The organism is Deltaproteobacteria bacterium HGW-Deltaproteobacteria-4 (assembly GCA_002841765.1).
GTDB lineage: Bacteria > Desulfobacterota > Desulfuromonadia > Desulfuromonadales > UBA2197 > UBA2197.
This window is the reverse complement of the sequence record PHAV01000002.1, coordinates 1-57,671: the sequence shown is the minus strand read 5'-3', so window position 1 is coordinate 57,671 and position 57,671 is coordinate 1. Positions and strand designations below refer to the sequence as shown.

Genomic DNA, 57,671 nt, shown 5'->3' with positions numbered 1-57,671 from the left:
CCAGCGGGGTGTTACCGGTCACAACTTCGAGGGAGGGATAGTAATCACGCCACGGACCGCGATAGTAAGGGAAGGCCAAGGTGACGAGGCCGCCGGGGAGAAAGAAGGGGATCTTGATCTCCTCGCGGGGCGGGACAAATCCCTCTTCGTAAAGGAGGATAAGTTCTCCCTCTCCACTCTTTACGGCACCACTCTTTATATTGTAAAGGGTCGGAAAACGTTTGGCAAGAGTCGCCAGGTCGTCATCCATTTCCAGCCGCCGCGCCAGACGCAGGACATCCCGCTGCACATAAACATTCTCGGGATAGATTTCCAGTGCTTTTTTGTAGTCGATGTAGGCGTCGTTCTCTTCCCCCTGCAGTTCATAGACCACTCCGGAGAGATAGAAGGAATAGGCATTCTGAAAAGAGTTCTTGAGCCGACCGGCGACTTCGTCGAGCTGAGCGTAGCGACGTTGGAACTCATTATTCTCAGTCGGATTTCCGACACCCCTCTTTTGCGCTTCCTTCTCGGCCTTCTCCAACTCTTTGGCGTGACGGTTGAGGGCTTCCTGCTGCTCGCTGTTCGCCCAGCGGAACTCGACCCCCGCCCCGCTCAAATCACCATCTAAGAGATAATTAAGGGCTTGATAATGGTGGAGCAGGACCCGCTCATACCCTTCCCCCATGTAAGGCAGGGCATTATCATTTGTTGCAAAGGCCGCCAGGGAAGCGCCAATCTGGCCGGCACTGACCAGGGCCCGCTCTTCATTGCTGCGAATGGCGGCAATAGCTACAGCAAAATCGTTACGACTGGTTTCGGTTTGACCAAGGAGTTGGGCGACCCGGCCATGCTCGAGATTATAAAGGATTTTGTCACTACCGCGCCTTTCTCTTTTGAAGCTGGAGGAAAGATCAACGCTAAGAGGGGTGCGGGTGAGTTGTTGCTGCAAGGGGGCAATTTTGTGGGGATAAGGCTGGAAAGTCGTCGAAATCGAACAACCGGCCATGAGCAGGGAGAGCAAGATGACACCGAATCTTTTGCACCCTCGTTGTCGCATAACGATCACTCGCCTCAACACGTTTCTAATTTTTATCCAGAGCCACGATAAAAGCAGCGGGGGTGCCATTCTTTTCAAACTCGATACGAACCGACTCGGCGTCGTCAAACTGCGAATAGCTCCCGACGCGGACGCGATGATAAAGGGTGCCATTGACCCAACCACGCTGCACCGAAGAAGAGCCATAGCGCTTTTCCAGTTGGCTGGCGAAACGATAAGCATTATCCGGATTGGTAAAAGCCCCGACCTGAACAGTGAACGGGCCCAGGATGATTTCCAGATCGCTGCCGGGGATGGACTCGATGCGCACCGGCGCGGTGCCGCTGGCGACGATATCGAGCTCTTTGGCGGCGGCATAAGACAGGTCGATAATCCGGCTCTTGACAAAGGGGCCGCGATCATTGATCCGGACCTCAACTGTCCGATTATTACGCAGGTTTGTGACCCGCAGCTTTGTCCCCATCGGCAGGATTTTGTGGGCCGAGGTCATGGCGTTCATGTCGTAAATTTCACCGCAACTCGTTGTTTTGCCATGAAAATCCGGTCCGTACCAGCTCGCCATTCCTTCTTCCGCATAACCGTGTTGATCACGCAGCGGCTGATAAAGTTGACCATTGACCGAATAGGGTTTCTGGTGCCCTTTCAAACTCCTGGTCGCGGCACTGTCATGAACCTGAACCTGATAGTCACCTTTGGCAGTGCAGGCACTAACCCCGGCCAGGAACAGACAGAGCAAAATAATCTTACCGCAAAAGTTGTGCATAAAGCCTCTGATAACTGGAAATCATCGCCGGGATGGAAAATTCCTTTTCGACAAGGGCTCTGCCGTTGGCACCAAAAGTTTCGGAGAGTTCGCGATTGAACAAGAGCTCAATGATCTTATCTGCCAAGAGCGTGACTTCTTCCGGAGGCACCAAATAACCGTTCACCCCGTCGCGAATGATCTCGGGAATCCCGCCGGCGCGGGCGCCGATCATCGGCCGACCGGCAGCGGCAGCTTGCAGCAGAGAAACGCCGAGTCCTTCCATTAAAGCGGGATGAACTACGAGATCGAGATTGGGAAGAACCCGCGGCAGGTCATTGCGAAAACCGGCAAAGAGCACCTTTTCTGCCAAGCCGCGAGCTCGGCATTCCGCTTCGAGTTCCTGACGTTGCGGTCCCTGGCCAAAGAAGATAAAGCGCAGTTCCGGTACTGCAGCCAGGATCTTCTCCGCTCCGGCCAGAAGAAAACGATGCCCTTTACGCTCAATCAACTGGGCAATGATCGCCACGGTTTTTTCGCCGGGACGGAGCGAAAACTCCCGTTCAAACCAGGGACGATCCGCCGGACAGTTGTACTGCTCAAGATCGACAACGCTGTGGATCAACTCCACATGTTTTTCCGTCACACCTTCACTGAGGAGAACTTGACGAATCCCTTCGGAGATCGTCACCACCCGATCGAAGCGTTTGTACTTGAGGCGCACCAGCAACGCACTCTCGGGGTTGTCGACGCGCCGGGTCAATACCGACTTCACTCCGCAGAGTTGCGCAGCGATTCCTCCCCACCAATCAGCGCCGCGGCGGGAGTGCGCATGGACAATATCGGGACGGTAGCGCCGGATGGTCTGACAGAGACCGATCAAAAGACGGGGATCGATATCGCCGACGGTGGGGAGTTCAACGACGGTGGCAATCTCAGAACATTTACGGCCGATCTCACTACCGGGGGCGCAGACGAGGATATTTTCGATTCCGGTCGCGTGCAGACCGCGCAGCAGATAATAGACCTGCAGGGCGCCGCCGTAAAGGTGGCGGCCGGTTTCGATGTGGAGAACTTTCATAAGGTCTCGCGCTCTTCTTCAAGGAGAGTCGTGGCTGCCACAACGATCTTTTCGACCGTCAAGGCGCGCATGCAGTCGAATTGACCATGACAAGTCGGCTTACGGCGGCAGGGAGAACAAGAGAGCGCGTCGTAAAGGATGCGAGTGCGCGGCGAAGGGGTGGTTTGATATGGGCAGGTGGCGCCAAAAAGGGCAAGAGTCGGCAAAGAAAAGGCGGTTCCCATGTGGGTCAAACCGGTATCGACCCCGATCAACAAGGTCGCTCCTTCTATAACTGCTGCACTCTGCCCGAGAGTCATCCGCCCACAAAGGCTGTAAACCTGAGCGCGGCCACTCTGTCGGACAATCTCTGCACCCCGCTCCGCATCCCCCGGTCCGCCAAGGATGATGATCGATTTGCCGAATTTATCGACCAACTCACCGGCAAGGAGCGACCAGCGTTCATCGAACCAGTGTTTTTGCGGCCGCGTCGTAAAGGGGGCAAAGACGAGATAATCGTTGCCGACACCAAGGCTGGCGAAAAGTTGCCGCGCAATTTCCCGATCTCCCGGCGCGACAAAGATCTGCGGCACAAAGGGGCCGGGATCCAGCCCGAGAGCGACGATCATCTGCCGGTACTCCGAACTCATTGCCGGATCGTTCTTCCCCTTGCTCACTTTGCGATCAAGGAGAAAGGCGCCGGGTTCCTTGGAGAGAAAACCGATGGTTTCCTGTGCACCGCTGAGCCACAAGAGAAAGCGGCTCTTGACCAGACCGACGGCATCGATGGCGAGATCAAAACGATGACTGCGCAGCTCCCGCCGTAGAGCTATAATTCGACGCAGAAGTTCAAAGTAACGTTTTTCCCGGACGAACCGGTTCCATTCCCCCTTGGGCCAAAGGATGAGTTCATCCAGATCGGGATTGTGCTGCAGCAGATCAGCCAGACCCGGCTCCACCAGCCAGGAAATCCGTGCCTGCGGATAGGCCCGGCGCAGAGCTGCGAGCATCGGCGAGGCCATGATGATATCCCCCATGGCACTGGGGCGGATAATCAGGATCGACTGCGGCATCGTCCCGGTAAGTTTCATCGACTCGGATCCAGCTCCTGAATCTTTACCAGACTGGCATTGAGGATGGTTAATTTCTCGGTCGCATCTGCGAGTTTGGCGCGATCCTTCTCCAGCACTTCGGCCGGGGCCCGGGCAACAAAGGCTTCGTTGCCAAGCTTCTTTTCGAACATCTCGACATCCTTCCGGACCTTGGCGATCTCCTTGCCGAGGCGCTCGATCTCCGCATCGACATCGATCAGCCCCGCCAGCGGCACGAGGATTTCGATCCCGCCCGCCACCTGGGTCGCGGCCTGTTCTGGGCGGGCGACGTTGATCGCACTGAGCTGGTCCTTGACGCGGGCGAGGGTGCGGATGTAGCGTTCGCCGGCGCGAGTGACCGCCAGATCCCCTTCATTGCGGCAGTCGAAGACGACGCTGATCTGGCGACCGGGGTTGACATCCATCTCGCCGCGGATATTGCGAATCGCCCGGATGATCTCCATGATCTGCTCCATCTCACCGGCACGAACATCATCGAAAAGGTAACCGCTTCCGTCGGGATAAGGAGCATACATGATCGTGGTTGTCGGCCGCGTGCCGGGCAGGCTCTGCCAGATCTCCTCGGTAATAAAGGGCATGAGGGGATGGAGAAGGCGCAATAGCGCTTCAAGGACGGTATAAAGGACGGTCTGGGCACGAAGTTTTGCAACGGCATCGCTGCCGTAGAGGTCATCTTTGACCAGCTCAATATACCAGTCACAGAAATCGTTCCAGGTGAAGGCATAGAGGAGGGAAGCGACTTCGTTGAACTTGTACTCAACAAGGGCCTGATTCACCTGCCCGGCGGTCTGACTCAGGCGTTTGAGAATCCAATGATCGGCCAGCGAGAGCTGCAACGGCGCCAGACCATCGGAAACCGGGGTGAAGCCTTCGAGGTTCATCAGGGTAAAACGCGCCGCATTCCAGAGTTTGTTGGCAAAAGCGCGGTAGCCGGCAATCCGCTCGGTGGCGAGTTTGATGTCGCGCCCCATCGCCGCAAAGGCGGTGAGAGTAAAACGGAAGGCGTCAGCGCCGTATTCGTCGATAATCACCAGGGGATCGATGACATTCCCCTTGCTCTTGCTCATCTTCTGCCCGTGCGCATCGCGGACCAGGGCATGGATGTAGACTTCCTTGAATGGCACCTTGTCCATAAAGTGCAGCCCCATCATCATCATCCGTGCCACCCAAAAGAAGAGGATGTCAAAACCGGTGACCAGACAGGAGGTCGGATAAAAGGCGGCGAGTTCGTCGGTCTTCTCCGGCCATCCCATGGTCGAGAAGGGCCAGAGGGCCGAGGAGAACCAGGTATCAAGGACGTCGGTCTCCTGGCGGATCTCGTCACTGCCGCATTGGCTGCAATGTGTCGGATCATTCGTCTCGACCGTGATTGCGCCACAGTGATCGCAATACCAGGCCGGGATGCGATGCCCCCACCAGATCTGCCGGGAAATGCACCAGTCGTGGATATTCTCCATCCACTCGTAATAGTTCTTTTCCCACTGCTCGGGAAGGATACGCGTCTCCCCTTCCCGCACCGCCGCCAGAGCGCGTTCCGCCAGAGGGCCGGTCTTGACGTACCATTGCAGAGAGAGATACGGCTCGACCACCGTCTTGCAGCGATAACAGCCGCCGATAGAGAGGGCGTGCTCGTCGATCTTTCCGAGAAGATCCAAGGCCTCCAGATCGGCGACAATCTTGACCCGGGCGGCAAAACGCTCCAAGCCTTCGTATTGGCGGCCAGCGGCGTTAATGTTGCCGGATTCGTCGAGGATGTTGATCTGATCGAGACCGTGCCGCTGCCCGACTTCAAAGTCATTGAAATCGTGGGCAGGAGTGATCTTGACAACACCGGTGCCAAAAGCGCGGTCAACGTAAGCATCGGCGATCACCGGAATCTCGCGATCAACCAGAGGGAGTCGGACATGTTGGCCGATAAGATCAGCGTAGCGTTCATCTTCAGGATGGACAGCGACGGCAGTGTCACCGAGCATCGTCTCGGGACGGGTGGTGGCAACGACGATAAAGCGGCCGGGCGCGCCGACCACCGGATAACGGATGTGCCAAAGGTGGCCCTTGGCCTCTTCATGCTCGACTTCGATATCAGAGAGAGCGGTATGGCAGCGCGGACACCAGTTGATCAAACGGTTGGCGCGGTAGATCAGGCCGTCTTCGTAGAGTTTGACAAAGACGGTGCGCACCGCCGTCGAGAGCCCGGCATCCATGGTAAAGCGTTCCCGCTCCCAATCGCAGGAAGCGCCGAGACGCTTGAGCTGGCCTATAATCTGTCCGCCGGATTCCGCCTTCCACTGCCAGACCCGCTTGATGAAGTCTTCGCGGCCGAGGGCGTGGCGATCCTGTCCGGCAGCGGCTAACTGGCGTTCGACGACATTCTGGGTGGCAATGCCGGCATGATCCGTCCCCGGCATCCACAGCACGTTGTAGCCCTGCATCCGTTTCCAACGACAAAGGATATCTTGCAGAGTATTATTGAGGGCATGTCCCATATGCAGGGCACCGGTGACATTGGGGGGGGGAATAACAATACTGTAGGAAGGCTTGCCATTGTTGAGTGCGGCATGGAAGCAGCCTTGACTCTCCCACTCGGCATACCATCTCTTTTCAACATCATGCGGTTCGTAGACTTTGGCGAGGGTGCGATCGATCGTCATCGTTTTATCCTGGTCGAATCTATAATTAATATACCGTGAAAATAAAAAATGGGGATTTCGCAATCCCCATACTTTTATTAATGTGAATCTATTGATCTGCCCCTAATCGGCTGCAACAGACTCTCGAATCTTGCGCAACTCTTCCTTAATCATTGTCTCCGCTAGATCGGGAACCACTTCCCAGGCAATCTTTTCGAGCAGCGTTCCGGCCAGACGGGAAACAACCACCGCTGCGACCCGTTCGACGATCAAATCGAGTTGAGCATCACTGAGCGTCGCTGCAGAGGTCGCCGTTTCAGCAACAGAAGAGACTGCGCCCTCTTTTGACGCAACAGCGACAGCAGGGAACGGGGAGGCAACAGGGGAAGCAGGAACGGGCGCGATCTTGACGCTCGGAGCCTCAACCTTTTCAGGCTCCACCATTTCATCCGCGAAGGAGAAATCATCAACAGGAAAAGAGTCCGTCGATAAAAGAACAGAAGAAGAATCAGCGACAGGTTCAAAAAGATCAATCTCTTCCAGGATCTCAATATCATCGTCAAAAGGAACCTCTGCGGTTCCCATCCCAAAAGAATCTGAGACTTTGGAATCAGCAGCGGCAAAAGCCGAAGCGAAGTCATCACTCCCCCAGGAATCAGCATCTACGGCTGCGCGTACCGGGGTCGTGGCAACAGACGGGGGCGTTTCAAAACTCCCCCACAGGTCGTCGGTGGCAGCACTGGTCTCGGGTGTTTCGGTTTCAAAGCCGCTGACATCCCACAAATCATCCTGGGTCGTCGCCGCAAAAGCATCAACCCCGGGAAGTTCGCCGCTGTCGCTGGCCCCCTCAGCGACAAAGTCACTCCCCCAGATATCATCAGGCAGATCGCTGGAAAGATCCGGTGCAGGGAAACCGACCGTTTCAACAGGCGCAGGAGCAGGTGCCGGTGCTGGCGGCGCCACGAAAACCGGGGGAGTTATGACCGGGGCTTGCGCAGAGAGCGACAAAAGTTCCTCAACACAGGCAATCAGGGACTGAGACTCAAAGGGTTTGGCAATCCAGCGATCTGCTCCCGCTGACCGGGCCTTAACTTCGTCAAAGGGCTCAAACGTCCCTGTCAATAAAAGGACCGGAACCGTTGCCAGGGACGGGTCATTCTTGACGGCAGCGCAGAGTTCATAGCCATTTTTCCCTGGCATGAAGACATCGGCAAGGATCAGATCCGGTCGTTGCAAACGGGCCTTTTCATAGGCTTTGTCACCATTATCAACAACGGTCAAATCGTAATCGTCATGCGAAAACGTAATTTGAACCACCTTTTGAATCGTTACACTGTCATCCGCAAGCAACAGCTTCTTCTTCATTCAAGTCTCCTCGGCCGACGCAGCGACATAACAGTTCATGAGCTCCGTGGTTCTTGCAAACAACTGAGATTCAGGACACAACCTGCTGAAAACATAAAAATTTTTGCAAAAATAGCACAGCAGGGGTAGGCTGTCAAGCAAAGGAAAATAACCATTCAAAGGCAACAACACATCGAAACAATTATGTTTTTCCCTTACAGATATTTCCATTTTTGAGCAGAAAAGCAGGACAGGAAAGTTTAAAATCAGTTGACGATTCTTTGTCTCCCATGCTAATTCAATAGCTATTCGCCATCGGCAGATCATGCCGTATGAATTCCTGTTAACGGGATGCCTCTGCCGGGTCGAAGCAGACCCGAATTTCGGACGTAGGGAGGGGAAACTGTCGGCACCCTCACAGGAATTTATTCACTATCAACACATAACATTACGGAGGGGAAAATGAAAAAATTTTTGCTTATTCTCGTTGCGATCGCAAGTCTGGCCTGTACCGCATCACCACTGTTAGCCGAGGAACAGGCCAGCACTACAGCACCTGCAGCCAAAGAGTCGGCAGCCATTGCCAACTTAACCAATGTCAACACTGCCTCTGCGAAGGAACTTGAAAAACTTCCCGGTATCGGAAAAAAGAGTGCTGCCGCTATTGTTGCTTACCGGACAGAAAAAGGAAATTTTAAAACGCTGAAAGACCTGTCAAAGGTCAATGGTGTCGGGAAAAAGACCTTGGAAAAGATCAAGCCACTTGTCATCTTTGAATAAATTGATACAATAAATTGCATCAGCCATCCGGCCTGCTTGCTCTGGCAAGCAGGCCGGAATCTTTAAAATGATCGACAGAATGGGATGTAGCCATGAAACTTTGCGTGATCGGGTCAGGTTATGTAGGGCTTGTTGCCGGAGCAGCATTTGCCGAGAGCGGCAATTCCGTTATCTGTGTCGATGTTGACAGTGAAAAGATCGAAGGCCTCAAGCGCGGCATTATTCCCATCTACGAGCCCGGACTCAAAGAGTTGGTTGAACGAAACGTTACCGAGTCGCGTCTCTTCTTCTCTACGGATCTCAAAGAGGCGGTGCAGACAAGTCTCGTCTGTTTTATTGCGGTCGGCACCCCGCCGGGTGAAGACGGTTCAGCGGATCTTTCCTACGTCCTCAAGGTTGCAACCGACATCGGCGCCTGCATGGACGGCTTCAAAATCATTGTCGACAAGTCGACGGTCCCGGTTGGAACCGCTGATCGAGTGCGCAAAACGATTGCTGCCGAACTCGAAAAACGCGGGGAAAGCTTTGAATTCGACGTGGTCAGCAACCCCGAATTCCTCAAGGAAGGATCGGCAATCGAAGACTTCATGAAACCGGATCGGGTCATTATCGGCACGGATAACATCCGAACCGCCGAACTGATGAAGGAACTGTACGAACCGTTCATGCGCAAGAACAACCGGGTCATCGTCATGGATGTCAAAAGTGCCGAAATGACCAAATATGCGGCCAACGCCATGCTTGCCACCCGGATTACCTTCATGAACCAGATTGCCAATCTTTGCGAACATCTCGGTGCGGATGTCGTGGCTGTCCGTGAAGGAATCGGCTCGGACTCCCGCATCGGCTATGACTTCCTCTTTCCCGGTGTCGGCTATGGTGGCTCCTGCTTCCCCAAAGATGTACAAGCCCTGGTGCGCAGTGCCAACAGTGTCAACTACGATCTCTCTTTGCTGAAAGCTGTCGAAGAAGCCAATTATCTGCAAAAGCAGATCCTCGGTAAAAAGATTTCCCGATACTTTGCAGCAGGCCATCCTGCAGCCCAACAATCTTTGACCGGTCGCAAGATAGCGGTGTGGGGCCTGGCCTTCAAACCCAAGACCGACGATCTGCGGGAAGCGCCGTCCCTGGTGCTGATTGAAGAACTTCTCAGCGCCGGCGCTATTGTGACGGTTTACGATCCCGTCGCCATGCCCAAAGCCCGCGCCATCCTTGGTGATCGCGTCTGCTTTGCCGACAACGCCTATCAGGCCCTTGAAAAAGCCGAAGCACTGGCGATTGTGACGGAATGGAACGAATTCCGCCGTCCCGATTTCGAGCGCGTCAAAGAACTCATGACTGCACCCGTGATCTTTGACGGTCGCAACCTCTACGAACCGAGACGCATGAGCGAAAACGGTTTCACTTACTTTGCCATGGGTCGCGGCACGACCACGTGTAGTGCGCCTTGACAGGATCATTATGTCTCGAGCAGAGACCGCACCGCCAAAACATGAACTGAAACAACCGGGTTCCAATCTCTGGCTTGTGATTGCGGCAATGGCCGGTTGTGCTTTGCTGCTGACAATCCTGTTCGGTGGGCACGGTTTGATGCGCTGGCTGCAGTACGATCAGGATAAAAGGAACCTCAGCGCCGAACTGGAAAAGATCGAAGAACAAAACGCCCGGATCCGGCGGGAGATAGATTCATTAATGCATAATGGGAAATATATTGAAATGGTGGCCCGCCGTGATCTCGGTATGGTCAAAGCCGATGAAATCATCTATCAGTTTCCAAACAGCGAAAAGCAATCTGGTGCCACTCAAGCCCGGCCGGGGGGACAATAGAGGCCTTCACTGTCCCGATTACACTGAAGACATGCAACTGCGCCGCCAACTCAATGAGACGCCGCCGCGGTGACGACTGAGAAAGACAACGTTTAACATGAGAGAAACCCTGCACCGCCTCATCCAGCAAACTCTGGTCAGCTGCTATGAAAATGGCTCCCTGCACTCTGGAACCACCCCCCCCTTTGTCGTCGAAGTTCCCGGGAATCCCGAGCATGGTGACTTTGCCACCAACGTCGCCATGCTTCTGGCTCGCGACGAAAAAAAGTCGCCCCGCAAAATTGCGGAGATTATCATCGCCGCCCTGGGCGACGGGGCGGGCCTGATTCAACAAATTGAAATCGCCGGCCCCGGCTTTATCAATTTCTTTCTGGAACCGTCCTGCTGGTACCAGGTCCTTGATGCCATTCATCGCGGCGGCAGCCAGTGGGGACAAAGCAACAGCGGCGCCGGGCGCAAGGTGCAGGTCGAATTCGTCAGTGCTAATCCCACCGGCCCTCTGCACATCGGTCATGGCCGCGGCGCCGCCATCGGCGATGTCCTTTGCCGCCTGATGGCCGCCACCGGATGGGATGTCTGCAGGGAATTCTACTACAACGATGCCGGAGTCCAGATCGACAAACTCTCCCTCTCGGTGCAAGCCCGCTGCCTTGGCATCGAACCAGGTGATCCGGGGTGGCCGCAGGACGGCTATCAAGGGGAGTACATCAAAGACGTTGCCGCCGCCTATTTAAACAGAGAGAGCGTCAGCGCCGGCGACCAGGCGGTGACCGCGACCGGTAATCCCCGGGACCTTGAAGCCATTCGTCATTTTGCGGTCGCATTTTTACGTCGGGAACAGGATCAGGACCTACGCGCTTTCGACGTGCATTTTGACAACTACTTTCTCGAATCGAGCCTGTACAGCGATGGACTGGTGGAAGCGACGGTGCAGTCTCTCATCGCGAATGGCCACACCTATGAGCAGGACGGTGCTCTCTGGCTGCGCACCACCGCTTACGGCGACGATAAAGACCGGGTCATGCGCAAGTCGGATGGCAGCTACACCTATTTTGTCCCTGATGTCGCTTACCATCTGAATAAATGGCAGCGCGGCTTTGTCCGGGTCGTCAACGAACAGGGTGCGGATCACCACAGCACCGTCACCCGGGTGCGCGCCGGCTTACAGGCCCTCGATGTCGGCATCCCCGCGGGGTGGCCCGAATACGTGTTACATCAGATGGTGACGGTCCTGCGCGGCGGTGAAGAAGTCAAAATTTCCAAACGTGCCGGCAGCTATGTCACCCTGCGTGACTTGATCGATGAAGTCGGCCGGGACGCGGTCCGCTACTTTTTCGTCATGCGCAAATCCGATTCGCAGCTGGTCTTCGACATTGATCTCGCCAAGCAGCAATCGGTCGATAATCCGGTCTTTTACGTCCAGTATGCCCATGCGCGTATTTGCAGCATCAATCGTAACGCCACAGAAGCGGGGATGATCTGTCCGACAGTGGGGACGGCCCCCCTCGCTAAACTACAACTGACCGAAGAACTCGCCCTGATCAAGCTCCTCCTCCATTATCCGGAGGTCGTCTATACCGCCGCGTCTGTGTGTGAACCCCATCGTTTGACGATCTACCTGCAGGAGGTTTCCGCTCTTTTCCACAACTACTACAACTCGCATCGGGTGCTGGTTGACGATGTCGAGACAAGTGCTGCCCGCCTTTATCTGGTCAACGCTGTCCGGCACGTTCTCGCCAACGCCTTATCCCTGCTTGGAATCAACGCACCGGAACGCATGTAGAGCGCAGTCATGACCCATCCATATCCACATAATTCCGGGGAATCCCGACCGCTGCGGCAAATTGTTCTCCTCCTTTTTACCGCAGCCGTAAGCTTTGTCCTCGGCATGATCATCGGTCGCAGCAGCGCTCCGGTGCAGCCGATCATTAAAGTAAGCATGCCGACAGAAAGTCAAGCCGCTGCAGCGCAAAATTTCAATTTCTACAAAGCGCTGCCCAAGGGAGAAACCACAGCTCTGGGGAGCGGTATCAACCACAGAAGCACCCTCCCGGCACCAGAAACACCACCACCGTCGGCCACGATGAGTCAGACAGAAACAGCCAGGCCGGCGGTAGCTCCCGTCGAAAGGACAAGTGAACCGTCGACCCCGATACAAAAATCCGGCAAAGAAGAACGCCAGACTTCCTGGATTCTCCAGGCTTCTGCAAGCTCGCGCGAAGAGGATGCACAAAGTCTCGGTAAACGACTGCGCAGCAAGGGTTATAAAGCTGAAGTCAAACCCGTCCAGGTCAAAGGAAAAACCTGGTTTCGCGTCTATGTCGGCCCCTACACGACCGCTGGCGCGGCAAAAGAAGCAGCAGCCAAGCTCTCCCGCCAGGAGGGCCTGGCTCCGATTGCCAGAAAAATATAGCTTTCCCCTGCCCCACCAGCCCACTCCTTCTTTTTTTGGAAATCCATGGAATTTGTCAGATATTTATAAGAAACGGGGACTAGAATCCTTCAGTGTCAACTCTTACTGGAGGACTTCATGCAAAAAGACCCCTGTCAATTTGACGGCGTTTGTGAATTTCGGCCCAAATGTGCATGCAGCGGCAACGACCATCTCCTCTGCAAGATCACCTACCAGATTGGCGGCATTTACTTTGTCGAAAAAGAAACACATCCAGTCTGCAACGCCAAGACCTTCTTTGGCAATGCCCATATCTGTCTCTGCCCTGCAAAAACCAGCGCCGCCCCTTAGCCTCCCCACTGCCCGGCGAACGCTCAACTCATGTCGATATGGCGAACTCCCTCGGGACGCCAGGCCGGTGAGATGACCTGTGAGCCCTTGTCGAGTTTGTCAAGCAACGTCGCAAAAGTCACCGTAAAATCTCCCAACTTGTTGTTAACACTGTCCATCGCCGCTGTCAGCCGCAGCTCTCGATCATTTCCCTCAAAAAGGGAGAGCTGCTGCACCGCTTCGTCCCAGCCGGACAGGGAAATGCCGAGGAGCCGTACCGGTTGCTCAAGGACAATAGCATCAAGGATTTTGAGCGCAGCGAGATAAATATCCGCACTGAGTGTCAGGGGCCGCGGCTGTTTCTGTTGTCTGGTGAAGGTGGTGAAGTCGGCATAACGAACCGTCAGGGTGAGAGTGCGGCCGGCCAAAGCATAGCGCCGCGAGCGCCGTCCGACCATCTCGGCGAGTTGCAACAGGATCACCGCGATGGCGGAACGATCGCTCAGATCCTGCGCCAGAGTAGTGCTGTGACCGATCGACTTGACCTGCTCTTCGTCCGCGGCAGAAATCACCGGAGAATCATCTATCCCCTGCGCCATGCGCAACAGCTGATCACCGACGATGCCAAACTTGCACCGCAGGATCTCCGGCGGGAAGGAGGCCAACTGCCCGCAGGTGGTGATGCCGAGAAGCGCCAGCTGCCGACTGGTCTGGCGGCCGATGCCGCACAGTTCGCCGACAGGAAGATTCTGCAGAGTCGCCGGCACCTCTTCGGGGCGGATGATCGTCAGACCATCCGGTTTTTCCATCTCCGAGGCGAGCTTGGCGAGCAACTTGTTCGGGGCAATCCCGACCGAGCAGGTCAAACCGAAACGGGTCTTGATGCGGGATTTGATCAGGTAGGCGATACGTTGCGGGGTGCCGAAGAGGCCGAGAGAACCGCTGATGTCCAGGAAGGCTTCATCGATAGAAAAAACCTGAACCAGGGGGGTATAATCCGCCAAGACCTTCATGATCTCTGCCGACACATGGGCATAAAGACGGTTACTTACCGGCACCGAAATCAGTTCCGGGCAGCAGCGACGCGCTTCGAAAACCCGCATGCCGGTCTTTACACCATAGGCGCGAGCTTCGTAGGAAGCGGTGAGAATAACAGTGCGCGCCGCACTGCCGACGACCACGATCGGCTTGCCGCGTAGGGCGGGATTTGACTGTTGTTCAACCGCAGCGAAAAAAGCATTCATATCGACGTGAAGAATGATGCGATCCATCACAGGGCCTCAATGCGCAGCAACTGCCAGGTAGCGGCGCCCGGGTTAAAAATCAGCTCAAAGAGAGCGCCGTCATCGGTGACGTGAAAATGCCACTGCATCACTGCACCCCGCCGCTCCCGCCAGCGGTTGGTGATCGTCCGCACGTCATGCCGGCGACTCTTCAACTCAAACCAGACCGGCCGGATGCGTCCCTCCGGACCAAAGATCACGGCGACGCGGATATCGGAACAAAGCTCTTGCATTCGAACTAAAATTCCCGCATCAGGCCGGTGACCTTGCCGACGATCACCACCTCACCCCCGGTGCTGTCAATAAAGATCGGTGCCATATAACGGTTCTCCGGTTGTAATCGAATTCGTCCTTGCTCCCGGTAAAAACGCTTCAGCGTTGCGTCACCCGCGATCAAGACCACAACAATTTCGCCGTTTTCCGCCGAGGGCTGCGGCCGCACCACCACCAGATCGCCGCTGCAGATCTGGGCCTCGATCATCGAGTCCCCCCGCACCCGCAAAACAAATGAATCCGGAGAACGGACCAGAGCAGGATCGACGACTACCTCCCCGGCCCGCTCCTGCTGCGCCAGGTGCGGCACCCCGGCACGAATGACGCCGAGCAGCGGCAGTGATTGACCACCATGTGACGACTCGGTAAGAACGATCGCCCGGGAATTGCGGGGGGTACGACGCAGTAGCCCCTGACGTTCCAGGACATCGAGATGACGCAGTACCCCGACGTTACCGGTAATCCCGAGCGCAGCAGCAATCTCCTGCAAAGTCGGCGAGAATCCGTACTTGCCGATAAAGTTCCGGATAAAATCGTAAGCCTGCTGCTGCCGGGCTGTGAGCATCAATAAATCTCCTTATAGTTACTATAAAGTAACTATCACGACATAAAAAAAGAGTCAACGCCTATGCTATTGACTCCGACTCCCCATGCACTCCCCCGCCATTCCTTTTTTTTTGAGATCGAACAGAAAACGGCCTCCCGTCTCCGGAAGGCCGTTTGTTCTTCGGAAAATGTCGAGGCTTTAAATACCGAGATAAGCCTTTTTCACCTCTTCGTTACTGAGCAGATTCGCCGCCTGATCTTCAAGAGTAATGGCCCCGTTCTCCATGACGTAACCGCGATGCGCAATCTTCAATGCCTGGTTGGCATTCTGCTCAACGAGAAAGACGGTGGTGTTGTGTTCAACGTTGATCTTCTTGATGATTTCAAAGATCTGCTTGATAATCAGTGGGGCCAATCCCAGGGACGGTTCATCAAGAAGGAGGAGGGAGGGCCGGGCCAAAAGGGCGCGGGAGATGGCGAGCATCTGCTGTTCGCCGCCGGACAGGGTGCCGCCCGCCTGATGGCGCCGTCTCTCCAGAATCGGAAAGAGCGCATAGACCATCTCGGTATCGGCCTTGATCCCATCCTTGTCACGGCGCAAAAAAGCGCCCATCTCCAGATTCTCGGCCACACTCATCTGCGGAAAGATATGCCGCCCTTCCGGTACCTGACAAAGGCCGAGACTGACGATCTTTTCCGCCGACAGATTCTGGATCGGCTCGCCGCGAAAAAGGATCTCGCCGCGGCGCGGCGGATTAACGCCGCTGATCGACATCAAGGTCGTACTCTTGCCGGCACCGTTGGCGCCGATGAGGGTGACAATCTCCCCTTCGTTAATGGTCAGCGACACATCCTTCAGCGCCTGGATATTGCCGTAGTAAGTGGAAATGTTACGGAGTTCAAGCATGAGCTTCCTCGCCGAGATAGGCTTCGATCACCTGCGGGTTCTCCTTGATCTCCTGCGGAGTTCCCGTGGCAATCTCCTTGCCGTACTCCATGACGTAAATGCGGTCGGAGATATTCATGACCAGCTTCATATCGTGCTCAATCAACAGGATTGACACCTTCCCTTCACTGCGAATCAGAGATATCAGCGCCTCCAGTTCGTGCGTCTCCTGCGGATTCATCCCCGCCGCCGGTTCATCGAGGAGGAGGAGGAAGGGATCTGTCGCCAGCGCCCGGGCGATTTCGAGGCGGCGTTGCGCCCCGTAGGACAGGTTGCGGGAGAATTCGTTGGCGAGGCCATCGAGCCCGACCTTTTCCAGGAGACGATAACTCTGCTCCACGGTACTACGCTCTTCACGCCTTGCCGCCTCGCCCCGCCAGATCGCTCCGAAAATATTTGTCGAAGTCCGGCAATGACGGCCGATCATGACATTTTCGAGGACCGTCATCGCCGGAAAGAGCCGGATATTCTGAAAGGTACGGGCCATGCCGAGGGTGGTGATGCGGTTCGGCTTCATACCGTTGATGCGCTGACTCTTACCAGCAGGCGGGTGAATGAGGACATCGCCGCTGCTCGGTGTATAAATCCCGGTGACGCAGTTAAAAAAAGTCGTCTTGCCGGCGCCGTTCGGCCCGATCAGGGCAACGATCTCGCCGGCATGGATATCAAGATTGACCTGATCGACAGCCCGCAGTCCGCCGAAATCCATGGTCAAGCCCCGGACTTCAAGGAGCTTTTCTCTGCTACCTGACGTCATTATTCTTCTCCTCGGCAAGAGCGGCATTTTCATATTTCCGGCGCATGTTGCTGATCAATCCTTGCGGCCGGAAGATCATCATCAGCACCATGACTCCGCCGAAGACCAGCATCCGGTATTCGGCAAAGGCACGGAGGTATTCCGGCAGAAGTTTGAGCGCCAGAGCGGCGATTATCACGCCGAGGATCGAACCCATACCGCCCAAAACGACCATGGCCAGGATCATTGCCGAATCCATAAAGGTAAAGCTGTCGGGATTGATAAAACTGTTATGAGCAGCAAAGATCACCCCGACCAGCCCGGCCCAGAAAGCGCCGAGAGCATAAGCCGAAAGCTTGGTCCGGGCCATATCGACCCCCATCGCCACACAGGCGATTTCATCTTCACGCAGCGCCATCCACGCCCGACCGATCCGTGAATTTTTCAGGCGATTGGTGACAAAGATGGTCAAAACGACGAGAGTGAGGATGAGGTAGTAGCTGTAGACCGACTTTTCGCGACCGTCGAGAATCAGACTAAAGAGTTCGGGACGGGGGATGTTGGCGATGCCGGCGGCGCCGCCTGTGACCGTATCCCAGTTTTCCAGAACGATCTTGGTAATCGAACCGAAACCGAGGGTGACAATGGCGAGATAATCACCACGCAGACGCAGAATCGGAAAGCCGAGGACGATGCCAAAGAGCATCCCGACCAAACCACCGAGGGGAAGACAGAGCCAGAAGCCGAAACCGAAATGGCTGTTGAGGAGAGCATAGGTGTAAGCGCCGACGGCAAAGAAGGCGATGTAGCCGAGATCGAGGAGACCGGCAAGGCCGACGGTAATATTCAGGCCGAGACCGAGAACAACGAAGATCAGAGCGCTGACCATGATGTTGACATGATAAAAATTTTGCCCGGTCGAGACCAGCCAGGGGAAGGCGACCGCAAGGACAGCAGCGCCCGCCAGCAAACGGCGACTGAGGACAGGATCGTCAAAGAGGCGCTGCGCCAGAGAAGGTTTGATCGTCACCTTGCGCCCGGATGCCGCGAACCTGCTCCGTCGTAATTCCTGCTGTTTAACCGCCAGCTGCCACAGTCCGGAGATAACAAAAGCGGCAAGACCGACCCAGACGAGATTGGCCCAGCGCCACTCGACGGTATTGTTCAAGGTGTTAACCTTGACCACGACCAGCGGCAGGGTCAGAAACATGAACCAAAGGCTGATTCCCAGTGATTTTTTCAATTGTCCTGTCATGTCAAACCTTCTGCTTCACCGCTTTGCCAAGGAGACCGGCTGGGCGCAGGATCAGGATCAGCACCAGGAGGCCAAAGGCAAAGACGTCTTCGTAGGCACTCGAAATATAACCGGCCCCCATCGTCTCGGCGATGCCGAGAACCAGGCCGCCAAGGACGGCGCCGGGGATATTGCCGATACCGCCGAGAACGGCGGCCGTAAAGGCCTTGATCCCGGCCATGAAGCCGATGGCACTGTTGATCTGGCCGGTGCGGGACGCGATCAGCACCCCGGCGATCGCTGCCAGGATCGAGCCGATGATAAATGTCATAGAAATAACCCGGTCAATATTGATACCGACCAGGCGGGCCATGACCATATCCTGCTGCGTGGCGCGCATTGCCTTGCCGATCCTGGTGTATTTGATCAGCAGGGTCAGACCGACCATGGACAGGGTAGTCACGATCAGAATTAACAAATCGGCAGAAGAAAGGAAATGTGCAACCGGTTCGAGAAATTCGAACTCCGGAACAAGCTCGGGAAAGGGGAGGAAGTCGGAGGTCTGGGCCAACTGGACATAGTTCATCAGAAAGATCGAAGCACCGATGGCACTGATCAGCGGAGACAGGCGCGGGGCGTTTCGCAACGGCCGGTAAGCGATCTTTTCCAGGGTATAACCGTAGGCGGCCGCATAGATGATAGCAATAACCGCGGCAATCAAGAGGACCGCCAGACCGGAAAAGCCACTCATGGTCATCACCCCGGCGACGATCAAGGCGACAAAAGCGCCGATCATGTAGACCTCGCCATGAGCAAAGTTGATCAGCTGAATAATGCCGTAGACCATCGTATAGCCGAGAGCAATCAGCGCGTAGATGCTCCCTTTGACGAATCCGCTGCAGAGAAGTTCTAAAAAATAATCCATCGATTGACCGTTACTCGAAAGAAAAAGGGTTATTTTGCGCTCCGGGACAGGGGGGGCAAATCATAACCGTATCTGTAGGGACGAAGCAAGTTTCATCTACTGCGCCCGCCTTTGCTTTCCGCGATAGCAACAAACGCACAAAAGCCGGGGAACAGGAATTATCCTGTTCCCCGGCTCAGATCTACTCATGTCGTCAGCTTACTTCACCTCGACGAATTCGCCTTTTTTCACCTGGTAGACCGAAAATCCGACCCCTTCGGCATCACCTTTATTGTCGAACTTGATCTTGCCGACCGTGGTATCGACATAGCTCGATTTAAGCGCTTTGGTCAACGCCGCATAATCGGTGCCGCCCGCGACCTTGACGGCGTTGAGCGCTGCCAGAGTGGCAGCATAGCCCTGGTCAAAGAAGGTGCCCGGCTCCTTGCCGTATTTGGCTTTATAATCGTCATGCGCTTTGACATTGAGAGGAAGCTTGGAAACATCCTTCGGGCCGGTGGCATAAACCCCTTCAGCATCCTTGCCGGCAATCTTCAGGAAGCCATCCCCTTTAATGCCGTCAGGACCGACAAAAGGAATCTTGATCTTCTTCTTGTTCATCTGCGACAGGAGCTTGGAGGCTTCCGGATGGTAGCCGCCGAAGATGATGGCATCGGCGCCGTCTTTACGCAGCAGTTGAATGACCGCCGAATAATCCATGGCGGCCGGAGTGATCCCTTCATAGGTCACGACCTTTGCCTTGCCATCCGCCTCAATGGCGGCTTTAGCAAAATCGGCAAAGCCTTTGCCGTAATCCCCTTTGTCATGCAGGATAGCAATCTTCTTGGCGCCGAGTTTACCGACAACAAAATCGGCTGCCATTTTGCCCTGATCATCATCCGCAGCAATGGTGCGATAGAAGTTCGGGTACTCGCCGCTCTTGGTCAAGGGCGGGTTGGTGGCCGACGGGCTGATGGTGATAACCTTGGCTTCGTTATAGATCCCCAGGGCTGCTTTGGTAGCGCCTGAGCAGACATGACCGATGACGATATTGACCCCTTCCGAGACCAATTTACTGGCAACGTTGGTCGCGACTTCCGGCTTGCACTGATCGTCGATAACCATCAACTGAATCTGTTTACCGTTGACCCCGCCTTTGGCATTCACTTCGGCAACGATCATCTCAGCGGCATCTTTGGTCGGCAGACCATAAGGCGCCAGATCGCCGGTATGAGGACCGGCGAGACCGATCTTGATGGTGTCGGAGGCAAGAGCCGGGGCGGCGCAAAGCGAAACGGCGAGCAAAGCAACAGTCCAGCCAGGCAAAGAACTTCTCTTCATGAGCATGATCTCCTTCTTGATGTGGAAGTAAAAATCTGCAAAGTACAAAAACTTAGATCGAAACCCCTTTTTAAGTCAAGCCGAAACCTGTATGGTTTAACTAAAATTATTCTTGCATTCATAAAACAAAAGGCTGATAATTCCGCGCCAAAAGAGTGATTATTTATCTTTCATGTACTTTATGAGTTTTCTGCAGACTTCCCTTGGCGATCGAATGCGGCAATGGGGCCCTTCGACGCAATATTCCATCTAAGGAGACAAAGATGAGTATGAAAAAGAGCATGAAATTTCTGATTGCAGCGTTGGCCCTGGCCGCCCTCACCACCCCCGCTTTCGCTTTGGAACATGAAGTTTCCGGTCGATTCGCATCGTTTTATGAAGTCAGTAACTACACTGACGCCAACAGCTTAGAGGGAAATCTGCAAAAATCGGCACCGACCTCCAACTGGTTCGACCAGCGTCTTCGCTTGGGCTATAACGTCAAAGCCGACGCCAACGTCAAGCTTGTGACAAAATTTGAGCTCGACTACACTTTCTGGGGTAACAGCTCCTACGCCACCGGTCGCAACCAAGGCGGCGCTATCGGCGCTGACTCTGTCAATCTCGAGACCAAAAATATCTACCTCGACTGGACCGTCCCTTCCCATAATTTGAATGCCAAAGTCGGTATGCAGGGTTATGGCGACGCCTTCAGCGGCATTATCTTCAGCTCGGACATGGCCGGCATCCTCCTCTCCCACGGTTGCACCAACGCCACCACCTCAGTCGGCTTCTTCCGCTGGAATGACTCTTTGAATAGTGGCAGCTTTCCAGGAAAAGATACTCAGGATCTTTTCGTTGTTGATGCTACATACAACATCAACAAAGACCTGAAGGTCGGGGCTGCTTACTACTACATTCAAGATGATACCACCGCAGGAGTTGATGCGAAGGTTCACACTCTCGGAGTCAATGCCAATGCGGGTTTAGGGAAAGTGAATGTTAACGCTTTCCTCCTTGGGCAGACCGGTGACTACGATGCCACTACCTATGCCAAGGGCTATGCCGCCAAACTCGCCGCCAACACCGCCGTAGGTACTGGCACCCTGCGCGCCGACGTCCTTTATGTTGCAGGTGGTGATAACCAGCTTTACGTGACTGGTGATCTCGTCGGTTATTACGACAACGAGATGATGATTCTGTCCCGCGACAAGAACCAAACCACCATCGACAACGCTTTGGTCTATGACCTCAACAACCGTGGTGAAGGGGTCATGATGGCCTCCCTCGGCTTCGACCAGCCCTTCTCTTCGACCCTCACCGGCAGCGCCAATGTTGGCTTTGCCTCAGTTGCTGACAATGTCAACAAAAAGGGCCGCGACACCATCGGCACTGAATTCAATGTCGAAGTCGTGAAAAAGGCGACCGACAACATTAATCTCAGCGCCCGCGCTGCCTACGTCGTTCTTGGTGACCGCGATTCCGCCTTGGATGCAGACAACCCTTATGCCGTGATGACCATGATCGATTACAAGTTCTAATCTCCTTTTTTGAGGTAATCACAAAAAAAGGAATCGTACCAATACCTACATAAAAAAGAGCCCGCCGCCCTCGCGGCGGGCTCTTTTTTATGTTACAAGGGTGCCAGATACCCCACCATCCGCCAGGAGACCACCGATGCGCCTCACTTTGTTTACCGTGCTCCTCCTTCTCGCCACCATCTGCCATGCTGCGCTCCCCGTCGAACTCAACAAAACCTTTCAGCCGGTCGACGGCGTCGTGATCAAAGGGGTTGACGGTGAATATCTCCTTGATCTCGGCAGCGATAACGGCGTGCGCAACGGTGACCTGATCGCAGTCATGGCGCCGGGAGAAACGGTCAAACATCCGGTCAGCGGTGCAGTCATCGGCCAGCTCGATCACGCCAAAGCCTTCCTGCGCATTGTCCGGATCAAACCCGACTTTGCATGGGCCCGGCTCCTGAGCCCGACAGCCGCTATCCACCCCGCTGATCCAGTGCGTCGTTTCGGAGAGGTTCCGGCGCTCCTGATCGACCAAAGCAGCGACAACCAACTCCTTCTCAACGAACTGCAACTCGCCCTCCCCCACCTTGCCTGGCAGCCTCAGAATGAAACCACCCTCGTCGGGCCGGGACTCATCTTCACCCGCGACCAACAGACCCTGACCGTGCGCGATGATGCCGGTTCTCTCCTCGGCTCCTGGCCGCTGACCCCCAAAGTTCAAACAATCAGCACAGCAGCACTTCTCCCGATCGGGAAGATGACGATGATCGGACCGCAGTTCAAGGGGAAAGCCATCGGTGTCGCCATCGCCGACTTTGACGGCAACGGGGAACGCGAAGTGGCGGTGGCCCTGGACGACCGCATCGAGATCGGCCGCTATGACGGCAAGGTCTGGACCTCGCTCTCCCGTTTCACTCTCCCCGATGCGGTCAAACCCCTCACCCTCGACAGCGCTGACATCGACGGCAACGGCCGCTTTGACCTGCTGGTCACCGCCGTGCGCGGCGCGCAGCTCACCTCGCAAATCTGGAGCTACGACGGCACAGCCTTTCGTCTTTTGGCCAAAGATCTCCCCTGGTTTTGGCGCGTTATCGATCTTTCCGGCGAACCCGGAGTGATCCTCGGGCAGGCGACAGATCCTTTCGACATCACCCGCTACGCCGACAAACCGTTTCGGGTTCTCTGGCAGAATGATATGCCACAAAAGGGCGACAGCATCACCACCTTTAGCGCACCGACCCTGCACGGCAGCCAACCCTTGACCGCCGAAGGGAAAATGCTGTGGGCCTGGCTCGACAGTAGCGACAAGCTGACGATTCTTGGCGATGATGGACAGCAACTCTGGCAGGGGAAAGAAAGCTACGGCGGCGGGGAGGCTTACATCGAGAAGAAGGAACGGAAAAGCCGGGACGGGATGCAACGACTCTTCATCCGCTCACGGCTGAGCTTGCAGGGTGAGACCCTGATTCTGCCACAAAACGATGGGCCCCGCAGTATCAGCAACTGGCGCAAAGCCGACAAGAGCCGCCTGACGGCCCTGCGCTGGAACGGTTATGAGATGGAAAAGGTTTGGGAAAGCCCGGACCGCGATGGCTATCTTGCCGACTTTGCTTATGGGGACATGAACAACGACGGCGAGTCGGAATACTTGCTGATTGGCACCCTGGCGACCGGACTCTTCAATAAAAGCACGTCTGCGTTGTTCCTGTGGGATGGGCCGAAGAACCCTTAAGGCAGGGCAGTCCGTAGACTATTTCTACGTTTCTAATCGCCCTTAAAAGAACTTTCAACCAAAGCGTCGCCGGGGATCACGGCCCGCGGCGTCGGCCAGAGTTCTGCCACCAGCATACCGGCGACGATGAACCCGCCACCAATCCACGCCAGAGTGGTGAGGCGATCGCCCGCCAGCCAGACCGAAAAGATGGCGGCAAAGACCGGCTCCAGGGTGTAGATCAGGGCAGCGCGGGTCGGGGTGGTGAGGCGCTGAAAGGTCGTCATCACCCAGAAAGCATAGACCGTGGCAAAAACCGCGGTAATGATGAGTGCGGTCAGTAAACTTCCGCTCCACTGCCGGGGCCAGGTGACCGGTTCCCAGATCAGGCTGCCGAAAAACCCGAGAATTGCCATGGTGGCAATCTGCACAAAGGCGAGGGCGCGCCCGTCATAACCGGCCGTCCATTTATCAAGACCAAGAATATGCAGGGCAACAAAAAGGGAACAGATCACCACCAGCAGATCGCCGAAATTAAGGGTCCAGGGAGTATGCCAGGTCAAGAGGAGGAGCCCGAACAAGGCAATAAAGACACCTGCCTTTGCACCGACAGCGGGGTGCTTACCAAGCAGAGGACCAGCCAGAAGAGGGACCCAGACGACGTTAAGTCCGGTCAAAAATCCGGCATTCGCCGAAGAAGTGATCTCCAGGCCGAAGGTCTGAAAAGCATAAGAGGCAAAGAGGAGCCCACCAAGAAAGACGCCGCGGAGGATGCCGCGACGGTCAAGGGTAAGCAGGCGCGGCCCGGCAAATGCTGCCAAAAGCAGGGCGGCGAGGGCAAAGCGGACCCAAAGGAAACAAAGGACCGGCACCTCGGAAACCGCCTCTTTGACGATCGGAAAGGTCGCCCCCCAGAAGAGGGTCACGGTAACCAGCAGAAATTCTGCCAGAGGACGCGAGGTGGACGAAGATTTCATTGCAACCCTTTCTTGCGATGGAAAAATTTTTTTTCGTCGTGAAACTCTGATAACGCTTGTTTGACACTTTACGGCTGTGTTATAAAATTTCGTCTTGGCATTAATAATAATGAAATAGTTATAAATATCAGATAAATAGAATCAACCCATTCACTCTGACGGCCGAGGTTTTAACATGAAAGCAGGAAAAAGGGAACCGATTGAAGTGATCTGCCCGCGCTGCCGCTACACAGAAATCGCTTACCTGCCTTGCGAAAACTTCCCCCGCTGTCCCCGTTGCAATATTCCGATGTTAATTAATGAACTTCTCGATGAGGGGAAGTCCTACTAGGCCGCCTTGGCCATCTCACCCATACAGGAGGAAGCTCCATGAAAAGGTTGACCCTGTTGTGCTGCACTCTCTTTGCTTTAGCCGGTCTCTTCGTGTCAGTTGCCACGGCAGCAGATACCCTTGACGAGATCAAAGCCCGCGGTGTGTTACGTGTCGGTATGGAACCGGGCTATATGCCCTTTGAGCTGGTCAACCAGAAAGGGGAGATCATCGGCTTTGATGTCGATATGGCCAAACGCATGGCCAAAGCTCTGGGCGTCAAGCTTGAACTCGTCAGCACCGCCTGGGACGGGATTATCCCCTCACTCATCACCGGCAAGTTCGACGTCATCATGAGCGGTATGACCGTGACCGAAGAACGCGCCCAGACCGTCGACTTTGCCAATCCCTATATCATCATCGGCCAGACCGCACTGATCCGCAAAGATCTCGCCAAAAAGATCCAGTCCTATAAAGATCTGAATACTGCCGAATACAAAATTTCCAGCAAACTCGGCACCACCGGGGAATTCGCCGCCAAAGAGATGATCCCCAAGGCGAAATATTTCTCCTACGAAACCGAACACGAAGCCTTGATGGAACTGGTGAACGGCAAGATTGACGCCTTTATCTACGATGCCCCCTACAATGCTGTTGCCTTTGCCGAAAAAGGCCAGGGGAAATTGATCTTCCTTGACAAACCGTTCACTGAAGAGCCTTTAGGATGGGCCGTGCGCAAGGGCAACCCCCAATTTGTCGCCTGGCTCAATGACTTTCTGGTCAAGAGCAAAGCCGATGGCAGCTACGACAAGATTTACAAGAAATGGTTTAAAGATACCTCCTGGCTGAAAGAAAAAGGCAAATAACAAGGCCACCATACTGACAACCGGCACCCCGCGTTTTGCAAGGGGGTGCCGGTTGTATCTTCTTTAACATCAGGGAATCGACACCTTGCATTCAACCAGCAAAGACAACTGGAAATGGCAGCTTCTCCTCGCCGGTATCCTTATCTGCATCGTTGCCAGCATGGTGGTCGCGACCAAACGGGTCGACTACACCTGGCACTGGGAACGCGTCCCCGGCTATTTCTTTTATTATTCTGAAGAGTTGGAGAAAGCCCCCTTTGATGGTCTGGTGACCGCGATCACGCAGCAAGGGGAACTGAGTACCGTTACTGTCAAAGCGGAAGACGGCGAGTTATTCTCGATAGAGGTCGAAACGGCGGGCGTCAAGGTAAAGACCGGCGAAGAGCTCTTTGAAGGGGACATCCTCGGCAGCAATCCCGGTTGGCATGTCGGCCCGTTGGTCAAGGGACTGTGGACGACGATCTGGATCTCTTTCCTGTCCGGTATCCTCGGCATGATTCTCGGCCTGGTCACCGGTTTATGCCGCGTCAGTAAAAATCCGACCCTGCGCGGCCTGTCGATCACTTACATCGAGATCGTCCGCGGCACCCCCCTGCTGGTGCAAATCTTTATCTTCTACTTCTTTGTCGGCACTGTCCTCAACCTCGACCGTCTCGTCGCCGGAGTCTGCGCCCTGGCGATCTTCTCCGGCGCTTATGTCGCCGAGATCATCCGCGCCGGCATTCAGTCGATCCCGAAAGGGCAGAGCGAAGCAGCTCGGTCGCTGGGGATGAATTCCTTTCAGACCATGGTCTACATCGTCCTGCCGCAAGCCTTCAAGCGGACGCTGCCGCCGTTGGCCGGACAATTTATCAGTCTGATTAAAGACTCCTCTCTGGTCTCGGTCATCGCCATCACTGACCTGAGCAAAGCCGGGCGCGAAGTTATCACCTCTTCCTTTGCCACCTTCGAAGTCTGGTTTGTCGTGGCCGCCCTTTATCTGGCCGTCACCTCGGTCTTGTCACAACTCATCTTCTGGGTCGAGAGGAGGCTGTCGGTCAGTGATTAAGACTTCTCATGTCCTTAAAATCTTTAGCGGCCGGGGTCAGACTGTTCGCGCTGTCGATGATGTCAGCACTGAAATCGCCCGCGGCGAAGTCGTCGTCATCATCGGCCCCTCGGGTTCGGGGAAGTCGACCTTCCTGCGCTGCCTGAACGGGCTGGAAGAGTTCGATGCCGGGAACATCATCATCGACGGAGTCGATCTGGCTGATCGCAAGACCGATATCAATCTGGTGCGTCGCGAGGTCGGCATGGTCTTCCAGCAGTTCAACCTCTTTCCACACAAAACCGTTTTGGAAAATATCACCCTGGCGCAGACCACCGTCCGCAAGCGTTCGCCGGTCGAGGCCGAGACTAAGGGGCGCGCCCTCCTCGCCAAGGTCGGGATTGCCGAAAAAGAGGCCGAATACCCATCCCGCCTTTCCGGCGGACAGCAACAGCGGGTAGCAATCGCCCGGGCCCTGGCCATGGATCCCAAAGTCATTCTCTTTGACGAACCGACCAGCGCCCTCGACCCGGAGATGGTCGGCGAAGTCCTCGATGTCATGAAGCAGCTCGCCCGCGAAGGGATGACCATGGTCGTCGTCACCCACGAAATGGGCTTTGCCCGGGAAGTCGCCGACCGGATTCTCTTTATGGATCAGGGGCGCATCGTTGAAGAAGGGACACCTGAGACCTTTTTTACCGCTCCGAAGGAAGAACGGACCAAACTCTTTCTCCATCAGATCCTTTAAAATGATCCGGCACACCTGACCCGAACGGGGCGCTGCCTAAGACAGCGCCCCGTTTCTTTTCGCAGGAAAGATTCATGATAACTTTGCCTCCAACTCCCCGCCGTATTGCTTTCGGCGTTTTTTGTGTCAGTGTACCGATTCTGTCGTGGGGCATCTCCTTTGTCGTGATCAAGACAACCATGAGCGAAATCCCGCCCTTGACCCTGGCTTTTCTCCGTTTCTTTTTGGCATCACTGATCGTCTGGCCGTGGGCGAGCAAGGCAAAAACGTGGCGCAAGATCGCCAAAGAGGATCGTCTCCCCCTCTTTCTTCTCGGTTTTTTTGGTGTCACCACTTACTTTGCCTTCGAGAACTTCGGCCTCTTTTACACCAGCGCTTCGCACGGCGCCCTGATCATCGCCACCATCCCCCTGTGCACCGAACTCTACGGGATCATCCATCAACGCCTGCCGATCAAACCGATGCTGATTGCCGCCTCACTGACAGCTCTCGGCGGCGTCTTCCTCCTGGTCAGCAACGACGGAGCCGGCAGTACCGCTTCGACGACCGGCGATCTCCTCATCTTCGGCGCCGTCGCCAGCTGGGTTGCCTACAGCGCCTACGCTGATCGCTTACTCCATCGCTATCCGCACCTGTTGATCACAATGCTGATCATGGTGACCGGCGCTGTCACCCTCTTTCCCGGCGCCCTCCTTGAGTGGGTCCTTACCCCCTACCCCATGCCGTCATTGAACGCCTGGCTCGGGGTCGCTTTTCTGACGGTCTTCTGCTCGGTCCTCGGCTATCACTTCTGGAATCTTGCCATCAGCCATCTCGGGGTGACGATGACCAACAACTTCCTTTATGTCCTGCCGCTGATCGGTGTCAGCAGTGGCGTTCTCCTGCTGGATGAACCGCTCACCGGACAGATCGTCTGGGGCTCGATCCTGATCATCGGTGGTGTTATCTCAGCGCACTTTGCCGATAGCCGCCGGACAGTGTCATGACCCGGCAAAGCACCCTTTCTACCCTTGGAGCAGGAGCTGTTGCCGCCTGGCCGATCTGCCTGGGCTACATCCCCATCGGCCTCGCCCTTGGCGTCCTCGCCCGTCAGACGGGATTTTCTCCCCTCGATATCGGTTTGATGTCCCTCTGCGTCTTTGCCGGCAGCGCCCAGTTTATCGCCGTGGCGATGATCGGCCAGGGAGCAGCCCCGGCGGCGATCATCCTCACCACCCTGATCGTCAACTTTCGCCATCTCCTGATGAGTTCGGCACTGGCTGTCCACCTACGCGGTTCTTCGCGAAGATTTCTTTTCCTCTTCGGCTATGGGATCACCGACGAAAGCTTTGCTCTCAACATGGTTCGCTTTCGGAGCGACTGGGACCCCTGGCGGGCTCTGGCTCTTAACCAGGTGGCCAACGCCACCTGGATCGTTTCGACGATCATCGGCGCCTTGGCCGGCAGTCTCATCCCCGCCGGTGCTTACGGCATTGACTTTGCTCTACCGGCGATGTTTATCGCCCTCCTCGTCACCCAACTGCAAAGCCGTCTCCATATAATCACTGCCGTGCTTGCCCTCAGTGTCAGCACTCTTTGGGCCCTCCTCCTCCCCGGCAACAGTTATGCCCTGGCTGCGGCAATCATTGCCGCCAGCGGCGGATTTCTGTTGAAACGTTTGGGGAAAAAGAGCTGGGGGTTGGGATGAACTACTCTGACTATTTGTGGCTTCTTTTCGGGATGGGGATCGTCACTTACCTGCCGCGCGTTTTGCCACTGGTGCTCCTCGCCGATCGCAACCTTCCTGCCGGGCTCCGCGATTGGCTGAGCCTGATTCCGGTCGCCATCCTCGCCGCCCTGCTGGCGCCGGGATTACTGCTCGACAGCAGCACCCGGACCCTGTCTCTGGGTAAGCCGGAACTCTTCGCCGCCATCCCCACCCTCCTTCTGGCCCTGCGCACCAGATCACTTGGAATGTCCGTTATCTTCGGCATGGGATTCTATTGGCTCATCCAGCACTGGATTTAATCGTGATGAAAGCCACTTGTCATCAATGTGACGACTTGTGAGCACCACACAAAAAAACGTCGCTGCAACCGGTAATAATCATGCCGGACACAGCGACGTCGTAATTTTCCCTTCAGCTAGATCAGTTTTCGGTCAGACAGTGGGTTTCGTAGTCGTCTTCAAGGGAACGTAAATGCCGGGCTTCATCATTCGCCATCCGGGTAAAGATCGCCGCCATCGGTGCTCCGTCGCAGGCGCTTGCCATGCTCAGATAAAAATCGAGAGAGATTTTTTCGAGATGGATAGCGTAGGCAAGAGCTTCACGTGCATCGGCATCCGGACGTAAGGTCTTTTGCGCCAGGAGGTAATCAAGATCCATTGTCGGCACCGGATGGTCAAAGTGCAGGTGGTCGATCGTCCCTTCGACCAGCGCCTTTTCGAGTTGATACTTATGATCAAGCTCGTCGAGGGCGGCGTCCCTGAGGATCATCTTCGTCTCCGGCCGCTGGCAGCTGCGCAGAGCCGCAAGATAATGGCGGAAGCCGCTTTCCTCCATCGCCACTGCCATCTCCAGGGCCGCTTCAAAAGTAAAACAGACATCGGGACTGTTCATGATCTTCTCCTTCCATGACTTTAATAGATGACAATATAGCCATGTTTTCCGGCAATCGCGCTGATTTCAAGAACATCGTCAATCTGGTAAGCCGAGCCATCGAGGACAAATTCATAGCCCCCCTCCGGTTTCGGCTTCGCCAAGTCGATGAGATATTCAAAACTGGCGGTCTTGATCGTCTCCATAGTGACTCCCTGCAAACATTTCTTTAAAAGGTTAGCACACGAATCGACCGCCGTCTAACGGTTGCGAATACGCGGGTCGGCAAAAGCATAACAAAGATCCGCGAGAAGATTGCCAATCAGGGTGAGGATGGCCCCCATCACCAGGATCCCCATAATCAGAGGGTAGTCGCGCATCATTACCCCGTCGTAAAAGAGCTTGCCCATGCCGGGGATGGCGAAGATTGTTTCAAAGATGACACTCCCGCCGATGAGTCCCGGCACCGATAGCCCGAGAATGGTAATCACCGGCAACAGGGCATTCCGCAGCGCATGACGATAGATCACAGTCTGCTCTGAAAGGCCCTTGGCGCGGGCAGTGAGGATGTAATCCTGGCGGATGACTTCCAGCATATTCGAGCGCATGTAGCGCGAGAAGCCGGCAAGACCGCCAAAGGTCGAGATAAAGACCGGCAGAATGAGATGGCGGCCGAGATCCATGACTTTACCGACAGAACTCAAGGAGTCGTAGTCCAGAGACTTGAGCCCGGCAATCGGCAAGACTCCAAGGCGCACCCCGAAAAAGTCCATGAGGAGCAGCGCCAGCCAGAAGGAGGGGGCGGCAAAGCCGATAAAGACCAGAATTGTCGTCATGCGGTCAAAGAGAGAACCGCGATGTGTTGCTGAATAGATGCCGATGGGTATGGCGGTAGCGAGGATGGCGACGATCGACAGAAGATTGATACTGATGGTGATCGGCAGCCGTTCGACAATTTTGTCCAGAACCGGACGCCGATCCTGCGAAAAGGAGTTGCCGAAATCGAGACGGACAAAGCGCCCCAGCCATTCGCCATACTGAACCACCAACGGCTTATCGAGACCATACTGGTCGCGCAGGCGATTCCGCAGTTCAGTGCTTACCTCGGGGTTGAGCTGGGTCTGCATGTCGGTCGGCTCGCCCGGCGCGAGATGGATCACCACAAAGGAGATCAAGGTAATCCCGATCAACAGGGGGATCATCATTAAAAACCGCCGGGCCAGATAATTCAGCATAAAGGGCTGTCACTTCCAGGGAGAATCGTTATAGGGGCGACACAAGATCTCAACTATTGAGCGTATTTCCATTCATCTTTCGGCACATGCCACTTAATGAAATCATGCATGATCCCTGCGGCCGCCGGCTCTATCCCTTTAAAGCGGGCCGCAACCACCGGCAGCGCATCCGGAACATAAAGGAAGGTATAGGGCTGTTCTTCAGCAAGAATTTCCTGAAAACGATCGTAATATTTCTTCCGCTGCGCTTCGTCCAGGGTTTCCCGCCCCTTTTCGAGGAGCGTATCGACTTCCGCATTCTTGAAACCGATAAAGTTCAACTCGCCGGGCCGGGTCTTGCTCGAATGCCAGACGTTATAACTGTCGGGATCGATCGGCACGCTCCAGCCGAGGATCGTCGCCTCGAACTTGCCGGGGTTGATAAACTCTTTGAGGAAGGAGGCCCACTCGATCACGCGGATTTTGACATCGACGCCGACATCGTGCAGGCGCCGCTGGATAATCTCGGCGCTCTTGATCCGGGCTTCATTCCCCTGATTGGTGACGATGGTGAAGGCCAGGGGCCGGCCATCCTTGTCGACAATGCCGTCGCCGTTACGATCGCTCCAGCCGGCTTCAGCCAATAGTTTTTTTGCTTGCGTCGGGTCGAAGGGATATTTTTTAACGTTCGGATTATTTGGCCAGGTGCCGGGCTTATAGGGACCGGTCGCTTCCTGACCGAGACCGAGGAGGACACCATCGATCAGTTCTTGCTTGTTGATCGCGAACGAAAGAGCTTGCCGGACCCGTTTGTCTTGAAAGAGCGGATTCTTGAGATTGTAGCCGAGATAAGTGTAAGCAAAGGACGGATAGCGGTATTTACTGAATTGACGCTTGAAGGTCGCGGTATCGGTCTGCCGGGCATACTGAATCGGTGTCAACCCCATCTGGTCAACCCCCCCGGCCTGAAGTTCGAGAAACATCGTCGATTCGTCGGGGATCACCCGATAAACGACCCGATCGATATAGGGAGCTCCTTCCCAATAATCGCGGTTCGCTTCGAGGACCATCTTCTCACCGCGCTTCCACTCTTTAAAACGATAAGGACCGGTGCCGACCGGGGCACTTGCCAGCGGACTCTTGCTGAGATCCTGACCGGCAAGAAGGTGACGGGGATGAATCGAGAAGCCCCAGCTGATCAGCGCCGAGGCGAGCGGCTTGGCATACTGGACCCGAAAGGTCAGGGGATCAAGGACTTCTGCCCTGGTCACGAGTTTATAGCGATCGGCATAAGCCGTTGGCACCAGAGGATCGACTAGGAGCTGGTAGGTAAAGAGGACGTCATCGGCGGTAAAGGGGGTGCCATCGTGCCACTTCACTCCCGGCCGCAGATGAAAGGTGATCGTCAGATTATCGGGGGAGATCTCCCACGACTTTGCCAACTCTCCTTCAAGCTTCAGATTCTTGTCGTAACGGACCAGGCCGTTATAAACAAGTTCACTCACTTCCGAAGAAGCGCTGTCCGAGGAAAGGACCGGCAGCAGATTGCTGGCGTCGCCGATCATCCCCGAGATCATGGTATCGCCATGCACCGGCGGGGCTGCGGGCTGGTTGGCACTCGGCGGCATCACCGCGCTTTCCTGGCGATTACAGGCCGAAAAGAATACAGTGCCGAGGAGCAGGAACAAAATCAAAAACCGCTGCATGGATAAAACTCCTAATAACGAGACCAACAGACCTGCAACCGCACAGATGACTACGGCAGACTTTGCACTTTCATCCCGGCCGGGATCTTTAAAACAAAATTGTGCGGCGGGATCGGCACATTAATGACGCTATCGCTAAAAGTCATGGTGGCGACGACCTGACGCTCCGGCATGCTGACCCGCAGTTTTTGCGGAAAGCCCTCCGATCGTGCATCGAATCCTGAATAATCGGCCTGTAACTGTAAACGTTCCCCCAAAAAATAGGCCGCCTGCAATAAATTCCCGGCAGCATCGAAGGTAAAATGCTGCACGACGCCGCCGGCGGCTACCAGGACGAGACGATCACCGGCAGCAACGCGAAAGACGGATGATTCTTCGAAGGGGAAGCGCGGCGGAGCCATCAGGATCATGCCGACAAGATCTTCGACGCGCAAAGGCATATGGGTGTAGCGGGCAATATTGGCGACGCTGGCGCTCCCTTGAGCGAAAGTTCCTTGCAGCGGCTGGTAGACCGAGAGATGATCCTGATCGGCACTGAGACTCATCACCGGGGTGGCAAAGGGGCCAAACAGGATTTCACTGCGGAGTTGGGCAGGACGCTGCACAAAGAGGACCTGGCTGGCGGAAAAAGACTCACTGCCGGTGACGACTTCGATCCGGGCTGAGGACTGCAAAGACTGGTAACGACTGGTAACCTCGTCAAGATGAGCCAGGAGCTGGCTATCATTCCTGGAAGGTATAGGCAGCTCCGGCGGCAGGGGACGGGCACAACCGAAGAGCAAGAGGAAAAGGAGGGAAAGACCGATTTTTATGCGTCTTAATAACATCTTTGTATTATTTCTCATTCATCGGCAAAAGAGCCTTTAATTTATCGCGCAGAGTCACATTGTCTGGTTGCAGGGCGAGACTGCGCTGGTAAAAGATAATAGCCTCTTTATCAGCTTTTACAGCATGGAGCGCATCGCCGTAATGTTCGAGAATAATTGGGTCATCCTCTCCCTTTTCAACGGCTTGCGCTAAAAATTTCCGGGCGTTGTCGAAATCGCCCCGGACAAAATAGACCCAACCCAAAGTGTCAAGAATATGCACTTCAGCTTTCAGGGCCAAGGCCCGTTGGGCCAAAAGAAGCGCCTCATCAAGATTTTCCCGTTTTTCGGCATAATAGTAGGCAAGAAAATTGAGCGCCTCGGCGTGGTTCGAATCAAGATCTATCGCCCGCCGCATCTCGGTAAGTGCTGTTTCGAATTGTTGGTGCCGTTCAAAAAAAAGCCCGAGGCGATAAGCTGCTTCTGCATTATCAATAAAACGCGCGCGGATTTTATAGAGCGTTTCCAAAGCCTGATCGCCCTGACCGCTCATTTCGTAAAGAGAAGCAAGATAAAAATAGATCTCCGGGGAAGCCTCAACACGGGTCAGCCGCTCTTCCAGTATTTCTGTCGCCTCATCAAGACGCTGCAGTTTATGCAAAATTATAGCGCGATGCATCAGGGCATCGTTATAAATCGCGGCCGCCGCCGAGACCGCTTCAAAATGGTGCAAGGCCTGAAGCATCTCCCCTTGCCCCTCGTAGGCAGTGCCAAGATAAAACCGGACCTCGTCAAGCTCGGGAGCAGATTCGATAAGGGATTTGAAGGCCAAAATGGCTGAGGGATAGTCCTTACGTTCCAAATAAATCAGCCCGATTTTACGGCGGGCTTCCAGATCTCCGGGATTATGAAACAGGATATCGCCAAATTCAGCCAGAGCCGAAGCAAGATCGTTCTTCTCAATATAAAGACGGGCAAGATGATGGCGGACGGCCATATTTTCTGGATTCAGATTGACGGCTATCCGGTAGTAAGCGATGGCGCTATCCCATTCCTGGCGACTTTCAAAAAGCGCCCCCAGTTCAAGAGTTGGAGTGTCAAGTTCGGGCTCACGTTGGGCAATGCGGTGGAGGATCGCCTCTGCCGCCGGAAAATCCCCCTTTTCTCGATAGATGCGTGCCAACATCAACTCAGCCACCGGATACTCTGGTTTGCGCTCTAGCATTTCGCTAAGAACCGTTACAGCACGGTCAAGATCTCCACTTTTAATAATGGCGAGAACGAGGTGAAACGCTCCTGCTTCCTGATCGGGATCAACATCGTAAGCGCGTTGGAAATAAGTGATAGCTGCAGGAAAATCCTCCCTCTCAAAATGATAATTACCTAGAAAAATAAGGAGATCCGCATCCTGAGGGGCGGACAAAAGCGCCGCCTCTACGACGCGAAGAGCTGCGTCCTCTTCACCGGCACGGAACAAAGCCTCGGCCTGCGTCAGGATCAGGACGGAATTCCCCGGTTCAGCGGCAGCCGCTTTTGCAAAGAGCTGCGCTGCCACGGCATAATCCCCATCATCAAAGCGCAAGTGTCCCTCGATAAACGCCCGGTAAATAAGGGCGTCTGCCGGGAGCTTTATCTGCGCAGGAACCTCGGGAGGTGCGGGCAGCGCCTGACAGGCAGAAAGAAAAAGAAGACAACTGAGAGCAACAAAGAGAACGGGCATCAAACCCCCAAAAAATTAAGTACAAACCATAACATGACAAGAAAAAGGCGTCAATTCTTGCTGCTATTCCAGGTGGCAGGCCAAACCCTTTGCACCAAAGTTATTACGCTCGGCTCTTATCTGCTGAAGCTCATCACAAAAATCACGATAATATTCTTCACCCTCAAGAAAACGGATAATGGTGAAACCCATTCCCCCTTTGTAGTTACGGAGTAACGCTGGAGGAACTTTCTTTGCCCACCGGACCTTAACCACTATTCTGACCAGGAGTTCTTGCTGCAGATTCAACTCGACGACTAATTCCTGCCCGGGGCCATAAACAGCTCCTGTCTTGATAAAAAGACCGAAATGGGAGAGATCTTCCGTAAATCCGGAAACACTCGCAATACCGACACCAAACTTTACCGGCAACCTCTTGGGATGACGATAATTACAACGTTTCTCAGCCACAAGCACTCTCCTCTCTCATATCAACATTAAAACCCCCGACAGCAAGGACCTCTCGCCATTCACAGGCCGTCACTTCCTGCACAGAAAGGCGATTCCCCCGTTTCAAGACCGCCATGGCCCCCAGCAAGGGGTGTGCAGTTAACATATTGCGCGTCAAGGGAACGGGTAACGCCGCAACGGCCTGAACATCGACCATATACCAGATCGGCGCCGCATCCGTTGCCCGCGGATCAAAGTGCTCATTTTCGGGATCACGGGCGGTAAAATCCGGATATCCTCCCCGGACCACGCGCGCCACACCGACAATCGCCGGTTCGGGAATATTACTGTGATAAAAGAGGACGCCGTCCCCGACCTTGATCTCATCGCGCAGAAAATTGCGTGCCTGAAAGTTGCGGACACCATCCCAATGCTCAACACCGTTCGGACGTGCCTGTAAATCAGCAAAGGAGAAACAGGAGGGTTCGGACTTCAGCAACCAGAACCGTTGCTTTACGCCCTGCGTGGGAACTGTCAATGCAATAGCCTCTTTTCCCGATTTTTGATCTGCGTCAATGAATGCGCCATCATAATTAGTTATTGTCCCATTGCAAAGAAGAAAAAATCATGGATACTTAACCAGTCAACGTAATCTTTCCACCCACAGCAAAGGAGATCAATCAATGTTTTGTTATCAATGTGAACAGACAGCACAGGGGACAGGCTGTACGAAAATCGGCGTTTGCGGCAAACAACCGGATGTCGCCGCCCTTCAGGATCTGCTCGTCCATCAGCTCAAAGGGATCGGTTTCTGGGGGAATCTCGCGCGCAAAAACGGCGCCAAGGATGCGGAGATCGATCGCTTCCTCCTGGAAGGACTCTTCACGACTGTGACCAATGTCGACTTCGATGCTGAAGCGATTGCGAAAATTCTCCGTAGAGGTGCAGCGCTTCGCTCCAAAGCCCAGGCCTTGGCCGGTCCTTACTCCGGAGCAGTGCCTGATGCGGCCAGCTTCACCCTGGCAGCTGATACCTCTGCGATGGTCAACCAGGCCGAAGCCTGTTCCATCGCCAATGTTCATGCTGACCTCGATATCAAATCGATGCGCGAGCTGATCATCTACGGGCTTAAAGGGATGGCCGCCTATGCCGACCACGCATTAATTCTGGGCCTTGAAGATGAGTCGATCTACGCCTATATGCACAAAGCTCTCGCCGCCACCCTCGATGACTCTTTGGGGCTCATGGATCTGGTCGGCCTGGCCATGGAATGCGGTCAGGTCAACCTGACCTGCATGGGCCTTCTCGATGCTGCCAACACCGGCGCCTATGGCCACCCGGTCCCGACCCCGGTCCAACTCGGCACCAAGGCCGGCAAAGCCATTCTTGTCTCGGGGCACGACCTGAAAATGCTCGAAGAACTCCTCAAGCAGAGCGAAGGCAAAGGGATCAACATCTACACCCACGGTGAAATGCTCCCGGCACACGGCTATCCCGGCCTGAAAAAATACGCGCACCTCGCCGGTAACTTTGGCGGCGCCTGGCAGGATCAAGCCAAAGAATTCAGCGAGTTCCCCGGTGCAATTATCTTTAACACCAACTGCATCCAACGCCCCAGTGACAGCTACAAAGACCGCCTCTTCACCTGGGGATTGGTCCAGTGGCCTGACGTTGCCCACGTAGATGGCTGGGATTTCTCGGCGGTCATCACCAAGGCTCAGTCCCTCCCCGGCTTTAGTGACAACCCCGGCAAAGAGATCCTCGTCGGTTTCGGTCACAATGCTGTCCTTGGCGTTGCCGGTCAGGTCATCGATGCGGTGAAGGCCGGTCAGATCAAGCACTTCTTTCTCATCGGCGGGTGCGACGGCGCCAAGAGCGGCCGTAACTACTACACCGAGTTCGCCGAGAAAGTACCGAAAGATTGCGTCATCCTCACCCTCGCCTGCGGGAAGTATCGTTTCAACAAGCTCGACTTCGGCGATATCGGCGGTATTCCGCGTCTCCTCGATGTCGGCCAGTGTAACGATGCCTACAGTGCCATCCAGATCGCTGTCGCCCTCGCCGGTGCCTTCAAATGCGGTGTGAACGATCTGCCGCTGTCGATGATCCTGTCCTGGTACGAGCAGAAGGCGGTCGTTATCCTCCTCACCCTCCTCCACCTCGGCATCAAGAATATTAAACTCGGGCCGTCCCTCCCGGCCTTCATTTCGCCGAATGTCCTTAACTTCCTGGTTGAAAACTTCAACATTGCACCGATTACCACCGCTGAAGCCGACCTCAAACAGATCCTCGGTTAAGCGCTGCTTCTGCAAGTAATCACGCCGCCAGCGACTATTTTCGCTGGCGGCGTTGTTGTTTCTTCTACTCACGCATGATAAATTCTGAAACTATGACTGAAACCGCTGCCACCCCTCTGGTACATGCCCAGGATCTCAGGAAAACTTACGGCGCGATGACCGCGGTCGACGGGGTGACCTTCTCTATCCGCCGCGGTGAATGCTTTGGACTGCTCGGCCCCAACGGCGCTGGCAAGACGACCACGATCCGCATGTTGTACGGCTTTACCCCGCGCACCAGCGGCGCCCTCGAACTTTTCGGCACTGAATGCGATTCTTCCTGGCGAACCATCAAATCACGCATCGGCGTCTGTCAGCAGGACAACACCCTCGACCCCGACCTGACGGTTGTACAGAATCTTAACGTCTTTGGCGGTTATTTTAATCTCTCCAAAACACAACTCCAGGACCGCATCGATCACTTGCTGCGTTTTGCTGCGCTTGATAATCGCCGTGATGCCGACGTGCGCGGCTTGTCGGGAGGGATGGTGCGCCGCCTCATCCTTGCCCGTGCACTGATTAACGAGCCGGAACTGCTTATCCTCGATGAACCGACGACCGGACTCGATCCGCAATCCCGCCACCAGCTCTGGAGTCGTCTCGAAGATCTCAAAGCCCAAGGACTCACCACCCTCCTCACCACCCACTATATGGATGAAGCCGAGCGCCTTTGTGACCGCCTGGTGATCATGGATCAAGGCCGCATCCTCGTCGAAGGGGCGCCAGGCGAGCTGATCAATGCCCATGTCGGCCGCACTGTTATTGAAATCATGACACCGGGGAGCAGCATCCGGACACTCTTACAGGAGAAATCTGTCGCCTTTGAAGATCTCGGCCATCGCCTGATCGTTTACCACCGTGATGGTGAGGAGCTTTATCGGGAATTGATCTCTAGTGAATATCGTGAAGGATGCCTGCTGCGCCCGGCCACCCTTGAAGATGTCTTTTTACGGCTGACCGGAAGGGATCTGCGCGAATGATGCAATTTGACCTGAGTCGCCGTTTTTTCCGGGTTTGGCAGCGCAATTTTGTGGTCTATCGCAAGACCTGGAAGATCGGCTTCATCCCTCCCCTGCTTGAACCGCTTTTTTACCTCGTTGCCTTCGGTGTCGGACTCGGGGTCATGGTCGGCCGCGTCAATTACGCCGGCGGCAGCATCCCCTACACCACTTTTATCGCCCCGGCGCTCATCGCCGTCAACATCATGCAGAGCGCATTTTTTGAAACAACCTTCGCTTCTTTTGTCCGGATGTTTTATCAAAAGACTTTTGACGGCATGCTCGCCACCCCGCTCAGTGTCGATGAAGTCATCACCGGCGAACTCCTTTGGGGCGCAACCAAATCGGCCATCGGTACCTTCCTGATGATGCTGGCGATCAGTGCTTTCGGGCTTCTGCATTATCCCGGAGCTCTCCTTTTGCTGCCGATCGCCTTTCTCGGCGGTTTGGCTTTTGCCTGCGCCGGCATGGTCTGCACCGCCATCGTCCCGACCATTGAAGTCTTCAATCTACCGATCTTCCTCTTTATTACGCCGATGTTCCTCTTTGGCGGCACCTTCTTTCCCCTGAGCAACCTCCCCGCATGGGCACAAATTGTCGCTCACACCCTCCCCCTCACTCATCTCGTCGAACTCTGTCGCGGCGTAAGTCTGGGAGGATTCAGCAGCAAGCTTCTCTATTCTCTCCTTTATCTCCTCCTCTGGATCGCCCTTTTCTATCCCCTTGCCATAGTTCTCATGCGCCGCCGCTTGATCAAGTAGTTCCTTGAAAAGAATAGTGGTGTTCACTGAGTGAGTCTGAAGGTTAATGCGCTTTACCCATTCTACGTCTAATGGTAATATTCAAATAAACATACCGAAAGCGGCGAGAGAAGCTGTCCTGATTCTCGCAGTGCCCCTTGAACAATGAATAAAAAGGAGAAAAGGGATGATTGTTGGCGTCGCACGGGAAATAAAGGCTCAGGAATACCGGGTCGGGATGACTCCCGCCGGAGTGCGACAACTTGCCGGGGACGGGAACATGGTTCTGGTCGAGCACGACGCCGGAACAGGGAGCGGCTTTGACGATGACGACTACGCCAGCGCCGGAGCGACGCTGGTGACCCGGCTCGAACTCTTTGCCCGGAGTGAGCTGCTGATCAAAGTCAAAGAGCCCCTCCCTGCAGAATACGAATTGCTGCGACCGCAGCAGATTCTTTTCACCTATCTCCACCTTGCTCCCAACCGTCCCCTCGTCAACCTCCTCCTCAAACGTAATCTCACCGCTTTTGCTTACGAAACCCTGGAGGAAGGAGGACGAACCCCTCTTCTCACGCCGATGAGCGAGATCGCCGGACGCATGGCTCCGCTGGTAGGTGCCTTCTATCTGCAACGCCCGTATGGCGGCAGCGGACTCCTTCCCGGTGGTGTCCCCGGGGTCCCCCCGGCGCGGGCCCTCATCCTCGGTGCCGGCGTTGTCGGGCAGGGGGCAGCGCGCATTGCTATCGGCCTCGGGATGGAGACCATTGTTCTCAACCGCGGGTCGGAACGGTTGCGACAACTTGATCGTCAGTTCTCCGGAACGATCCAAACCCGCATCCTTAACGACGATACTCTTGAAGAGGAGCTTAGCCGTGCCGATCTGATCATCGGCGCTCTCTACAGCACCGGGGGCCGCACCCCACTGCTAATAACCCGTGAGCGATTACAAACTCTGCGCACCGGCACGGTGATTGTCGACGTCGCCATCGATCAAGGCGGGTGCGCCGCCAGCAGCCGCCCCACGACTCATGACAATCCGGTCTACGAGGTCAACGGCATCCTTCACTACTGCGTCGCCAACATGCCCGGCGCCTACCCTCGCACCTCGACTCTCGCCCTGACCAACGCCACCCTCCCCTACATCCGCCAGCTGGCAAAATCTGGCGTTGACGAATCACTGCGTAGCTCCCGCCCATTGGCTACGGCCCTCAATCTCCGCGCCGGAGCCATCATTCATCCCGCTCTTGCCGCCGCTTATGCTGCCGGCGCAGAGCCGGACCACAAGTAATCAACTATTTCCTCAACCCGCGCAGTATCCTGCTGTAAAAGATCCTGCTATCTAAAATCCTTGTTTTACCTTCTGTATTTAAACTAAAATCCTTCAGCGATCGGAGGAAAAATGATAAAAAAACAGCTCGTAATTTCACCACGCAGGATCCTGTGCGCAAATTCCATCAACAGTCGTAGGGACCGGATCTGTTTTCAAGCCCAATCTGCTCGTAGATTTTCTCTCCTGTGTTTCCCCTCCTATCTGAATACGGCACCATACAACCACGTTTTTTACAACTTTTTCCGTCAAGTCCTCCTCCTGCTGGCCGCCCTCTTGATCATTACGTCACCAGTCAACGCTGGAAATAGACCTTTACGTGTGGTGATGGATGATAACTATCCTCCCTTCATTTTTCGTGCTGCCGATGGTGCCCTGCAAGGGATACTTGTTGATGAATGGCACTTGTGGCAAGAGAAGACCGGCGTTCCGGTACAGTTAGACGCAATGGACTGGGCCGAGGCGCAACGCCGTATGGACGCAGGGGAGTACGATGTAATTGATACTCTGTTTATGACCCCATCCCGTCTTCAGAAGTACGACTTTTCACCACCCCATACAAGAATCGAGGTGCCGATTTTCTTTCGTGCCGAAATCAAGGGGATATCAGGTATAAGCAGTCTGAATGGGTTCCCGGTGGCAGCGAAAAGCGGAGGGGCTACAACTCAAATGTTACGGGAAGCCGGAATTTCTCCGGTGATGGAGTATCCGAGTTACGAATCAATCGTTCAGGCGGCAGCCAGTGGAAAGGTCAGCGTCTTTGTCGTCGATCGCCCCCCGGCGATGTTCTTCCTTCACAAATACGCCATTGCCGACAACTTTCACCAGACCGAGCCGTTCACTGTCGGCAAATTTCATCGGGCAGTACATAAGGGTGACACTAAGACCCTGGACATGGTCAACAAAGGATTCGAGCAGATCAGCCAGCAGGAAAAGCAAGCGATCATGAGACACTGGCAGGGGGAAGAGATTCCCTTCGCGCCGCTTTCACGCGTACTGCTGATGGCGTTCGGAGTCATCACCCTGACGGCGCTTTTTCTCCTGGCCTGGACCATCACTCTACGTCGCACCGTGCAAAGCAAAGTTCGAGAATTGTCGACCAGCGAGAGCCGACTTCGCGCGCTCTTTTTCGCCATCCCCGACATGGTCTTCCGCCTCGACAACAACCTGAAATTCCTTGATTACCACGCACCTGAATCGGAAAAACTGGCAGTTCCTCCCGACTCTCTCATCGGCCGTACAATCCATGAAATCCTCCCACCGGAGGTCGCCGCCAAAGCGGCGGCGGCACAGCAGAGCATTCTCAGAGACAATAGTTCAGTGCAATTCGAATACGATCTGATTTTACCTGATGGTTCTCATCATTGGTTCTCAGCCCGCATGTGCCCAGGCGGGGAAGGAGAGGTTGTTGCCACGGTTCGTGACATCACCGAGCGCAAGAGGGCGGAGGATGCGCTGGATGAGGAGCGCCAGCGTTTGGCCAACATCATTAAAGGAACCAATGTCGGAACATGGGAATGGAATGTCCAGACAGGAGAAACGGCCTTCAATGAACGCTGGGCTGAGATCATCGGCTACACGTTGGAAGAACTGTCACCCGTTTCGATTGAAACCTGGATGAAACATGCCCATCCGGATTTCCTTAAAACGGGAGGAGAACTGCTGGAACGCCACTTTCGAGGGGAACTGGATTACTACGAATTTGAAGCTCCAATGCGTCACAAAAATGGCGAATGGGTCTGGATTCTTGATCGCGGGCAGGTGGTGGAGTGGATGGCGGATGGCAATCCCCTGAGAATGTCGGGAACGCACCAGGACATCACAGCTCGCAAGTTAGTTGAAACCGAACTGTTGGCAGCCAAACAGGCAGCTGAAGCGGCCAACCGGGCAAAGAGCGAATTTCTAGCCAACATGAGCCACGAAATTCGTACCCCGATGACCGTCATCCTCGGTTATAGCGAGTTGCTGGAATATACTGATCTGTCAGACGAACAGCAGGAGTATAATTCAGAGATTTACACCTCGGGAAATAACCTGCTGACCCTGATCAACGACATCCTCGATCTTTCAAAGATCGAAGCGGAAAAACTCGATATCACCCTGGAATCCTTCAGCCTGCGCAACTGCATCACCGAATTGATTCCAACTCAAAAGTTGCATATTATTAACAAGGGACTCACGCACAGTATCGACATCCCTGTCGAGGTTCCCGATGCACTGGTCGGAGATCCAATGCGGATCAAACAGGTGCTTCTCAACCTGCTGAGCAATGCCATCAAGTTTACCGAAAAAGGGACTATCAAGATTGATGTTTCCTTGATAGAGCACAGTGGGTCCAATGTTCTGCTGGATATAGCCGTGCAAGACACCGGGATCGGCATACCGGCAGAAAAGAAGGCATATATCTTCGAACCATTTACGCAGGTAGACAGTACCACCACCCGTCGCTATGGCGGTACGGGTCTAGGGTTGACCATCAGTCGGCGCCTCGCGGAACTGATGGGAGGCCGTCTCCACGTGGAAAGTCAGGAGGAGGGCGGAAGCACCTTTGTCCTGCGACTCCCCTTAGCTGTCGCAGTTCGCCACATAGCAACAGAACAACAACCAGAAAAAACTCCCCTGTTGCGGGATGGGCCGCCCCTGATGATCCTGTTGGCGGAGGATACCCCGACCAACTTTCATTACACCACGGCACTTTTGAAAAAGATGGGGCATGAGGTTGCGGTCGTCGAAAATGGTAGGGCTGCGCTTGAAGCTATAAATTCTGACATATTCGACCTGGTCCTGATGGATATCCAGATGCCGGTGATGGGTGGTGACAAGGCGCTTTGTATCCTCCGTCAGCGGGAAGAGAAAAGTGGAAAGCATCTTCCCGTCATTGCCCTGACAGCTAACGCTCTCAAGGGGGACAGTGAAAAGTATCTGCAAATGGGTTTTGATGGCTATCTAAGCAAACCGGCTACGATCAAGGAGTTGGCGCATGAGATGATACGGGTTATGAACAAAAATTGTACCACGCACCTCAGTAACAAGCTTATTTAAGCGCTCTTTTTCCTCTTCCCCGGGATTGCATGATAGGCCTTTTCGGCCACAAAACGCGGTAAAGGGGCAAATGATTCCGAGAGGATATCCCGACGACCATCGTAATAATCCCCCTTTATCTCCATTAAACCGAGCAACGTATGATCTAGCTGATCGGTCTGATACGGACGCACGGAAAGGACTGAATCTTCTATCCTTCCCCGTTTAAAGGCAGATGAACGCCAAAGGAGCATGGGGATTTCAAACATCGCCAGAACTCGAGGGTTATGTCCGACAAAGCTACTGTAATGAGCAACATCTTCACCATGATCGGGGACATAAAGCCAGGCGACTTCCTGATCAGGATGCTTTTCACAAAGCGCAAGACTCCTTCGCAAAATGTGGTCACTGTAGAGAATGGCATTATCATATTCATCACGCAGATCCCGCGACCAGATTGGCCGCCCTGCGCTTTGCAACTCCTCCTGAATCTGGTCGTTTACATTATCGAAACGGGCAAAATTACCCGGATAACGAAAAGAGTATGCAGGATGGGCGTTGAGCATATGAACTAAAATAAATTTTAACGGCGCAGGGTCGGCCAGCGCTTCCTGAAGATGAGGCAAAACAACTTCATCGTATGAGCCCTCACTACGGGAACCACCACGGTTGGCATTGACAGTCTTGTCGGCACTAGTGGCGAAGATCGAAATGAGACCCGTCATATCGGTACTATGATTAGTAATCCAGAAAGTTTTGTAGCCGGCTTTGCGGGCAATGGTCAGGATATTTGGCCGCTCCTGAAAAAGATTCGGTTCGGTCCTTGTTGCCGGGGTCAGAATCTTCTGCATATCCAGAACCGTCGAACCATCCGTCGTGACCACGTCGGAAAATTTCAACAACTGCCCCTCGATCTCTTGCAACTCGGGATTGGTGTTACGGGGATAGCCATAAAGTGACCAGTTAAGACGGGTTGAGCTTTCTCCGAGCAGAAAGACAACAGTACGATTGCCTTTGCCGGCATAAGACATTCCGGCCAGGGATTTATCATTGCCCAACCGACCGGCGAGACGCTCGTGAACGAGGCGCGTCGCATCGACATTCTTCTTCCACTTGATATAGCGGAGGGGGAAATAAAGGAGAGGATTTTCTTTGCGCATCGTCGAGTTGAGATGGGTCAAAATAAAAAGGGAGATCAAGACAATAGACAGGGTTCGCCGCCGCGATTCGGTGTGAAAAAAACCTGTTTTCAGAGAAGCTTGCGGTTGGCGAAAAACAAAGAGTGCAAAGAGCGTAAAAACACCCAAAAGGACCGACAAATGCTTTAAAAAAGCATACGAGTTCTGCAAAACAAATTCGTATGACTCACCGCCGTTCGTACCGAAAATCGCCTCCATGACCAGAGCATTGTCCTGGGCAACACCAAAAAGATCACGGAGAAAGCCTTGGTAAGCAATTATAATCAAGAACAGCAAAGCAACAAAAAGGATTGCAAGACGGCCACGTCGACTCTCCTTGCCGTTTCTGTACATCCAAGACGAAAGAGCCAGGATGGCCAGGGCACCAAGGGTAGCGCTCTTCCCGGCCTGCCTGAAGTTGAGCCAACCCACAAGGAAATAGAGATAAGGTATTGCAATAAAAAAACATGTACGAGTTAGAATCTTAATCAAGGAGATTCCTTAACTTGAAGTGGGGATGATTAGGAACTTCAGATTAACTTCCTGTATCTACCTTTAAAATATAGCAAATTTAAATTTTTTATGCGAGCGCAAAAAATCTCAGAGAAGGAAAGCACCTTGACATTCTTTACTGACCAGTCATTGCGGGCATTGCCTCTCTTATTGAAAACGGCAATATGATTCTCGTGTCCCAAGTACAGTGTCATGTCTATCTTTTTGCCAACGTCCTCATGCACCGGCGCTTAATCAAGTAGCTACTGCACAAAGAAAGAATTCTACTGTTTCACACCGGAATTTTTGTTGCAATAATGTCATACCCTATGTTACTAAACTCGGCGTCGGGGCGTAGCGCAGTCTGGTAGCGCATCTGGTTTGGGACCAGAGGGCCGGAGGTTCGAATCCTCTCGCCCCGACCAACTCCGTGCCCGTAGCTCAGTTGGATAGAGCATGTGCCTTCTAAGCACAGGGTCGTAGGTTCGAGCCCTACCGGGCACACCATTTTTCAACGAATTTGTTTGACCCTTGACAGAAAATGTACTTTTCGAGTATATTCGGCGTCTTTCATGGTGGATGTAGCTCAGTCGGTAGAGCACTGGATTGTGACTCCAGGTGTCGTGGGTTCAAGCCCCATCATTCACCCCAATCTTAAAAGCGGGATCTGATCGCTTCTTTATTGCACCGGTCAGATCCCTTTTTTATGATTCATTGAGACTGCACAGTAGATGGAGAATGCCTCCTTGCCGGGCTATGTCAATGGAGATCTTTCAAGCGAGAGTGGCGGAACTGGCAGACGCACTGGACTTAGGATCCAGCGGGTAACCGTAGGGGTTCTTATGGGGGGTAAGGTTTAGTTGTGTATTGGTTTTAGATTTTCTTCCTATCTTCATGGTCGATAATCGCCTGTTATTAAATAAGTATTTAAGCTTTTATTAATTTTTAGCTTTCGATTTTTAGTTGTGTATTGACACTGATTCAAAAATGTAAATTTATATAACCATATAAACCGCTGTCGCCACTGAGCCGATAGCGGTTTTTTATTTTGTTAATATTCTGAAGTTGCCCCCCTCCCCTCAATGAACAAGATCACGTTATCGACGGCCTGTGGTCGGTACCATCTTCAACGCAAAAGCCTTTAGGAACAACCACTTCTCTAATGTTTCTTCCCTGATTTCCATCAGTTCTTGCCTAAAGATTAAATTCCAATTGTTTGCATTTTCAGTTTTTCATTAGTCATTGACAATATGTGTTTCTATACCGTATGTTGTGCCCATAAATAAGAAATGCACCTAGATGTAGTATTTGAGAAATTTCTGATCTGCTGTTTTCTCTGTGAAGGAATAACCAAATGGCTAAGGAAGTAACCAGATACATCAAACCCGAAGTTGAGAGGGAACTCTGGGCCCGTTCCGCAGGACGTTGCCAATTCGATGGATGCAATCGTTTCGTGTTTAGATCGCCAGTAACACAAGAGCCGGTGAACATATCAGAGAAAGCCCACATCTACTCATTTTCTCAATCCGGACCTCGGGGTTGGGGACCATTTGTTGCGAATAAGAAGCAACTTAACGAAATTTCCAATTTGATGCTGGTCTGTCACGACTGCCACAAAACTATTGACCAGGACATTCAAGGTGATCGCTACTCAGCTAACCTGCTCATTAGATGGAAGGAAGAGCATGAAAAGCGTATCGCAATAGTCACGGGAGTAGACCCTACCAAAAAATCTCTCGTTGTTCTCTACGGAGCAAATATTGGAGAGGAGAAATCATTACTGCAACCGGCTGCGGCACATGATGCGCTTTTCCCAGATTGGTATCCGTCAGAAGAACGTCCCATCTACCTTTCGATGAACTGGGAAGGTAGGGACCATGATGATGCTTTCTGGAGAACAGAGATCACTAATCTGAAGAGTGCATTCAATCGCCAACTTCGGCCAAATCTTGACAACAGTGATTGCCTACATCTTTCGCTGTTTGCCTTGGCACCTATACCTTTGATGATTTTTTTGGGCTCTCTGTTGACGGATAAAGTGCCTGCGCAAACCTATCAACTTCACCGGGAACCCTACCAATCTTGGAAATGGCAAAATGGCCCAGCAGATTTCGCATTTCAAATTAACCGGCCAAAATCTACAGTTCATCCTCCCGCTCTAGTGATTTCATTGAGCGACAACATTGCACCATCGCGAATCATCGCAGTTTTAGGTGAAGAAGTTTCCATCTGGGAGTTGACAATTGAGAATCCGAACAACGACTTCTTGAAGTCCAAAGAGCAGCTTTCACAATTTCGATCAACCGTTCGCCAACTCATCGTTGACATAGGTATCGTGCACGGAAAACATACGCCGTTGGCAATTTTTCCAGCAATGCCCGTCGCGTGTGCTGTCGACATTGGTCGAGTTCGGATGCCAAAGGCTGACGGGCCATGGATCATTTATGACAATAACAACCAGCAAAAAAAGTTTATCTACGCATTAGAAATTGGGGGAACCAACCATGAATAACATCCCTAGAAATCGCATCATTGAAGAGATCGCCGAATCCATCGATATCCCTGACTCTGCTTACGAAAAGGCCCAAGCGAGATACAAAGACCTGGGCGAATGGTTTGGTCGGAAGGAAGCTCATTGTTTCACATTTGCCCCGCACATTCATTCTCAGGGCTCTTTTCGGCTTGGAACCGTAATCCGCCCAGTGGACAGCGATGGAGATTACGATCTTGACATGGGCTGCCGGCTCTTGGGTGGCATCACGAAAGCTACTCATACCCAGAAACAGCTCAAGGAACTTGTCGGATCTGACCTTGAAGAATATCGAGTCGCGCGTGGAATCAAAGATGGAATGGAGGAAAAGCACCGCTGTTGGAGGTTGAAGTATGCGGATACGTTAAAGTTTCACATGGATATAGTCCCATCCATACCTGAATCATTGGAGCGGCGCCGGGCCATCCAAGAAGCGATTGTACGAACAAAAGTTCCCGATGAGCAGGCTTTTCTCCTTGCTAATTTGACGGGTTCGATCACCGATGACCGGATGCGGAACTATACATTCATCCATGATGACTGGCGATTAAGTAACTCGGAGGGATTTGCTCTCTGGTTCGAGTTCCGTATGAAACTTGCCACAGCCTTGATGGAGAGCCGCGCTCTGCTTGCTAAAGCTGCGAAAGTCGATGATCTTCCTACATATCGTTGGAAATCCCCCTTGCAGAGATGTGTTCAGATGTTGAAGCGTCACAGAGACATTATGTTTGCGAACGACCCGGACGAAAAGCCGGCGTCCATCATCATCACAACACTTGCAGCTAGGGCCTATCAGGGTGAATCCGAGATTGCCGATGCACTGGACACAATTTTGTCCAACATGCAAGCATTGGTAAATCCCACCACACCTCGTGTACCAAATCCAGTCAACCCAGCCGAGGATTTTACAGATAGGTGGGCCAGCAGCCAAAATCTTGAAAAGAACTTCTGGGCATGGCTACGAAAGGCCCAGCTAGATTTTTACGCCATCGGAAATGAGCGCAAACCAGAAGTGATAGTCGAGATGTCGAAGGACAATCTTGGTGTTTCGCTCAACGCGAAGGAGCTCAGCAGCATACTTGGGATCAGTCTGTGCGGCGGACTACTCAAGCCTGCTGTCGCTCCTGCCGGACTGAGCTTCCCTAATAAAGCACTCACTCCGCAAAAGCCGGCAGGCTTTGCATGACTCGGTGAACATATATGATGCCATGGTTTTTGAGAGATCCAGAAAGACTCCAGTTGGAGCGCACGGCTATAGATGAGCTGTCGTGCTCGGCAGGGTGGCTTGTTGGCATTGATTGGCGGATAGACGGTGAGCTCTGCCTCGACGCAGTCATTCGTGCACATGGGCATGATTACGAAGTTCGAGTTTCCTTTCCCACCCTATACCCCGATGCTCCCGCTGTTGTTCGCCCCTTGAACATGCAGCACCGGGTTTCCGGCCATCAGTATGGTGGGGCAGATGGCCCACTCTGCCTAGAGTGGGGTCCAGATAATTGGCATCGAGATATCACCGCAGTTCAGATGTTGGAAAGCGCACACAGGTTGTTCGACATTGAGAACCCCCTTGGAGAAGATCGCCCTGAGGTACCAGTGCTAGCATCAACGCGTCACTTTCTGACCGTGGGTCAAGAGTTGCGTTCAAAACTAATGAGGTGGTATGCGAGTAAGGCTCTCACCGATTATTTTGTTTCACAGCCTGAACGTGCAATAGGGAGCTTTAAATTTTCATTCAGGATGAGTAAGAGCTGGGTAGCACTAATCCACGAAGCCATGCTGATTGGAGGCAGCACCTGGAAGGATGAACAGATCCCAACGACTTTGCCGGGAGCGGAAGACAAAGATCTTTATTCCGGTGTCTGGTTCAAAACTGACGTTGATGAAAAGACCATTGGTCAGCTAAGCAAGCTGGAAGAACTTCGAGCTCTTCTAGTCGATATGGAAGAGGTAAAGTTCCTCGCCACAGATGGCACTTCACCTGTGGATGGTTTCAATAAGAGCATAGCTGGTGTACTGATCATGGATGGAGCAGGACAATTGCACCTCTTCATCGTGCTGTCAGGAGATAAGGTCATAGCGTTTTCAAAGGTGCATTCTGAAGCCACTTCCGTTCAGGTTCGTTCTCCCGACTGGGATGATTTGAAAGACAAGACAATTGGTATCGTGGGGTTGGGCTCGGCTGGCAGCAAAATGGCCATGAGCCTAGTACGTATGGGCGTTCGAAATTTCTATTTAGTTGACCATGACATTCTGTTGCCGGAAAATCTCCAGCGGCATGCATTGGACTGGCAGGGGGTGGTTCAGCATAAGGTAGACGCAATGACGGTTGCCCTTAGCCTGGTTGAACCCAGCGCTCACATTGAGACCTCCCAACTGCACATCTCAGGACAAGAATCTAACGCCGCTGTCAATGGAGTTCTTAACCGCTTAGCTACATGTGACTTAATCATCGATGCGACAGCGAGCCCAAGGGTATTCAACCTCTTGGCGGCAGTCGCCAGGACCGCCTGCCGTCCCATGGTGTGGATGGAAGTGTTCGGTGGTGGAATGGGGGGGATGATCGCGCGGAGCCGACCAAGAATAGATCCAACTCCTCAAGACATGCGAGGAGCCTACCTCAGCTACTGTACCGATAATCCTTGCATTGCTTTTGGGCCAACTCCAGAAAACTACGAGGCAGAAAACGAAAAAGGGGAAGTGCTTATAGCCTCAGATGCCGATATCGCCATCATCTCGCATCACGCAGCTCGCTTTGTCCCTGACTGCTTTACCCCATATGAGAGCTCAAAATTTCCATATTCGATGTACATGATTGGATTGGCAAAAGAGTGGGTCTTCGAAGCCCCATTCGACACAATTCCAATTTCTATGGAGTCATATACAGTGGCTGGATGGGATGATGACAAGAATTCAGAGCTTGGGCTTGAAGATGTCGCATTCCTGCAAGGGCTCTTTGAAAGGCACGACAATGCAACTACTAGTGCCACATAAAATCGTCTCTCAGTTGATCGAAGCCTTGGAGAAAGCTGGGCCACGTGAGATTGGTGGCATCTTGATGGGAGAACACGTCGGGCTCGACACCTTCAGTGTTAAAGAGGTGACTATACAGCGGAAAATGGGTACATTTTCTGCGTTTATAAGAATCGTTGAAGAGATTATTGCCCCCTTACGGGCATTCTTTGATTCCACCACTCACGACTATACAAGGTACAATTATTTAGGCGAATGGCACTCTCACCACTCATTTGCTCTGTCGCCAAGCGGACAGGACCACGCAACAATGAATGATATGGTGGCAGATCCTCAGTTCGGAGCACGTTTCGTCGTGCTTCTCCTTGTGAAACTTACCAATAATAAACAACTTCTTGGCAATGTCACAGTATACAGACCGAACAAAGCACCTTTCGATGGGGTCGTGATCCAAGAAGAGTAGTGAAAATTGAGTTACATTATTTCTGGGACGACTACATATGAAATTATCTGATGAAGAATATTTGCAACTAGAAGTAGCCTCTTTTGCGAAAGGTTTTAAAGCCTGCGCCAAGACCGGCCTGACAAACAGCAGGTCAGGCTTTGGGCGTTCGGCAAAATAGGACGAAACATGAAAATCAAATCCACAATAGGCTCTTTTCATCTACCCCTCAGAGAGGATCTACACCATCGATATCGCTCATGGGAGTATTGCTATAATTATTTCAGACAACTTGCCCCCGAAAACATAGACTGCGAGCGGGATCATGCCGCTCTGCAACTAGGTTTCTATTTGGCAAGCTGGGGGATGTATCGAGGTTCGAGTTTTCTCCTGCAACACGCGTACACAGTCCATCGTGGGGTAATAGATCTGCTTGCGGAGGATAGATTCAAGCCACTATGGGAACATGAATATGGTACTGGATATGACGACACGAACCTTAGACCGCTTATAATGGATGCCATAAACGCAATTAGAGCGACTTATAAACCTTTTGTGAAGGAAGGCTCCCAACAGCCTACTGATACACTTGTGACTAAAATAATTCTCGGGACATTTGGCTGTCTGCCGGCCTGTGATCGTTTCTTTATTGATGGTTTTAAGAAGAGTAGCCTTCCGTTTTCCTACCTAAACCAGCAGTTCATTCAGCGGATTAGTGACTTTTGCGCCTCTAATTTTGACGAGCTTTCGGAGGTACAAAAGGAAATTCAAGATGTTACCGGCTTCCGCTACCCAATGATGAAGCTAGTAGACATGTATTTTTGGCAAATCGGTTACGATCTGGATGTGCAGAAGGCCGAAAAACGGGGTGGTGCCGTCAAGCAGCAAACCCCTAACCGTTAGCGTGAATAAGATGATTATCGAAAAAAGAAACATGGAGGACCGAAAAGTGATCATGGATTACCTGAAAAACCGGGTTTTTCACGTCACCACTCGGTCCGCATTCGAGAGCGCCCCGCACCGTTGAACAGAGCGCCGGGTGAATAATCCTGCCTGGGTGGGTGAATGCTTCTGAAAAATCAGGTCAGAAAGTGGGGGAATGGTCGTGAAAAATCACAGGAGTGCTATCAACCAAACCATCATTGCTAGGTTCGAGCAGGTTGTTGAGATGTTTCCACAAAATCTTGCCGTCGTGACGAGTTCTCACAGTGTCTCTTATGAGGCACTCAGCCACAGAGTTAATGAAATTGTTAGCAGCATTCCTGGTCCGCCGCTTCAGACAGTAATGGGTTTCTCAACTTGCTGCCTCTTGTTCTCGCATAACCATTCAATGATTGAAGGTATACTGTCAGCGCTTAAGGCTGGCTATGCTTACGTGCCCGTTGATCCGGCGTACCCATTCAATCGCCTCCGTTCTATTTTAATAGATTCGGCGGCGTCAATTATTTTTACAGACTCGTCAAACCGCCCACTTGCAGAGCGTCTTTCTGCTGCGACGCCAACCAAGGTTATTGTGGTTGACGATTTGGCATCCAAAAATAACTACCAACCTTTCCCCCTCCCTGCGCCCCCCCCCACCTCTCCAGCTTACATCCTATATACATCTGGCTCCACAGGAATACCAAAAGGAGTAATTCAAAGCCATAAGAATGCTCTCCACTTTAATCAAGTGTATACGGAAAGTCTTAGAATTAATCCCGCTGATAGGCTGAGTATGTTTTCTAAATTTTGCTTTGATGCAGCTATAATGGACGTACTTGGTGCGCTGATGAACGGTGCGGCGCTATATCCGTTTGATATGTACGCTAGTGATGGCTTCGGTATTGATGAATTTATAAAAAATAATAAGATAACAATTTATCATTCTGTCCCAACTTTATTTAGGAGGTTGATTGGTCAACTGTCAGAAAAAGAAATTCTTGAAACAGTCCGGCTAGTCGTTTTGGGTGGGGAGCCAGTTTGTCCAACTGACGTCAGTGCATACAAGTCTCATTTTCCAGAGCATTGTCGCTTTATTAACGGCCTTGGGCCGACTGAATCAACGGTAACGCTTCAGTATGTTGCGGATAAAAATACAGATGTAGATCTAATATCTAGATATGTTCCGGTAGGTTATCCTGTGTCCCACACTGATGTGATCGTGATTGATACAAATGGGGTTCCAGTATCTGACGGTACATTGGGAGAGCTTGTGTACAAGAGCGACTACTTGGCGCTCGGATATCTCAACGACCCTGAGAAGACGGCAAGGTCTTTTACCGTAGATCCTCGAACCCAAAGCGGTAGAGTCTATAGAAGCGGCGACTTAGGTCGGAGGTGGCCAGACGGCTGCTTCGAATTTGTCGGTCGATCAGATACTCAAATTAAAATAAATGGCGTTAGAATAGAATTGGGTGAGATTGAAAGCATTTTGCGCCGTATTTCTGGCGTTATAGAGTGTGCTGTTGTTTTAGTTAATGGAGGTGACTCGCCTTCACTCGCGGCTTGCCTGCTTTTTGATTTACAATCGGATCGGACTAACGATGAGGATATTGTTACCTTCATTATTGACTACCTGCCGCTGCACAGCCTTCCTGCGCACTTCCTCAGAATGCAGTCTCTTCCAAAAACAGATTCTGGAAAGATTGACAGGCTGAAGTTGGCAGAAAATGTTGATACAATAATTAAAGAGAGGCTGGAGAACTTTTCACACAACTCATGCCCGGAAGGCGCAATGGAGGAGGTTATGGTCCGTGTCTTCCGTAGCATATTAAGGTGTGATCTTGTAGGTGTGTGTGATGATTTTTTTGCGTTAGGAGGGGACTCTCTTGATGTATTTAGGGCTGTCGTTGAGCTTCAGCAGAGCCACGAGATATTCGTTACCCCTGAAGACGTCTACCGTCATCGTACTGTTAGGCAGTTAGCAAAAATTGCAGAGCACTTAACGGTCGGACGTGGAGCGCGGGGCCAGCGCAGCAATCCGCTTGTTCTCATGCGCAAAGGCACTCGGGGAAGAGGGTGCTTGTTCGCGGTGCATGCCGGCGCTGGCGAAATCGCGTCCTATCGTCAATTTGCAGAGGTTCTACAGGCTGATGTTACGTGCTGGGGCATCTCTACGTCACACAAAACCATCGCTCCACGGAACGCTCCCATCAGTGACGTGGCTGCACAATATCTGAATGGAATTGAGGAAGAGTGTAGAGGAGGCCCAACGGTAATACTTGGTTGGTGTTTTGGGGCAACAAGAGCATTTGAGATTGCAGCTCAAATGGAGCGCAAGGGACTGCAACCTACAGCATTGATTCTTGTCAATGCGATGCCGCCGACGAGAACGGTCGATAATCGAAACGCTATGGTTCGGGACTACTCACTTCTTGATCCCGAAGTGTCTCGCCGTGACGATGAGCGATTTTCTGTTGAATCGGAAATTACGCTAATTCGGAGGCTGCTGGGGTCTCAATACGACGATCTGATAAGAAACCACTCGCCACAAGATATAAATAGACTTTGGGCATGGTTCATTTCACGCCTTAATCATGAGGGTGAAGATGTACGTACATCTGTGACAAGAAATCTGATCAATTTGCTCCCAGAAGACAGAAAGAGAGCTATCCCCCGATTTAGGGACGACATGGAACTCGAAGAATTACTTAGATATGTCAATGTGTTGCGATCAGACGCAGATGCTCAGGCATTGTACACTCCCTCTCAGCACACTTACAATTTGAGTGCGGATATGCTCTTCATTAGCGCAAAGGATGAGCCCGCCTCAATGCAGAAAGATTGGGCAAAATTTTTCAGCGGAAGTGCTGTTTTTGCCGATACACCAGGAGATCATTTCTCCATATGGGAGGAGGGACGGGTCGAGCTTCTAGCGAAGATTGTCGATGATTTCTTGAAAGATAGGCTTTGATAGACACTGATTTTGTGTATTCCCATCATTGTTCTGGCGAGAGGAAAGGGAAAACTTCTGTGCGCCGTCGCATATTGGTCATTGATAATGATTGTGATTCGCTCAAATTGATTATTGATAAGCTGAATTTGTATGATGTTGATATAAAACATTGGACTGAATGTGGTCGTGTTCTGTCAGGCGCCCTTGATGTTGGCGGCTATTCTCTAGTTATACTGAGTCCGGGGCGTCCTATCAGTGTAGTGAAAAATCAAGGCGAATTGGCGCTTGTGAGTTGTGCCACAATACCTGTCATTGGTATATGTTACGGTTTTCAAGTTATAGCGCATGCTTATGGAGGTCATTTGGAGAAATTAGATCGAAAAAAATTTGGTGCTGTACGTGTGCAATGGGTGGATACAGACCATTGTATTGATGGCGCAACCGATTTTGATGCGTTTGGTGAGCATCTTTATGCCTTGAGACGCATTTCAGGAAGCCTCAAGGGTCTTGCATGGTCAGTTGATGGTTGTGAAATTATTAAGGTGAATAATCGCCTAATTTATGGAGTGCAATTTCATCCAGAACTTGGGGGAGGGGCATTTGCGGCTGCGAGCAGAGTCTTCGTTTCAATGGTAGAGCGGCTGATTGAATATGATCACTGTTCCTGATTAGCGACCTACGCTCCTTCGGGACGCTTTTTCATAGAGTAATTTTAGATTCGCCTCAAGATGTTAATCAGAATGAGAATTTGACCCATTTATTGCCTCTATCGGCATCGAAGGTTGACCAACCAAGTTTTACTCTCATAATCCGGCATCAATTTTTCCAGTAGACGCCAGAACTTAGGCCCGTGGTGCTCTTCCTTCCTTGTGCCTCTTATTCATCCTTCCATAATGATTAATACAAAAAAGACATAAATCCCCTTAGTCACACAAAAATGCTGAGTCAGGAAGCAAGCAGAAGGCCAGGTCGTCCATGATAGGCCCGATGGCATTGAATTACTCGCTTCTACCATTTTGCAGGACATCGAAAAAAATAACTCGTTTCGGAAACAGGGCCGTGAGGGGGAAGAATTATAGCCCATCAGGGTATTTCGTTAGATTTTTGTAAGAAGTTGTGCTTAACATATCAGAATGAGTCCCCCCTCAGGGGGCAGCGCCTAGCCCAGCCCCCACCGGTCTGGGCGTTGCTTTATAGCTTGATCGGCGGTGATCCCTGTCTCTTAAGGAGAATTATGCGTATAGAGAAGGTAAAGATTGAAGGTTTCCGGTTGCTTGAAGATGTCGAGATCATGCTGGAACAGACCTCGACGGTGATCGTCGGCAGAAACAATAGTGGCAAGACCTCGTTAACCGATGTGTTCGACCGTTTCATCGGCGCAAATGCTCCTCGCTTTCGCCTTGAGGATTTTTCCGAAGGCAGTCGATCCAAGTTCGTTGAAGCTAAGATGCTGCGAGAAAGTGGAGTCGCACCGGAAGTAGTGCTCACAGCGCTTCCAAAAATTGCGATCGTGCTGACCTTCACCTATGACTCCGATGCTGCTGATCTCGGCCGGGCCTGTAAAGGATTTTGTGTAAATGGGTTTGTCGGTTAATAAGTCGGCATCCTGTCGCCGAAGATGATCGTAAACTGATTGAGTGCCGATTTCCA

At 53.1% G+C, this 57,671-nt stretch carries 51 protein-coding genes, 3 tRNA genes and 1 pseudogene (1 of these 55 running past the window's edge); 30 read left to right on the top strand and 25 right to left on the bottom strand.

Annotated features, from left to right (window positions below):
• From CVU69_01655 to CVU69_01625, 7 genes are all read right to left on the bottom strand, one after another.
• On the bottom strand, positions 1–1,003 hold the 5' portion of the coding sequence (locus CVU69_01655) for a hypothetical protein (protein PKN13406.1). The gene continues 401 nt to the left of window position 1, outside the view; only the first 1,003 of its 1,404 coding nucleotides appear in the window; it begins with the start codon at positions 1,001–1,003; its stop codon lies off the left edge, out of view.
• A gap of 61 nt (positions 1,004–1,064) precedes the next feature.
• Positions 1,065–1,802 (bottom strand): septal ring lytic transglycosylase RlpA family lipoprotein, encoded by a 738-nt coding sequence (locus CVU69_01650; GenBank protein ID PKN13405.1) that lies wholly within the window; start codon positions 1,800–1,802, stop codon positions 1,065–1,067.
• The gene (locus CVU69_01645) at positions 1,783–2,862 is read right to left on the bottom strand and encodes a glycosyl transferase (protein ID PKN13404.1); all 1,080 of its coding nucleotides are present in this window, start codon (positions 2,860–2,862) and stop codon (positions 1,783–1,785) included. Before CVU69_01645 ends, CVU69_01650 begins: the two co-directional genes overlap by 20 nt.
• Positions 2,859–3,932 (bottom strand): lipopolysaccharide heptosyltransferase, encoded by a 1,074-nt coding sequence (locus CVU69_01640; protein PKN13403.1) that lies wholly within the window; start codon positions 3,930–3,932, stop codon positions 2,859–2,861. Before CVU69_01640 ends, CVU69_01645 begins: the two co-directional genes overlap by 4 nt.
• Positions 3,929–6,604, bottom strand: a complete 2,676-nt coding sequence (locus CVU69_01635; GenBank protein ID PKN13402.1) for a valine--tRNA ligase — start codon at positions 6,602–6,604, stop codon at positions 3,929–3,931. Before CVU69_01635 ends, CVU69_01640 begins: the two co-directional genes overlap by 4 nt.
• A gap of 102 nt (positions 6,605–6,706) precedes the next feature.
• Entirely contained in the window at positions 6,707–7,948 is a 1,242-nt protein-coding gene (locus CVU69_01630; protein ID PKN13401.1) for a hypothetical protein, read from the bottom strand.
• On the bottom strand, positions 7,949–8,254 hold the full coding sequence (locus tag CVU69_01625; protein PKN13400.1) for a hypothetical protein: 306 nt from the start codon (positions 8,252–8,254) through the stop codon (positions 7,949–7,951).
• Positions 8,255–8,389: 135 nt separating this feature from the next.
• On the opposite strand from CVU69_01625, the gene CVU69_01620 reads away from it, so the two are divergent.
• The 6 genes from CVU69_01620 to CVU69_01595 all read left to right on the top strand — a co-directional run bounded on the left by CVU69_01620 (position 8,390) and on the right by CVU69_01595 (position 13,277).
• Positions 8,390–8,707: a hypothetical protein gene (locus tag CVU69_01620; GenBank protein ID PKN13399.1), complete on the top strand. Its 318-nt coding sequence runs from the start codon at positions 8,390–8,392 to the stop codon at positions 8,705–8,707.
• A gap of 92 nt (positions 8,708–8,799) precedes the next feature.
• Positions 8,800–10,158 carry a UDP-glucose 6-dehydrogenase gene (locus CVU69_01615; GenBank protein ID PKN13398.1) on the top strand — a complete coding sequence of 453 codons (1,359 nt, stop codon included), beginning with the start codon at positions 8,800–8,802 and terminating at the stop codon, positions 10,156–10,158.
• A 10-nt stretch (positions 10,159–10,168) separates the two neighbouring features.
• Positions 10,169–10,534 (top strand): hypothetical protein, encoded by a 366-nt coding sequence (locus CVU69_01610; GenBank protein ID PKN13397.1) that lies wholly within the window; start codon positions 10,169–10,171, stop codon positions 10,532–10,534.
• Positions 10,535–10,631: 97 nt separating this feature from the next.
• The gene (locus CVU69_01605; GenBank protein ID PKN13396.1) at positions 10,632–12,317 is read left to right on the top strand and encodes an arginine--tRNA ligase; all 1,686 of its coding nucleotides are present in this window, start codon (positions 10,632–10,634) and stop codon (positions 12,315–12,317) included.
• 9 nt (positions 12,318–12,326) lie between these two features.
• Positions 12,327–12,947, top strand: coding sequence for a hypothetical protein (locus CVU69_01600; protein ID PKN13395.1), 621 nt, complete (start codon positions 12,327–12,329; stop codon positions 12,945–12,947).
• Between the two features lie 117 nt (positions 12,948–13,064).
• A complete protein-coding gene (locus tag CVU69_01595; protein ID PKN13394.1) occupies positions 13,065–13,277 on the top strand; it encodes a hypothetical protein in 213 nt (70 codons plus the stop codon).
• 23 nt (positions 13,278–13,300) lie between these two features.
• Here CVU69_01595 and CVU69_01590 read toward each other — a convergent pair whose 3' ends face one another.
• The 8 genes from CVU69_01590 to CVU69_01555 form a co-directional block, all read right to left on the bottom strand.
• Complete coding sequence (locus CVU69_01590) at positions 13,301–14,527, bottom strand: DNA polymerase IV (GenBank protein PKN13393.1); 1,227 nt, start codon at positions 14,525–14,527, stop codon at positions 13,301–13,303.
• Positions 14,527–14,772 (bottom strand): hypothetical protein, encoded by a 246-nt coding sequence (locus CVU69_01585; GenBank protein PKN13392.1) that lies wholly within the window; start codon positions 14,770–14,772, stop codon positions 14,527–14,529. The genes CVU69_01590 and CVU69_01585 overlap by 1 nt, the downstream gene beginning before the upstream one ends.
• 5 nt (positions 14,773–14,777) lie before the next feature.
• Positions 14,778–15,377, bottom strand: coding sequence for a LexA family transcriptional regulator (locus tag CVU69_01580; protein ID PKN13391.1), 600 nt, complete (start codon positions 15,375–15,377; stop codon positions 14,778–14,780).
• A 180-nt stretch (positions 15,378–15,557) separates the two neighbouring features.
• Positions 15,558–16,265: a branched-chain amino acid ABC transporter ATP-binding protein gene (gene livF / locus CVU69_01575; GenBank protein PKN13390.1), complete on the bottom strand. Its 708-nt coding sequence runs from the start codon at positions 16,263–16,265 to the stop codon at positions 15,558–15,560.
• Positions 16,258–17,061 (bottom strand): ABC transporter ATP-binding protein, encoded by an 804-nt coding sequence (locus CVU69_01570; protein PKN13389.1) that lies wholly within the window; start codon positions 17,059–17,061, stop codon positions 16,258–16,260. The genes livF and CVU69_01570 overlap by 8 nt, the downstream gene beginning before the upstream one ends.
• Positions 17,048–18,295 (bottom strand): branched-chain amino acid ABC transporter permease, encoded by a 1,248-nt coding sequence (locus CVU69_01565; protein PKN13388.1) that lies wholly within the window; start codon positions 18,293–18,295, stop codon positions 17,048–17,050. Before CVU69_01565 ends, CVU69_01570 begins: the two co-directional genes overlap by 14 nt.
• A gap of 1 nt (position 18,296) precedes the next feature.
• Positions 18,297–19,199, bottom strand: coding sequence for a branched-chain amino acid ABC transporter permease LivH (locus CVU69_01560; GenBank protein PKN13387.1), 903 nt, complete (start codon positions 19,197–19,199; stop codon positions 18,297–18,299).
• 198 nt (positions 19,200–19,397) lie between these two features.
• On the bottom strand, positions 19,398–20,519 hold the full coding sequence (locus tag CVU69_01555) for a branched chain amino acid ABC transporter substrate-binding protein (GenBank protein PKN13585.1): 1,122 nt from the start codon (positions 20,517–20,519) through the stop codon (positions 19,398–19,400).
• A gap of 269 nt (positions 20,520–20,788) precedes the next feature.
• Between CVU69_01555 and CVU69_01550 the strand changes: the two genes are divergently transcribed.
• Both CVU69_01550 and CVU69_01545 read left to right on the top strand, forming a co-directional pair.
• Positions 20,789–22,039 (top strand): porin, encoded by a 1,251-nt coding sequence (locus CVU69_01550; GenBank protein PKN13584.1) that lies wholly within the window; start codon positions 20,789–20,791, stop codon positions 22,037–22,039.
• Positions 22,040–22,175: 136 nt separating this feature from the next.
• Positions 22,176–23,753: a hypothetical protein gene (locus tag CVU69_01545; GenBank protein ID PKN13386.1), complete on the top strand. Its 1,578-nt coding sequence runs from the start codon at positions 22,176–22,178 to the stop codon at positions 23,751–23,753.
• Between the two features lie 32 nt (positions 23,754–23,785).
• On the opposite strand, the gene CVU69_01540 is transcribed toward CVU69_01545, so the two are convergent.
• The gene (locus CVU69_01540) at positions 23,786–24,709 is read right to left on the bottom strand and encodes an EamA/RhaT family transporter (protein ID PKN13385.1); all 924 of its coding nucleotides are present in this window, start codon (positions 24,707–24,709) and stop codon (positions 23,786–23,788) included.
• A gap of 369 nt (positions 24,710–25,078) precedes the next feature.
• Between CVU69_01540 and CVU69_01535 the strand changes: the two genes are divergently transcribed.
• The 6 genes from CVU69_01535 to CVU69_01510 all read left to right on the top strand — a co-directional run bounded on the left by CVU69_01535 (position 25,079) and on the right by CVU69_01510 (position 29,667).
• Complete coding sequence (locus CVU69_01535; protein ID PKN13384.1) at positions 25,079–25,885, top strand: amino acid ABC transporter substrate-binding protein; 807 nt, start codon at positions 25,079–25,081, stop codon at positions 25,883–25,885.
• A gap of 160 nt (positions 25,886–26,045) precedes the next feature.
• Positions 26,046–26,933, top strand: a complete 888-nt coding sequence (locus tag CVU69_01530; protein ID PKN13583.1) for an ABC transporter permease — start codon at positions 26,046–26,048, stop codon at positions 26,931–26,933.
• Complete coding sequence (locus CVU69_01525; GenBank protein ID PKN13383.1) at positions 26,926–27,660, top strand: peptide ABC transporter ATP-binding protein; 735 nt, start codon at positions 26,926–26,928, stop codon at positions 27,658–27,660. The genes CVU69_01530 and CVU69_01525 overlap by 8 nt, the downstream gene beginning before the upstream one ends.
• Positions 27,661–27,734: 74 nt before the next feature.
• Positions 27,735–28,646 carry a hypothetical protein gene (locus CVU69_01520; protein PKN13382.1) on the top strand — a complete coding sequence of 304 codons (912 nt, stop codon included), beginning with the start codon at positions 27,735–27,737 and terminating at the stop codon, positions 28,644–28,646.
• Positions 28,643–29,347: a branched-chain amino acid ABC transporter permease gene (locus tag CVU69_01515; protein PKN13381.1), complete on the top strand. Its 705-nt coding sequence runs from the start codon at positions 28,643–28,645 to the stop codon at positions 29,345–29,347. Before CVU69_01520 ends, CVU69_01515 begins: the two co-directional genes overlap by 4 nt.
• Positions 29,344–29,667, top strand: a complete 324-nt coding sequence (locus CVU69_01510) for an AzlD domain-containing protein (protein ID PKN13380.1) — start codon at positions 29,344–29,346, stop codon at positions 29,665–29,667. Before CVU69_01515 ends, CVU69_01510 begins: the two co-directional genes overlap by 4 nt.
• A gap of 121 nt (positions 29,668–29,788) precedes the next feature.
• On the opposite strand, the gene CVU69_01505 is transcribed toward CVU69_01510, so the two are convergent.
• The 8 genes from CVU69_01505 to CVU69_01470 all read right to left on the bottom strand — a co-directional run bounded on the left by CVU69_01505 (position 29,789) and on the right by CVU69_01470 (position 36,651).
• On the bottom strand, positions 29,789–30,259 hold the full coding sequence (locus CVU69_01505; GenBank protein ID PKN13379.1) for a ferritin: 471 nt from the start codon (positions 30,257–30,259) through the stop codon (positions 29,789–29,791).
• A gap of 20 nt (positions 30,260–30,279) precedes the next feature.
• Positions 30,280–30,444, bottom strand: a complete 165-nt coding sequence (locus tag CVU69_01500; protein PKN13378.1) for a hypothetical protein — start codon at positions 30,442–30,444, stop codon at positions 30,280–30,282.
• A gap of 54 nt (positions 30,445–30,498) precedes the next feature.
• Positions 30,499–31,473, bottom strand: coding sequence for a diguanylate cyclase (locus CVU69_01495; GenBank protein PKN13377.1), 975 nt, complete (start codon positions 31,471–31,473; stop codon positions 30,499–30,501).
• A 53-nt stretch (positions 31,474–31,526) separates the two neighbouring features.
• Positions 31,527–33,080 carry a peptide-binding protein gene (locus CVU69_01490; GenBank protein PKN13582.1) on the bottom strand — a complete coding sequence of 518 codons (1,554 nt, stop codon included), beginning with the start codon at positions 33,078–33,080 and terminating at the stop codon, positions 31,527–31,529.
• 128 nt (positions 33,081–33,208) lie between these two features.
• A complete protein-coding gene (locus tag CVU69_01485) occupies positions 33,209–34,003 on the bottom strand; it encodes a hypothetical protein (protein PKN13376.1) in 795 nt (264 codons plus the stop codon).
• Entirely contained in the window at positions 33,993–35,684 is a 1,692-nt protein-coding gene (locus CVU69_01480; protein ID PKN13375.1) for a hypothetical protein, read from the bottom strand. Before CVU69_01480 ends, CVU69_01485 begins: the two co-directional genes overlap by 11 nt.
• A 63-nt stretch (positions 35,685–35,747) precedes the next feature.
• Complete coding sequence (locus tag CVU69_01475; protein PKN13374.1) at positions 35,748–36,134, bottom strand: pilus assembly protein PilZ; 387 nt, start codon at positions 36,132–36,134, stop codon at positions 35,748–35,750.
• Positions 36,127–36,651, bottom strand: coding sequence for an EVE domain-containing protein (locus tag CVU69_01470; GenBank protein ID PKN13373.1), 525 nt, complete (start codon positions 36,649–36,651; stop codon positions 36,127–36,129). The genes CVU69_01475 and CVU69_01470 overlap by 8 nt, the downstream gene beginning before the upstream one ends.
• A gap of 145 nt (positions 36,652–36,796) precedes the next feature.
• Here CVU69_01470 and CVU69_01465 point away from each other — a divergent pair, with 145 nt between their 5' ends.
• The 5 genes from CVU69_01465 to CVU69_01445 all read left to right on the top strand — a co-directional run bounded on the left by CVU69_01465 (position 36,797) and on the right by CVU69_01445 (position 44,556).
• Positions 36,797–38,410 (top strand): hydroxylamine reductase, encoded by a 1,614-nt coding sequence (locus CVU69_01465; protein ID PKN13372.1) that lies wholly within the window; start codon positions 36,797–36,799, stop codon positions 38,408–38,410.
• Between the two features lie 92 nt (positions 38,411–38,502).
• Positions 38,503–39,429: an ABC transporter gene (locus tag CVU69_01460; GenBank protein ID PKN13371.1), complete on the top strand. Its 927-nt coding sequence runs from the start codon at positions 38,503–38,505 to the stop codon at positions 39,427–39,429.
• Positions 39,429–40,208, top strand: coding sequence for an ABC transporter permease (locus CVU69_01455; protein PKN13581.1), 780 nt, complete (start codon positions 39,429–39,431; stop codon positions 40,206–40,208). The genes CVU69_01460 and CVU69_01455 overlap by 1 nt, the downstream gene beginning before the upstream one ends.
• 166 nt (positions 40,209–40,374) lie before the next feature.
• Positions 40,375–41,475, top strand: a complete 1,101-nt coding sequence (gene ald, locus CVU69_01450; GenBank protein PKN13370.1) for an alanine dehydrogenase — start codon at positions 40,375–40,377, stop codon at positions 41,473–41,475.
• A gap of 111 nt (positions 41,476–41,586) precedes the next feature.
• Positions 41,587–44,556, top strand: coding sequence for a hypothetical protein (locus CVU69_01445; GenBank protein ID PKN13369.1), 2,970 nt, complete (start codon positions 41,587–41,589; stop codon positions 44,554–44,556).
• On the opposite strand, the gene CVU69_01440 is transcribed toward CVU69_01445, so the two are convergent.
• Complete coding sequence (locus CVU69_01440; GenBank protein ID PKN13368.1) at positions 44,553–46,205, bottom strand: hypothetical protein; 1,653 nt, start codon at positions 46,203–46,205, stop codon at positions 44,553–44,555. The two genes, CVU69_01445 and CVU69_01440, sit on opposite strands and share 4 nt — an antisense overlap.
• Positions 46,206–46,553: 348 nt before the next feature.
• On the opposite strand from CVU69_01440, the gene CVU69_01435 reads away from it, so the two are divergent.
• The 11 genes and pseudogenes from CVU69_01435 to CVU69_01385 all read left to right on the top strand — a co-directional run bounded on the left by CVU69_01435 (position 46,554) and on the right by CVU69_01385 (position 57,615).
• Positions 46,554–46,630: transfer RNA gene (locus CVU69_01435), tRNA-Pro, on the top strand.
• Positions 46,631–46,635: 5 nt separating this feature from the next.
• Positions 46,636–46,712, top strand: a tRNA-Arg gene (locus CVU69_01430).
• Positions 46,713–46,780: 68 nt separating this feature from the next.
• Positions 46,781–46,856, top strand: a tRNA-His gene (locus tag CVU69_01425).
• 703 nt (positions 46,857–47,559) lie between these two features.
• A complete protein-coding gene (locus CVU69_01420; protein PKN13367.1) occupies positions 47,560–48,717 on the top strand; it encodes an HNH endonuclease in 1,158 nt (385 codons plus the stop codon).
• Positions 48,710–49,822 (top strand): annotated as a pseudogene (locus tag CVU69_01415) (nucleotidyltransferase). Before CVU69_01420 ends, CVU69_01415 begins: the two are co-directional and overlap by 8 nt.
• A gap of 113 nt (positions 49,823–49,935) precedes the next feature.
• Positions 49,936–51,726: a hypothetical protein gene (locus CVU69_01410; protein PKN13366.1), complete on the top strand. Its 1,791-nt coding sequence runs from the start codon at positions 49,936–49,938 to the stop codon at positions 51,724–51,726.
• A complete protein-coding gene (locus CVU69_01405; GenBank protein ID PKN13365.1) occupies positions 51,704–52,168 on the top strand; it encodes a hypothetical protein in 465 nt (154 codons plus the stop codon). Before CVU69_01410 ends, CVU69_01405 begins: the two co-directional genes overlap by 23 nt.
• A gap of 168 nt (positions 52,169–52,336) precedes the next feature.
• The gene (locus CVU69_01400) at positions 52,337–53,050 is read left to right on the top strand and encodes a hypothetical protein (GenBank protein ID PKN13364.1); all 714 of its coding nucleotides are present in this window, start codon (positions 52,337–52,339) and stop codon (positions 53,048–53,050) included.
• Positions 53,051–53,246: 196 nt separating this feature from the next.
• The gene (locus CVU69_01395; protein ID PKN13363.1) at positions 53,247–56,039 is read left to right on the top strand and encodes a hypothetical protein; all 2,793 of its coding nucleotides are present in this window, start codon (positions 53,247–53,249) and stop codon (positions 56,037–56,039) included.
• Entirely contained in the window at positions 56,036–56,689 is a 654-nt protein-coding gene (locus CVU69_01390; protein PKN13362.1) for a hypothetical protein, read from the top strand. Before CVU69_01395 ends, CVU69_01390 begins: the two co-directional genes overlap by 4 nt.
• A 566-nt stretch (positions 56,690–57,255) precedes the next feature.
• Complete coding sequence (locus CVU69_01385; protein PKN13361.1) at positions 57,256–57,615, top strand: hypothetical protein; 360 nt, start codon at positions 57,256–57,258, stop codon at positions 57,613–57,615.
• Positions 57,616–57,671 lie beyond the last annotated feature (56 nt).

Excerpts from the sequence above, each read along its gene's own strand:
- CVU69_01650 (PKN13405.1), bottom strand. The coding sequence starts at position 1,802 with ATGCACAACTTTTGCGGTAAGATTATTTTGCTCTGTCTGTTCCTGGCC.
- CVU69_01645 (PKN13404.1), bottom strand. The coding sequence starts at position 2,862 with ATGAAAGTTCTCCACATCGAAACCGGCCGCCACCTTTACGGCGGCGCC.
- CVU69_01640 (PKN13403.1), bottom strand. The coding sequence starts at position 3,932 with ATGAAACTTACCGGGACGATGCCGCAGTCGATCCTGATTATCCGCCCC.
- CVU69_01635 (PKN13402.1), bottom strand. The coding sequence starts at position 6,604 with ATGACGATCGATCGCACCCTCGCCAAAGTCTACGAACCGCATGATGTT.
- CVU69_01630 (PKN13401.1), bottom strand. The coding sequence starts at position 7,948 with ATGAAGAAGAAGCTGTTGCTTGCGGATGACAGTGTAACGATTCAAAAG.
- CVU69_01625 (PKN13400.1), bottom strand. The coding sequence starts at position 8,254 with ATGATCTGCCGATGGCGAATAGCTATTGAATTAGCATGGGAGACAAAG.
- CVU69_01620 (PKN13399.1), top strand. The coding sequence starts at position 8,390 with ATGAAAAAATTTTTGCTTATTCTCGTTGCGATCGCAAGTCTGGCCTGT.
- CVU69_01615 (PKN13398.1), top strand. The coding sequence starts at position 8,800 with ATGAAACTTTGCGTGATCGGGTCAGGTTATGTAGGGCTTGTTGCCGGA.
- CVU69_01610 (PKN13397.1), top strand. The coding sequence starts at position 10,169 with ATGTCTCGAGCAGAGACCGCACCGCCAAAACATGAACTGAAACAACCG.
- CVU69_01605 (PKN13396.1), top strand. The coding sequence starts at position 10,632 with ATGAGAGAAACCCTGCACCGCCTCATCCAGCAAACTCTGGTCAGCTGC.
- CVU69_01600 (PKN13395.1), top strand. The coding sequence starts at position 12,327 with ATGACCCATCCATATCCACATAATTCCGGGGAATCCCGACCGCTGCGG.
- CVU69_01595 (PKN13394.1), top strand. The coding sequence starts at position 13,065 with ATGCAAAAAGACCCCTGTCAATTTGACGGCGTTTGTGAATTTCGGCCC.
- CVU69_01590 (PKN13393.1), bottom strand. The coding sequence starts at position 14,527 with ATGGATCGCATCATTCTTCACGTCGATATGAATGCTTTTTTCGCTGCG.
- CVU69_01585 (PKN13392.1), bottom strand. The coding sequence starts at position 14,772 with ATGCAAGAGCTTTGTTCCGATATCCGCGTCGCCGTGATCTTTGGTCCG.
- CVU69_01580 (PKN13391.1), bottom strand. The coding sequence starts at position 15,377 with ATGCTCACAGCCCGGCAGCAGCAGGCTTACGATTTTATCCGGAACTTT.
- livF (PKN13390.1), bottom strand. The coding sequence starts at position 16,265 with ATGCTTGAACTCCGTAACATTTCCACTTACTACGGCAATATCCAGGCG.
- CVU69_01570 (PKN13389.1), bottom strand. The coding sequence starts at position 17,061 with ATGACGTCAGGTAGCAGAGAAAAGCTCCTTGAAGTCCGGGGCTTGACC.
- CVU69_01565 (PKN13388.1), bottom strand. The coding sequence starts at position 18,295 with ATGACAGGACAATTGAAAAAATCACTGGGAATCAGCCTTTGGTTCATG.
- CVU69_01560 (PKN13387.1), bottom strand. The coding sequence starts at position 19,199 with ATGGATTATTTTTTAGAACTTCTCTGCAGCGGATTCGTCAAAGGGAGC.
- CVU69_01555 (PKN13585.1), bottom strand. The coding sequence starts at position 20,519 with ATGAAGAGAAGTTCTTTGCCTGGCTGGACTGTTGCTTTGCTCGCCGTT.
- CVU69_01550 (PKN13584.1), top strand. The coding sequence starts at position 20,789 with ATGAAAAAGAGCATGAAATTTCTGATTGCAGCGTTGGCCCTGGCCGCC.
- CVU69_01545 (PKN13386.1), top strand. The coding sequence starts at position 22,176 with ATGCGCCTCACTTTGTTTACCGTGCTCCTCCTTCTCGCCACCATCTGC.
- CVU69_01540 (PKN13385.1), bottom strand. The coding sequence starts at position 24,709 with ATGAAATCTTCGTCCACCTCGCGTCCTCTGGCAGAATTTCTGCTGGTT.
- CVU69_01535 (PKN13384.1), top strand. The coding sequence starts at position 25,079 with ATGAAAAGGTTGACCCTGTTGTGCTGCACTCTCTTTGCTTTAGCCGGT.
- CVU69_01530 (PKN13583.1), top strand. The coding sequence starts at position 26,046 with ATGGTGGTCGCGACCAAACGGGTCGACTACACCTGGCACTGGGAACGC.
- CVU69_01520 (PKN13382.1), top strand. The coding sequence starts at position 27,735 with ATGATAACTTTGCCTCCAACTCCCCGCCGTATTGCTTTCGGCGTTTTT.
- CVU69_01515 (PKN13381.1), top strand. The coding sequence starts at position 28,643 with ATGACCCGGCAAAGCACCCTTTCTACCCTTGGAGCAGGAGCTGTTGCC.
- CVU69_01510 (PKN13380.1), top strand. The coding sequence starts at position 29,344 with ATGAACTACTCTGACTATTTGTGGCTTCTTTTCGGGATGGGGATCGTC.
- CVU69_01505 (PKN13379.1), bottom strand. The coding sequence starts at position 30,259 with ATGAACAGTCCCGATGTCTGTTTTACTTTTGAAGCGGCCCTGGAGATG.
- CVU69_01500 (PKN13378.1), bottom strand. The coding sequence starts at position 30,444 with ATGGAGACGATCAAGACCGCCAGTTTTGAATATCTCATCGACTTGGCG.
- CVU69_01495 (PKN13377.1), bottom strand. The coding sequence starts at position 31,473 with ATGCTGAATTATCTGGCCCGGCGGTTTTTAATGATGATCCCCCTGTTG.
- CVU69_01490 (PKN13582.1), bottom strand. The coding sequence starts at position 33,080 with ATGCCGCCGAGTGCCAACCAGCCCGCAGCCCCGCCGGTGCATGGCGAT.
- CVU69_01485 (PKN13376.1), bottom strand. The coding sequence starts at position 34,003 with ATGAGAAATAATACAAAGATGTTATTAAGACGCATAAAAATCGGTCTT.
- CVU69_01480 (PKN13375.1), bottom strand. The coding sequence starts at position 35,684 with ATGCCCGTTCTCTTTGTTGCTCTCAGTTGTCTTCTTTTTCTTTCTGCC.
- CVU69_01465 (PKN13372.1), top strand. The coding sequence starts at position 36,797 with ATGTTTTGTTATCAATGTGAACAGACAGCACAGGGGACAGGCTGTACG.
- CVU69_01460 (PKN13371.1), top strand. The coding sequence starts at position 38,503 with ATGACTGAAACCGCTGCCACCCCTCTGGTACATGCCCAGGATCTCAGG.
- CVU69_01455 (PKN13581.1), top strand. The coding sequence starts at position 39,429 with ATGCAATTTGACCTGAGTCGCCGTTTTTTCCGGGTTTGGCAGCGCAAT.
- ald (PKN13370.1), top strand. The coding sequence starts at position 40,375 with ATGATTGTTGGCGTCGCACGGGAAATAAAGGCTCAGGAATACCGGGTC.
- CVU69_01445 (PKN13369.1), top strand. The coding sequence starts at position 41,587 with ATGATAAAAAAACAGCTCGTAATTTCACCACGCAGGATCCTGTGCGCA.
- CVU69_01420 (PKN13367.1), top strand. The coding sequence starts at position 47,560 with ATGGCTAAGGAAGTAACCAGATACATCAAACCCGAAGTTGAGAGGGAA.
- CVU69_01410 (PKN13366.1), top strand. The coding sequence starts at position 49,936 with ATGATGCCATGGTTTTTGAGAGATCCAGAAAGACTCCAGTTGGAGCGC.
- CVU69_01405 (PKN13365.1), top strand. The coding sequence starts at position 51,704 with ATGCAACTACTAGTGCCACATAAAATCGTCTCTCAGTTGATCGAAGCC.
- CVU69_01400 (PKN13364.1), top strand. The coding sequence starts at position 52,337 with ATGAAAATCAAATCCACAATAGGCTCTTTTCATCTACCCCTCAGAGAG.
- CVU69_01395 (PKN13363.1), top strand. The coding sequence starts at position 53,247 with ATGGTCGTGAAAAATCACAGGAGTGCTATCAACCAAACCATCATTGCT.
- CVU69_01385 (PKN13361.1), top strand. The coding sequence starts at position 57,256 with ATGCGTATAGAGAAGGTAAAGATTGAAGGTTTCCGGTTGCTTGAAGAT.